This window comes from Desulfothermus sp. (assembly GCF_053993635.1).
The window spans coordinates 1-57227 of record NZ_JBMYBT010000069.1 but is presented as its reverse complement, the minus strand read 5'-3'; the positions used below and the strand labels follow the sequence as shown (position 1 = coordinate 57227).

At 35.5% G+C, this 57227-nt stretch carries 57 protein-coding genes, 1 other RNA gene and 1 riboswitch (1 of these 59 running past the window's edge); of the genes, 36 read left to right on the top strand and 22 right to left on the bottom strand.

Annotated features, from left to right (window positions below; translation table 11 throughout):
- From ACY2V1_RS05670 to ACY2V1_RS05640, 7 genes are all read left to right on the top strand, one after another.
- Positions 1-210 carry the final stretch of an ATP synthase subunit I gene (locus tag ACY2V1_RS05670; RefSeq protein ID WP_461833826.1) on the top strand. It extends 273 nt beyond the left edge of the window, so only the last 210 of its 483 coding nucleotides appear in the window; its start codon lies beyond the left edge, outside the window; it ends in the stop codon at positions 208-210.
- A complete protein-coding gene (gene atpB, locus ACY2V1_RS05665; protein ID WP_461833825.1) occupies positions 176-880 on the top strand; it encodes a F0F1 ATP synthase subunit A in 705 nt (234 codons plus the stop codon). Before ACY2V1_RS05670 ends, atpB begins: the two co-directional genes overlap by 35 nt.
- A gap of 66 nt (positions 881-946) precedes the next feature.
- On the top strand, positions 947-1273 hold the full coding sequence (atpE, locus tag ACY2V1_RS05660; protein ID WP_075068631.1) for an ATP synthase F0 subunit C: 327 nt from the start codon (positions 947-949) through the stop codon (positions 1271-1273).
- A 94-nt stretch (positions 1274-1367) separates the two neighbouring features.
- On the top strand, positions 1368-2012 hold the full coding sequence (locus ACY2V1_RS05655) for a redox-sensing transcriptional repressor Rex (RefSeq protein WP_461833824.1): 645 nt from the start codon (positions 1368-1370) through the stop codon (positions 2010-2012).
- 287 nt (positions 2013-2299) lie between these two features.
- The gene (locus tag ACY2V1_RS05650; RefSeq protein WP_461833823.1) at positions 2300-2851 is read left to right on the top strand and encodes a TVP38/TMEM64 family protein; all 552 of its coding nucleotides are present in this window, start codon (positions 2300-2302) and stop codon (positions 2849-2851) included.
- Between the two features lie 51 nt (positions 2852-2902).
- On the top strand, positions 2903-3643 hold the full coding sequence (locus tag ACY2V1_RS05645) for a SagB/ThcOx family dehydrogenase (protein ID WP_461833822.1): 741 nt from the start codon (positions 2903-2905) through the stop codon (positions 3641-3643).
- Positions 3644-3652: 9 nt separating this feature from the next.
- Positions 3653-4258, top strand: a complete 606-nt coding sequence (locus ACY2V1_RS05640; RefSeq protein ID WP_461833821.1) for a CDP-alcohol phosphatidyltransferase family protein — start codon at positions 3653-3655, stop codon at positions 4256-4258.
- 45 nt (positions 4259-4303) lie between these two features.
- Here the strand turns inward: ACY2V1_RS05640 and thiC are convergent, their stop codons facing one another.
- From thiC to ACY2V1_RS05620, 4 genes are all read right to left on the bottom strand, one after another.
- The gene (thiC, locus tag ACY2V1_RS05635; protein ID WP_461833820.1) at positions 4304-5560 is read right to left on the bottom strand and encodes a phosphomethylpyrimidine synthase ThiC; all 1257 of its coding nucleotides are present in this window, start codon (positions 5558-5560) and stop codon (positions 4304-4306) included.
- Positions 5561-5607: 47 nt separating this feature from the next.
- Entirely contained in the window at positions 5608-6393 is a 786-nt protein-coding gene (gene thiD / locus ACY2V1_RS05630) for a bifunctional hydroxymethylpyrimidine kinase/phosphomethylpyrimidine kinase (RefSeq protein WP_461833819.1), read from the bottom strand.
- Between the two features lie 3 nt (positions 6394-6396).
- A complete protein-coding gene (locus ACY2V1_RS05625; RefSeq protein ID WP_461833818.1) occupies positions 6397-7185 on the bottom strand; it encodes a sulfide-dependent adenosine diphosphate thiazole synthase in 789 nt (262 codons plus the stop codon).
- 111 nt (positions 7186-7296) lie between these two features.
- Positions 7297-7395, bottom strand: a riboswitch (TPP riboswitch).
- Between the two features lie 48 nt (positions 7396-7443).
- Entirely contained in the window at positions 7444-7656 is a 213-nt protein-coding gene (locus tag ACY2V1_RS05620) for an FmdB family zinc ribbon protein (RefSeq protein ID WP_461833817.1), read from the bottom strand.
- 139 nt (positions 7657-7795) lie between these two features.
- On the opposite strand from ACY2V1_RS05620, the gene ACY2V1_RS05615 reads away from it, so the two are divergent.
- The 3 genes from ACY2V1_RS05615 to ACY2V1_RS05605 are packed head-to-tail and all read left to right on the top strand — an operon-like array spanning position 7796 to position 9761.
- Positions 7796-8404 carry an HD domain-containing protein gene (locus ACY2V1_RS05615; protein WP_461833816.1) on the top strand — a complete coding sequence of 203 codons (609 nt, stop codon included), beginning with the start codon at positions 7796-7798 and terminating at the stop codon, positions 8402-8404.
- Positions 8367-9266: a D-alanine--D-alanine ligase family protein gene (locus tag ACY2V1_RS05610; RefSeq protein WP_461833815.1), complete on the top strand. Its 900-nt coding sequence runs from the start codon at positions 8367-8369 to the stop codon at positions 9264-9266. The genes ACY2V1_RS05615 and ACY2V1_RS05610 overlap by 38 nt, the downstream gene beginning before the upstream one ends.
- Before the next feature lie 30 nt (positions 9267-9296).
- A complete protein-coding gene (locus tag ACY2V1_RS05605; RefSeq protein ID WP_461833814.1) occupies positions 9297-9761 on the top strand; it encodes a universal stress protein in 465 nt (154 codons plus the stop codon).
- A gap of 131 nt (positions 9762-9892) precedes the next feature.
- Here the strand turns inward: ACY2V1_RS05605 and ACY2V1_RS05600 are convergent, their stop codons facing one another.
- The 7 genes from ACY2V1_RS05600 to ACY2V1_RS05570 form a co-directional block, all read right to left on the bottom strand.
- On the bottom strand, positions 9893-11947 hold the full coding sequence (locus ACY2V1_RS05600; RefSeq protein ID WP_461833813.1) for a TRAP transporter permease: 2055 nt from the start codon (positions 11945-11947) through the stop codon (positions 9893-9895).
- 135 nt (positions 11948-12082) lie between these two features.
- Positions 12083-13117 (bottom strand): TAXI family TRAP transporter solute-binding subunit, encoded by a 1035-nt coding sequence (locus ACY2V1_RS05595; RefSeq protein ID WP_461833812.1) that lies wholly within the window; start codon positions 13115-13117, stop codon positions 12083-12085.
- 168 nt (positions 13118-13285) lie between these two features.
- Entirely contained in the window at positions 13286-13585 is a 300-nt protein-coding gene (locus ACY2V1_RS05590; protein ID WP_461833811.1) for a hypothetical protein, read from the bottom strand.
- A gap of 30 nt (positions 13586-13615) precedes the next feature.
- On the bottom strand, positions 13616-14788 hold the full coding sequence (locus tag ACY2V1_RS05585; RefSeq protein WP_461833810.1) for a M20 family metallopeptidase: 1173 nt from the start codon (positions 14786-14788) through the stop codon (positions 13616-13618).
- Complete coding sequence (locus tag ACY2V1_RS05580; protein ID WP_461833809.1) at positions 14730-16283, bottom strand: KamA family radical SAM protein; 1554 nt, start codon at positions 16281-16283, stop codon at positions 14730-14732. Before ACY2V1_RS05580 ends, ACY2V1_RS05585 begins: the two co-directional genes overlap by 59 nt.
- A 14-nt stretch (positions 16284-16297) precedes the next feature.
- Entirely contained in the window at positions 16298-17680 is a 1383-nt protein-coding gene (locus ACY2V1_RS05575; RefSeq protein ID WP_461833808.1) for an ATP-grasp domain-containing protein, read from the bottom strand.
- A 3-nt stretch (positions 17681-17683) separates the two neighbouring features.
- Positions 17684-18328: a GntR family transcriptional regulator gene (locus tag ACY2V1_RS05570; RefSeq protein ID WP_461833807.1), complete on the bottom strand. Its 645-nt coding sequence runs from the start codon at positions 18326-18328 to the stop codon at positions 17684-17686.
- Positions 18329-18495: 167 nt separating this feature from the next.
- On the opposite strand from ACY2V1_RS05570, the gene ACY2V1_RS05565 reads away from it, so the two are divergent.
- The 5 genes from ACY2V1_RS05565 (at position 18496) to ACY2V1_RS05545 (ending at position 25745) form a co-directional block, all read left to right on the top strand.
- On the top strand, positions 18496-19506 hold the full coding sequence (locus tag ACY2V1_RS05565) for a lipid A deacylase LpxR family protein (protein WP_461833806.1): 1011 nt from the start codon (positions 18496-18498) through the stop codon (positions 19504-19506).
- 87 nt (positions 19507-19593) lie between these two features.
- Complete coding sequence (locus ACY2V1_RS05560; RefSeq protein WP_461833805.1) at positions 19594-20376, top strand: MotA/TolQ/ExbB proton channel family protein; 783 nt, start codon at positions 19594-19596, stop codon at positions 20374-20376.
- A gap of 59 nt (positions 20377-20435) precedes the next feature.
- Complete coding sequence (locus ACY2V1_RS05555; protein ID WP_461833804.1) at positions 20436-22391, top strand: TonB-dependent receptor plug domain-containing protein; 1956 nt, start codon at positions 20436-20438, stop codon at positions 22389-22391.
- Between the two features lie 4 nt (positions 22392-22395).
- On the top strand, positions 22396-22947 hold the full coding sequence (locus tag ACY2V1_RS05550) for a YfiR family protein (RefSeq protein WP_461833803.1): 552 nt from the start codon (positions 22396-22398) through the stop codon (positions 22945-22947).
- Between the two features lie 8 nt (positions 22948-22955).
- Positions 22956-25745 carry an ATP-binding protein gene (locus ACY2V1_RS05545; RefSeq protein ID WP_461833802.1) on the top strand — a complete coding sequence of 930 codons (2790 nt, stop codon included), beginning with the start codon at positions 22956-22958 and terminating at the stop codon, positions 25743-25745.
- Here ACY2V1_RS05545 and ACY2V1_RS05540 read toward each other — a convergent pair whose 3' ends face one another.
- Both ACY2V1_RS05540 and ACY2V1_RS05535 read right to left on the bottom strand, forming a co-directional pair.
- The gene (locus ACY2V1_RS05540) at positions 25746-26729 is read right to left on the bottom strand and encodes a hypothetical protein (RefSeq protein WP_461833801.1); all 984 of its coding nucleotides are present in this window, start codon (positions 26727-26729) and stop codon (positions 25746-25748) included.
- A gap of 76 nt (positions 26730-26805) precedes the next feature.
- Positions 26806-28674 carry a GNAT family N-acetyltransferase gene (locus ACY2V1_RS05535; protein ID WP_461833800.1) on the bottom strand — a complete coding sequence of 623 codons (1869 nt, stop codon included), beginning with the start codon at positions 28672-28674 and terminating at the stop codon, positions 26806-26808.
- A 137-nt stretch (positions 28675-28811) separates the two neighbouring features.
- Here ACY2V1_RS05535 and ACY2V1_RS05530 point away from each other — a divergent pair, with 137 nt between their 5' ends.
- The 17 genes from ACY2V1_RS05530 to ACY2V1_RS05450 all read left to right on the top strand — a co-directional run bounded on the left by ACY2V1_RS05530 (position 28812) and on the right by ACY2V1_RS05450 (position 43834).
- Positions 28812-29705, top strand: a complete 894-nt coding sequence (locus ACY2V1_RS05530) for a radical SAM protein (protein WP_461833799.1) — start codon at positions 28812-28814, stop codon at positions 29703-29705.
- A 250-nt stretch (positions 29706-29955) separates the two neighbouring features.
- Positions 29956-30372 (top strand): F0F1 ATP synthase subunit B, encoded by a 417-nt coding sequence (locus tag ACY2V1_RS05525; protein WP_461833798.1) that lies wholly within the window; start codon positions 29956-29958, stop codon positions 30370-30372.
- A 41-nt stretch (positions 30373-30413) separates the two neighbouring features.
- Positions 30414-30992 carry a F0F1 ATP synthase subunit B gene (atpF, locus tag ACY2V1_RS05520; protein WP_461833797.1) on the top strand — a complete coding sequence of 193 codons (579 nt, stop codon included), beginning with the start codon at positions 30414-30416 and terminating at the stop codon, positions 30990-30992.
- Positions 30989-31540 carry an ATP synthase F1 subunit delta gene (gene atpH / locus ACY2V1_RS05515; RefSeq protein WP_461833796.1) on the top strand — a complete coding sequence of 184 codons (552 nt, stop codon included), beginning with the start codon at positions 30989-30991 and terminating at the stop codon, positions 31538-31540. The genes atpF and atpH overlap by 4 nt, the downstream gene beginning before the upstream one ends.
- A 5-nt stretch (positions 31541-31545) precedes the next feature.
- Entirely contained in the window at positions 31546-33054 is a 1509-nt protein-coding gene (gene atpA, locus ACY2V1_RS05510; protein ID WP_461833795.1) for a F0F1 ATP synthase subunit alpha, read from the top strand.
- 28 nt (positions 33055-33082) lie between these two features.
- A complete protein-coding gene (locus ACY2V1_RS05505) occupies positions 33083-33964 on the top strand; it encodes a F0F1 ATP synthase subunit gamma (RefSeq protein WP_461833794.1) in 882 nt (293 codons plus the stop codon).
- Between the two features lie 14 nt (positions 33965-33978).
- Complete coding sequence (gene atpD / locus ACY2V1_RS05500; protein ID WP_461833793.1) at positions 33979-35382, top strand: F0F1 ATP synthase subunit beta; 1404 nt, start codon at positions 33979-33981, stop codon at positions 35380-35382.
- Positions 35383-35400: 18 nt separating this feature from the next.
- A complete protein-coding gene (locus ACY2V1_RS05495; RefSeq protein WP_461833792.1) occupies positions 35401-35811 on the top strand; it encodes a F0F1 ATP synthase subunit epsilon in 411 nt (136 codons plus the stop codon).
- Positions 35812-35972: 161 nt separating this feature from the next.
- Positions 35973-37358, top strand: coding sequence for a bifunctional UDP-N-acetylglucosamine diphosphorylase/glucosamine-1-phosphate N-acetyltransferase GlmU (gene glmU, locus ACY2V1_RS05490; RefSeq protein WP_461833791.1), 1386 nt, complete (start codon positions 35973-35975; stop codon positions 37356-37358).
- Between the two features lies 1 nt (position 37359).
- Complete coding sequence (locus ACY2V1_RS05485; RefSeq protein ID WP_461833790.1) at positions 37360-37539, top strand: hypothetical protein; 180 nt, start codon at positions 37360-37362, stop codon at positions 37537-37539.
- A gap of 4 nt (positions 37540-37543) precedes the next feature.
- On the top strand, positions 37544-37804 hold the full coding sequence (locus tag ACY2V1_RS05480; protein WP_461833789.1) for a cell division protein ZapA: 261 nt from the start codon (positions 37544-37546) through the stop codon (positions 37802-37804).
- Between the two features lie 14 nt (positions 37805-37818).
- Positions 37819-38014, top strand: a non-coding RNA gene (gene ssrS / locus ACY2V1_RS05475) — 6S RNA.
- 124 nt (positions 38015-38138) lie between these two features.
- Positions 38139-39695 (top strand): ribonuclease Y, encoded by a 1557-nt coding sequence (gene rny / locus ACY2V1_RS05470; RefSeq protein WP_461833788.1) that lies wholly within the window; start codon positions 38139-38141, stop codon positions 39693-39695.
- Positions 39696-39798: 103 nt separating this feature from the next.
- Positions 39799-40998 carry a tyrosine--tRNA ligase gene (gene tyrS / locus ACY2V1_RS05465; RefSeq protein WP_461833787.1) on the top strand — a complete coding sequence of 400 codons (1200 nt, stop codon included), beginning with the start codon at positions 39799-39801 and terminating at the stop codon, positions 40996-40998.
- Positions 40998-41855, top strand: coding sequence for a UbiA-like polyprenyltransferase (locus ACY2V1_RS05460; RefSeq protein WP_461833786.1), 858 nt, complete (start codon positions 40998-41000; stop codon positions 41853-41855). The genes tyrS and ACY2V1_RS05460 overlap by 1 nt, the downstream gene beginning before the upstream one ends.
- A gap of 100 nt (positions 41856-41955) precedes the next feature.
- Positions 41956-43131: a TraB/GumN family protein gene (locus tag ACY2V1_RS05455; RefSeq protein ID WP_461833785.1), complete on the top strand. Its 1176-nt coding sequence runs from the start codon at positions 41956-41958 to the stop codon at positions 43129-43131.
- Between the two features lie 217 nt (positions 43132-43348).
- Entirely contained in the window at positions 43349-43834 is a 486-nt protein-coding gene (locus ACY2V1_RS05450) for a hypothetical protein (protein ID WP_461833784.1), read from the top strand.
- A 44-nt stretch (positions 43835-43878) separates the two neighbouring features.
- On the opposite strand, the gene ACY2V1_RS05445 is transcribed toward ACY2V1_RS05450, so the two are convergent.
- Together ACY2V1_RS05445 and ACY2V1_RS05440 are read right to left on the bottom strand one after the other, a co-directional pair.
- The gene (locus ACY2V1_RS05445) at positions 43879-44514 is read right to left on the bottom strand and encodes an MBL fold metallo-hydrolase (protein ID WP_461833783.1); all 636 of its coding nucleotides are present in this window, start codon (positions 44512-44514) and stop codon (positions 43879-43881) included.
- Positions 44514-45026 carry a nitroreductase family protein gene (locus ACY2V1_RS05440; RefSeq protein ID WP_461833782.1) on the bottom strand — a complete coding sequence of 171 codons (513 nt, stop codon included), beginning with the start codon at positions 45024-45026 and terminating at the stop codon, positions 44514-44516. Before ACY2V1_RS05440 ends, ACY2V1_RS05445 begins: the two co-directional genes overlap by 1 nt.
- 113 nt (positions 45027-45139) lie before the next feature.
- On the opposite strand from ACY2V1_RS05440, the gene ACY2V1_RS05435 reads away from it, so the two are divergent.
- Together ACY2V1_RS05435 and dnaA are read left to right on the top strand one after the other, a co-directional pair.
- A complete protein-coding gene (locus ACY2V1_RS05435; RefSeq protein ID WP_461833781.1) occupies positions 45140-47314 on the top strand; it encodes a tetratricopeptide repeat protein in 2175 nt (724 codons plus the stop codon).
- A 273-nt stretch (positions 47315-47587) separates the two neighbouring features.
- Positions 47588-48928: a chromosomal replication initiator protein DnaA gene (dnaA, locus tag ACY2V1_RS05430; protein WP_461833780.1), complete on the top strand. Its 1341-nt coding sequence runs from the start codon at positions 47588-47590 to the stop codon at positions 48926-48928.
- Between the two features lie 130 nt (positions 48929-49058).
- On the opposite strand, the gene ACY2V1_RS05425 is transcribed toward dnaA, so the two are convergent.
- The 5 genes from ACY2V1_RS05425 to ACY2V1_RS05405 form a co-directional block, all read right to left on the bottom strand.
- Complete coding sequence (locus tag ACY2V1_RS05425; RefSeq protein WP_461833779.1) at positions 49059-50234, bottom strand: SufB/SufD family protein; 1176 nt, start codon at positions 50232-50234, stop codon at positions 49059-49061.
- Complete coding sequence (locus tag ACY2V1_RS05420; protein ID WP_461833778.1) at positions 50222-50980, bottom strand: ABC transporter ATP-binding protein; 759 nt, start codon at positions 50978-50980, stop codon at positions 50222-50224. The genes ACY2V1_RS05425 and ACY2V1_RS05420 overlap by 13 nt, the downstream gene beginning before the upstream one ends.
- A gap of 81 nt (positions 50981-51061) precedes the next feature.
- Complete coding sequence (gene coaE / locus ACY2V1_RS05415; RefSeq protein WP_461833777.1) at positions 51062-52684, bottom strand: dephospho-CoA kinase; 1623 nt, start codon at positions 52682-52684, stop codon at positions 51062-51064.
- Positions 52685-52691: 7 nt separating this feature from the next.
- The gene (locus ACY2V1_RS05410; RefSeq protein ID WP_461833776.1) at positions 52692-53495 is read right to left on the bottom strand and encodes a pseudouridine synthase; all 804 of its coding nucleotides are present in this window, start codon (positions 53493-53495) and stop codon (positions 52692-52694) included.
- The gene (locus tag ACY2V1_RS05405) at positions 53480-54526 is read right to left on the bottom strand and encodes a tRNA nucleotidyltransferase/poly(A) polymerase-related protein (protein ID WP_461833775.1); all 1047 of its coding nucleotides are present in this window, start codon (positions 54524-54526) and stop codon (positions 53480-53482) included. Before ACY2V1_RS05405 ends, ACY2V1_RS05410 begins: the two co-directional genes overlap by 16 nt.
- A 107-nt stretch (positions 54527-54633) precedes the next feature.
- On the opposite strand from ACY2V1_RS05405, the gene ACY2V1_RS05400 reads away from it, so the two are divergent.
- The gene (locus ACY2V1_RS05400; RefSeq protein ID WP_461833774.1) at positions 54634-55122 is read left to right on the top strand and encodes an NUDIX domain-containing protein; all 489 of its coding nucleotides are present in this window, start codon (positions 54634-54636) and stop codon (positions 55120-55122) included.
- Between the two features lie 189 nt (positions 55123-55311).
- Positions 55312-56295: a 4-hydroxythreonine-4-phosphate dehydrogenase PdxA gene (gene pdxA, locus ACY2V1_RS05395; RefSeq protein WP_461833773.1), complete on the top strand. Its 984-nt coding sequence runs from the start codon at positions 55312-55314 to the stop codon at positions 56293-56295.
- On the opposite strand, the gene ACY2V1_RS05390 is transcribed toward pdxA, so the two are convergent.
- Positions 56289-57089 (bottom strand): tetratricopeptide repeat protein, encoded by an 801-nt coding sequence (locus ACY2V1_RS05390; protein WP_461833772.1) that lies wholly within the window; start codon positions 57087-57089, stop codon positions 56289-56291. The two genes, pdxA and ACY2V1_RS05390, sit on opposite strands and share 7 nt — an antisense overlap.
- Before the next feature lie 27 nt (positions 57090-57116).
- Positions 57117-57227: glutamine amidotransferase-related protein (locus tag ACY2V1_RS05385; protein ID WP_461833842.1), on the bottom strand; the 111-nt coding region annotated here is incomplete at its 5' end.

Here is a 57227-nt window from a genome sequence, read left to right as displayed (position 1 = left end):
TTATTTAGTTTTTATTCTAGATTGATTTTTACTGGCATAGTATTGCTGGTATGTATAGTGTTTTTGAAAATGCCGATATATCCCCTTGTAGTGGGATTATCTACAATACTTATGGGTATAATTTTTTGGATTATAAGATATATTATTACAACTAACCACAAGGAGGCAGATAGTTATGTCAGAAGTAGCTCCTCACGTATTGCTTCTTGAAAAGTTAATGGATGTCTTGGGACTTGTAGATAAGCACGGTCATAGTTTAGTCCCACAGCACATCCTATATACTTGGCTTGTCATGTTAATTTTAATTTGCCTTGCATGGCTTGGAACCAGAAGGTTATCTATGGTTCCAAGGGGGCTTCAGAATTTTTGGGAAATAATAGTAGGGGGGATGGAAGATTTTGTTTATGAAAATATGGGGCCTGTAGGGGCCAGGGTTTTTCCACTTCTAATGACACTTTTTATTTTTATTCTATTTTGCAATTTTATAGGTCTTTTTCCAGGGTGTAATGCGCCTACAGCGAATTTAAATACTAATGCTGCAATGGCACTTACAGTTTTTATTTGGTACAATATTTTGGGAATAAAAGAGCATGGTGCAAAGTATATTAAACATTTTACTGGGCCAATTGCCTGGTTAATCCCTCTAATGTTACCCATAGAGATCTTGAGCCACTTGGCAAGGCCACTTTCTCTCACTGTTCGTCTTTTTGGAAATATATTTGGTGAAGAATTGGTACTTATGCTCTTCTTTATGTTGCTCCCGGTTATAGCAACATTGCCAATATACTTTTTATATGGGCTTGCTGATACAATTCAGGCCTTTATATTCTTTATGTTGTCAATGATTTACTTTAAGATGACCTTTGAAGAGGCACATTAGTCTTAGGGGGAAATGGTCTTTGCGGGCCTTAAACAAATATAATTTTTAGTAAGGAGGAGTTTGGTTATGCGTAAGGTTCTATTTACTCTTTTAAATGTAGTTGCTGTTCTTTGTGCTGCTTCTGCAGCCTTTGCAGCTGAGGGAGCTGTTGCACCTCAGGTAGTATCAATGATAGCCATTGGAACTGCAATTGGTATGGGTCTCGCAGCTCTTGGTTGTGGAATTGGAATGGGTTTTGGTCTAAGAGGCGCATGTGAAGGTACTGCCAGGAATCCTGATGTTAGTGGTAAGATCACAGTGACAATGCTCATTGGTCTTGCAATGATTGAGTCTCTGGCTATTTATACTCTAGTTATTGATTTGATTATACTTTTTGCTAACCCATATCTATAATTTTTTGGATAAAAAAACTTATATGAGGGGGGGATAAAATCCCCCTCTTTTTTGTGATTTCTTGTGAATTTTTTCTCAAATAAACAATATTAAAATGATAAAAAAAGAAAAAATCCCCAAAGTAACCATCCACAGAATGGCTGTTTATCTACAGGTTTTAGAAGATTTAGATAGAGAAGGTGAAGATGTTATTTCTTCTAGTAAATTAGCAGAACTATGCGGTGTAAATCCTTCTCAAATAAGGAAAGATTTGGCTTATTTTGGAGAGTTTGGGGTTAGAGGTGTTGGATATTTTATAAAAGATTTAATTGGCTCAATAAAGCATTTTTTAGGTCTTGACCATGTGTGGAACTGTGCCATAGTAGGAATTGGTAATTTAGGACGTGCAATTTTGAGACACAAGGGACTTCCCTATAAAGGCTTTAGAATTGTGGGTGCCTTTGACTGCGATCCTTTTAAAATTGGAGAAAAAGTTGGTGAATTAGAAATTATTTGTACAAGGCGTCTCAAAGAAAAGGCCAAGGAACTCAAAATTGAGATTGCTATTATAACTACCCCTCCAGAAAGGGCCCAGCGGGCAGCAAATCATATTGTTGAGGCTGGAATTAAGGCCATTGTAAATTTTGCGCCTGCCAGGATTTCAGTGCCAGATGGTGTAATTGTTGATTATGTAGATTTTTCTACTCACCTCATATATCTATCCTTTAATCTTGCAAGAACCAAAGGCAAGAATATTTAATTGACCTTTTTTTTCACCATTGCTAGATTTTTCAATCAAATATACATCTCAAAATCAGGGGAATGTATGAATATGAGGGAGAAAAATGTCTCAAGCCTGAATCCGCGAGTGCTAGATGGTATTTCCCCATTCACGTTTACTTTGAACTTTGAGGATAATATATGAACAAGGGTAAGCGGACTCTGAGCATTTTTGTTTTATTTCTAGTTACGTTTGCCATTTTGTGGCATGTGCCGCCTTTCTCACAGTATACACAACCCCAAAACCTCAGGGCTTTGTTGTTAAAAATGGAAAAGTCGCCTTTTTTATATCCATCACTTATAATGGCATTTATTGTTGCCGGCATGACTATGTTTCCAGTGACTGTATTAACTACTGCAACAGCCCTTTTTGTTGGCATATTAAAGGGCCTTATAATCTCACTTGTCGGTTGTATCTTAAGTGCTGTGGTTACATTTTTTGTTGTGAGAGCTCTGGGTTCTAATGTTAAACAATATTTGTTATCTAAGGAGAAAATCAAAAAATTAAATAAGTTGATTAGCAATGATGGAGTCAGTTCAATAGCCATACTCAGGATGGTACCAATCGGTTATACAGTGATAAGTGTAACTGCTGCTTTATCAGATATAAAATTTTCTAAATATATATTGGGCACTATCATCGGGGTGTTGCCAGATTTAATCCTGTGTATTTTTTTGGCAGGCTCACTTCACAACATTATTGTATCTGGAAAAAATCACTACATTATTTTGATAGTGATTGTTGGTATTTTATTTGTTTTACTGTGGTCCTATCTTCTGAAAAATTTTATAAAGAGATTCAAAAAAATTGAATGGTAATCAAAAATTTAATTTTTCATAGCATTGTGTTGAATAAGATAAGGGGTGATTATGCCTGGCTTAAAGAATAGTCTGGGATGGCAATATATTCAAAAAACGAAATTTAGCAGGCACGATATTTATTCCCTAAAAAGGCCAATGATAGCTCCCTGTGATGTTTTTAAGATATATCAAAACTCAGAAATGGTTAGCCTGCCAGAACCGATTAAGTTAAATGTGGAGTTGTGCTCTCTTATTAATAATAGAAGATCCCAGAGGGAATTCAATAAAAAGGCCATAAATTTAGAGGAACTTTCAACTATTCTCTGGGCTGGATATGGGATCAGAGAAAAAAAGCGTGGGTTCTATTTTCGAAATGTCCCCTCTGCAGGAGCACTTTATCCAATAGAAATTTATCTTATTTCTTTTAATATAGATACAATAGAGAGGGGTATTTACCATTATTTTCCAAGGGATCATGTCTTGGAGTTAATAAAAAGGGGAGATTTTAGTAAAGAACTCACCCAGGCCAGCCTTGGACAGGGCTTTGTATCTAAAGGTGGTGTTACAATTATTATGTCAGCGGTTTTTAGACGTAATATGGCAAAATATTCACACAGGGGACTTAGGTATATTTTGCTCGATGCAGGTCACATTGCACAAAATATGATATTAGTTGGAGAATCAATGTCTATTGGAAGCTGTCCTATAGGAGCATTTTTTGATGATGAGGTAAATCAATTACTTGGTTTAGATGGGGAAGAAGAAAGTGTAGTCTATATGTTGGTTTTTGGGAAAAAGGTTAAAAAATAAGGGGGAATGATGTCTCTTAGAAACAGTTGGCTTGGAAATATCTATTACAATGTTTTACAAAGATCTATTTTAGCCAGGATTGAAAAAAAGGACATAAATCCCAATAAAATAACAATAATAGGGGGGATCATTGCCCTATTTGTACCAATAGGTTTTTATTTTTCAGAATTATTGGGTGGTTTGCTGATTTTAATTTCTGCTGTATGTGATAGTCTGGATGGTCAATTCGCTCGTAAAATGGGTGGAAATGAAAAATTCGGAGCATTTTTAGATTCTACTGTGGATAGGTTGTCTGATTTTTTTTACCTCATGGGGCTTTGGATAGTTGCATTACAAACTCAAGATAAAATGGTCTTGACACTACTGTTGTTCATAGCCCTTTGTTTGACTCTTTTGTTTAGTTATACCAAGGCTAGGATAGAAGGGCTTGGGGGTACATGTAACATAGGTTTTATGGAACGAGCCAAAAGGGTTATATTTATTTTGATATTAAGTGTGTTACTTTTCTTTTTTAACCAAAATACTTTGCTTTTATGCAGTATGATAATATACAACTTGCTCCTGGGCTTTTCTGTGTATCAGAGGATCTTGTGCGCCAAAGAAGTACTCAACTAAATTCATCAGTATGGAAAAATAGGGGGATTTGTCCCCCGATTTTTTTTATTTAAACATCTTAACAGCACAAAATTCACCGCACATTGCGCATTCTTCCTTGGCTGCAAATTTTTCCCGCCTCTTTTTTATTATATCAGGATCAAGGGCATATTTTACTATTTCATCCCAATTTAGATCATTCCTTGCCATGGATATCATTTTGCTTCTATTAGTTGCATCTCTATATCCTAGGGCAATTTCTGCAGAATTAGCAGCTATTAAAGACGCCATAACCCCTTGGTACACATCGTTTTCATTTGGCAAGGTAACATGTTCAGCAGGTGTTACATAACAGAGAAAATCTGCACCAGCATATGCAGCAATTGCTCCCCCAATTGCGCCAGTTATATGATCATAGCCTGCAGCTGCATCAGTTGTTAAAGGTCCAAGTACATACAATGGGGCATTGTGACAGATAGTTTTTATGCTCTTAATTTGAGCTGCAATAAGATGTAGAGGCACGTGTCCAGGTCCTTCAATCATAACCTGAACTCCCATCTCCCATGCCTTTTTTGTTAATTCTCCCAGTACAATAACCTCCTCCATTTGAGCACTATCTCCAGCGTCACATATTGCCCCTGGCCTAAGTCCATCCCCTAGACTGATTACTATATTGTATTTCAAACAGATATCCAATAATTTGTCAAAATTGGTCAAAAGGGGATTTTCTTTTTTATTTACTTCCATCCACTTTGCCAAAATAGAGCCACCTCTTGAAACAATTCCCAAAACCCTGTGCTTTGCCATTTCTGAACCTTTTTTTGTGACTCCACAGTGTAAGGTCATAAAATCTACGCCTTGCTCTGCCTGTTTTTCTATTTCTTCTAGGAGTTCAGTTTCAGAGATTTTACTCACATCCTGGCCCTTTTTTATGTATTTTTGAGCAACACTGTATATAGGAACAGTCCCAACAGGAACAGGGGATTTTTCTATTATTTCTTTGCGAATAGAATCCAAATCCCCTCCTGTGGATAAGTCCATTACTGTGTGGGCACCTGCTTTTAGGGCTGCATCCAATTTTGATAATTCTAAATTTACATCACATAAAAAAGGAGAAGTCCCCAGATTGGCATTTACCTTTATTTTTGATGGCTGGCCAATTAAAAGGGGTTTTATACCTTTGTGGTTTGGGTTGTATAATACAACTATCCTCCCATTTTCTACATGTTCTTTTATAGTATCAATTTCTAGTCCTTCTGTTTTATAAAAATGTTCCCTATATTTATAGATTACATCATTTAAAATATTATTTTTTTCAAGCATGAAATAGGTCCTCCAAGACTAAATTATTTTTATAATGAAAAGTCTTTTTAATGTTTTGTCCAAAAATATGAGCCTTTTCCCAAACACAAACTAGAGTCTAAGACTTTTTCCATAAAGGATTTGGCTTTTTTTACAGAATTTAATATATCATATCCCTTTGCTAAATTTGCAGCTATTGCAGAAGAAAGTATGCATCCAGTACCATGGACATCCTTATTTTTGATTCTTTTTTGAGAAAATTTGTATATAGATTTTCCATCAAATAAAAAGTCTATACTTTCATTTTTGGTATTTAAATGACCACCTTTTATAAGTACATTTTTAGCTCCTAATCTATGTATTCTTTTTGCTGCCCTAAAAATTTGATCTTCATCTGTAATTTTTATATCAGATAGTATAGAGGCTTCAAAAATATTTGGAGTAATTATAGAAACCATAGGAATTAATTTGTTTTTTAAAACATCTAGACCATCATCTTGCAGCAACTTATATCCTGATGAAGATTTTATTACTGGATCTAGTACTATGTTTTTTACATTATATCTTTTTAGAATATCACTGACAGCAACCACTATTTTGGAAGAAAAAAGCATTCCTATTTTTACTGAATCTATAGGAAAATCTTCAAAGATGCATTGCAATTGAGAAGAAACTACATCTTCTGGAACTCCATATACATCTAAAACTTTTTGACTATTTTGGGATGTTATGGCTGTTACAACACAGAGGCCATAAACTCCATTTTCCCAAAAGGTCTTTAAATCAACCTGGACCCCAGCTCCTGAGCTGGGGTCTGATCCAGCAATTGTCAGCGCAATAGGAATTTTAGCCATTATTTATTTTAATCTCTTTATTATCTCTTCTGCTACTTTTACCCCAGAGAGCAACATCCCACCAAAGATTGGTCCCATCCTATATGAGCCAAAGCAGGCATTTGCAGCCATGCCTGCAACAAAGACACCAGGAAACACCTCTTTTGTGTTATCCAAGGTATGCGCTTCTGCAACTTCTGCCCACATGGATTTCTCCCCTTCAATCTTCCCTGTAGGGGTAAAGAGCCTTACATCGTTTTTTCTAATAAGGGTATTTATCACTTCTAGATCGTGTCCTGTAGCTTCTATCAAGTACTTACACTTTATTACAACTGGATCAACGTGGAGTCCTGCTATTTCAATTGGAGAAGAATTTATAACAATACCAGTTACCCTTTTTTCCCCATCAATAACCCTTAAGACCACATCCTCAACAGAAAAGCAGTTGAATATCTTTGCGCCAGAGAGGGTAGCCTTTGCAGCCAATTGGGTTGTTGCTAAAACTGCGTCAGCAGTATAATATCCCTTTTTAAATTCCTTAGTTGGTATGCCTGCTTCATCTAAAATATGTTTTCCCTCTTCCTGCACTACAATGATGTTCCAGGTTACGCCACCTCCCCACATGCCTCCGCCAATGGATAATTTCCTTTCAAATATCGCAACATTAAGTCCTTTTTCTGCCAGTTTCCAGGCAGCTGTAAGTCCAGAAGGTCCAGCCCCAACAATGGCCACATCCAAATCAAGTGAAGATTTGAATTTTTCAAAAAAAGTAGTAGCAATTGCCTCGGTTACAATAGTTTCATCAATAGGCATGTGAATTCTCCTTTTTTGATAGTTAAATAAAGCTAACGAACATTTTGTCCCAACCAAAGTTAAAAAATGGACGCGGTAGGAAATAAGAGGATGCTGGAGACAGGGTGGGTCCCTGGCATCCTTCCGATTCCCTACGCCAGTATTACCTGGATCAGGTTCCATGGGTGTAATCTCAGCCCCTAAATATTAGGGGCACCCCAATCGGAAGCCCAGGATATTTCTTTTTATTTTAAATAATAGTGGCCATCTTTGCAAGACCTAATTTTTTCTTTCCCTATTCATACATTCGGGTACCTTGAAGCCGCCCTTTCCTTTTGGGATTCCCTTTGGCCTAATAGATGCAGCAGATATTTTTTTTTCTACATTGTTAGAGCCACATTTTGGACAAATTGGAGTAATTACTTCTTTAGGTAAAATTACAAGCTCAAAGTCCCTTAAACAATTTAAACATCTATATTCGTAAATGGGCATGGTCGGCCTCCTCTATTATGATGTGATATCAAAACTGTTTGAGACATTATACAGAAGAATTTATTTTTTCAAGTTGATTTTTTTTTAAATTTTTTCTTAAAATAAGTAATTAACAAAATCACTTAGTAGGTAATAAGATATGTATAAAAACTTTGAGAAGATTTTTATTCCTTTCAAGATATTAAGTTACGGCTATATTCCAAGTGAAAAAGAATGTTACAGGCTTTGGGATGAATATGGAATGATGGATCACATAAGGGATCACAGCAGGATGGTGGCTAAAATAGCCCTGAATATTTCTGTAAAATTAAAAGAAAAGGGTTTTTTGGTAGATGAGAACCTTGCATATGTGACAGGCTTACTTCACGATATAGCAAAGACTTATACCATAAAAAACGGGGGCTATCATTCTCAACTTGGAGCTGTGTGGATGTTAGATAGGACCAAAAATTACGCAATATCCCATGGAATTATGCACCATGTATTTTGGCCTGGCCCAATTGATTTAAAAAAATATTGGCTACCTTTGATTATAGTGTATTCTGACAAAAGGGTAAACCACGACATGATTGTTAGTTTAGAAGAAAGGCAAAGTTATATACTTGAAAGGTATGGTAAAACCTATGAAAGGATGCAGCGGATATTGTATTCGTTTAAACAAGCAAGAGAGATAGAGGAAACATTAACTAAAATTATAGGGGGAGATTTAGATGCGTATATTATTAATAGCAGGGGGATGGTCAGCTGAAAGAGAGGTATCCTTAAATGGAGCAAATTTTATACAAAAAGCCCTTCAAGACCTTGGACATGAAGTGATTTTTTTTGATTTGGCAAAGGATCTTGAGAAGTTGCCCAAAATGGCAAAAGAAGTTGACTTTGCTTTTATAAATTTGCATGGATCACCAGGAGAAGATGGCCTGGTTCAGGCCATGTTGGAAAGGTTTGGTTGTCCATATCAGGGCTCAGGTCCTGGACCATCAATGATTGCCTTAAATAAGGTGTGTAGTAAGATAATTTTTGAAGAAAATGAAATAAATACCCCAAAGTGGGAGTTTGTTCCCATTATGCCAGGAGATGATTGGACGCCAAAATTGGATTTTCCTTTGGTAGTAAAGCCAAATACAGGGGGATCTAGTGTTGATATAGAGATGGTTGAAGACATGGATAGCCTAAATAAGACCATGAAAAGGATTTTGGAGCAAAGGGAAGGGGTTTTAATTGAGGAAAGAATAGACGGCACGGAGATTACTTGCGGTGTTTTAGGGGATAGTCCTCTTCCTCCAGTATTGATTGAGCCCGGTTTACAATCTCATTTTTTTGATTATTACAGTAAATATACCAAAGGAGCTGCTAAGGAGATATGCCCTGCACCTATATCTGGGGATTTGACTGAGAGAATTATGGAATTGGCCTTTAAATGTCATAACATATTAGGACTTTCTGGGTACAGTAGAACAGATTTTATTGTGCGAGGTGATGAGATCTATGTACTGGAAGTAAATACCCTGCCTGGTATGACTGAGACCAGTCTGCTTCCCCAAGAAGCTGCTGCTGTAGGTATTGACTTTAAGTCATTGATTAAAAGATTAATTGAATTGGGATTAACCTAGAGAAGAATTTGTATTTAGGAGGTAGTGTAAATGGAGAACACCTTTTACAACCATATTTTGGTCATGACTGATTTTAGTGAAGATTCCCTATATGCAGTAAATATTGCTGGAAGTTTAGCAAAGATGTCTGGATGTAAGCTAACAATCCTCCACGTTGCCCATGATGAGAGCCAATTGTCTCTTTATGGAGGACAGGATTATTTGAAAAAGGTGATAGAACAGATAGATAATGAAATAAATGAACAGTTTGAAGGATTAAAAGAAAGGATTCCAGTTTTAAAAGAAATAGAGGTCAGAAAAGTTATTAGAAGGGGAATCCCCTATGTAGAAGGCCTTTTAGAAATAGAAAAGGGTATATACGATTTGGTGGTCATGGGTTCCCATGGTAGGACCAGCATAAAGAAATTTTTTTATGGAAGTACTGTTGAAAAAGTTGCAAGGCGCTCCCCAGTAAGTGTTCTTATAACGAGAAGACCAAAGAATACACACAAGTAACTGGATTTTTAGTTATACAAAAATTTTAACAATAAAAACGGGGATAAACGCATAAATATTTATGCGTTTATCCCCATACTTTTACCTGCCAATTTTTTAGCTCAAGTTTTTGGAAGATGTTAAAAGTTACGCTAAGCTGCGTATGACATCTCTGTCTTCATCCTTATTTTTTGAAGTAACATTACAAATCCAAATAGGGCTAGGCCTGGAATATACATCATATATTTTAGCTTTGCGGGTAGATGTAAAAGTTGAATTCCTATTGATGGATTAAATAATATAAGAGATGCTGCTAAGAGAAATGGTATTTCATACCATTTATTTTTGGTTAAAAGCCAGCCTTGAAGTACACTGGTAAAGGCAAAGGATGCAAATACTGCCATGATAAATATTAAAATTCCCAAGCTCCAGCTATTTATGTGATGGAGTATAAGGTCTGGATTGAACACAAACATAAAAGGAATTACAGCAGTTCGCATGTCATATAAAAATCCCTGTAAACCAGTTGGAATAGGCTCTGAATCTGCAAGGGCTGCTGCTGCGTAAGATGCAAGACCAACAGGAGGTGTGTCATCTGCTAGGATTCCAAAATAGAAGCAAAAAAGATGGGCTGCCATTAAAGGGATAAAATATCCATATCTACTCCCAACCTCTACTATAACTGGAGCAGTCAAGGAGGCCATAACAATATAGGTGGCAGTTGTTGGGAGTCCCATTCCCAGTAATAGGGATGCAATGGCAGTTATAAGGAGCAAAAGAAAAATATTACCCTGGGCAAGTTGTTCAACAATCTCGGTTATCATGCTTCCTATACCTGTATTTACTAGTCCAACTATGATACCAGCAGATGCGCATGCAAGGGCCACAGAAATCATATTTCTGGATCCACCAACAAACCCATCACCTATTAATTTTAAGCTATTTTTTATTCCAGTAATAAAGATGTTTTGAGAATTATCCATTTTTTTTACTTTAATTGTTTCTTGAACCAGGATAATACCTGCCAATACCAAAATGGATCTAAAGGCAGCCAATTCTGGTGAATGTCTCAGGACCACTAGTTCATATACTAACAGCCCAATAGGAATTAAATAGTGGATTCCATTTTTTAATGTTTCTGAGAAGCTGGGAATTTTTTCAGGGGGAAGTCCTTTCATCCCAAGTTTACTTGCCTCTAAGTGTGTTACAAAAAATAGGGCAAAATATGATACAAAGGCAGGAATTGCTGCTGCCTTTATTACTTCAATATACGGAACATTTACATATTCCGCAATAATGAAGGCTGCAGCACCCATAACAGGTGGCATAAGCTGTCCATCTGTACTTGCCGCCACTTCTGTTGCAGCAGCCTTGGTTGGTGGATATCCCACACTCTTCATCAGAGGAATTGTGAAAGTACCAGTGGTAACAATATTGGCTATACTAGATCCAGAGACAAGTCCAGTTAATGCACTTGATACAATGGCTGCCTTGGCCGGGCCTCCTTTAAATTTTCCAAGAAGTGAGATGGCAAGGTCAATAAAAAATTTGCCTGCGCCAGCCTTTTCCAGCATAGACCCAAGAAGCACAAATAAATAAACAATGGTTGCAGAAACCCCTAGGGGAATTCCATAAATTCCCTCAGTGGATAAGGAGATTTGACTTACATATTTGGATAAGTTGACACCTTTATAGGCAAGTACATCTGGCATGTATGGGCCAAAAAATGCGTACAAAGAAAAAATTATTGCTATAATCGATAGGGCAGGACCTATTGATCTTCGTGTAGCCTCAAGGAGCAAAATAACCGTTAGTAAGCCAATTACAATGTCTCGTGTTAAAGGAGCCCCTGCTCTCATGGCAAGTCCATTGTAGTCTAAAACTATGTACAGAGCTGAAAGTGCACCTGCTATTGCAAATATATAGTCAATTAACGGGATTTTATCTGTTACACTCAAAAATTTTAGCCTTTTTTTAGGCTTTTTAAATAGGGGAATGGTCAGAAAAACCAGAGATATTGCAAAAGCAAGGTGGATGGCCCTAACATAGGTGCTGTTCATAATAAGAAAACTTGCAAGGGAGAGCTGAAAAATGGCCCAACATATTGCTATTGTGTTAAACAAATATTTTTCAAAGGGTCTAAATTGCCTGAGTTCACCAGTCTCTTCTTTTAGGATCTCTTTAGCTTTTTCTACTCTATCAACCATAACATCCTCTTGTTAATTGATAAAGGAGAGATGATAAATAATAGCCTAAATATATATAAAACTTAACACGCAGAAACGTTCAAATTTTTACGTTTCTGCGTGTTGTTAGCCTCTCCCCTTTGATTTGAGTTTTTTCTATTTTAGGTATTTTAAATATTTCTTTTTGTATTTTTCAGGGATTAATTCTGGTTTTAGGTATTTTATTAACCCAGATTCTTTGTAATATTTAAGTGCTCCCCTGTGGATAGGAGCAGTAAGTCCTTGCAACATATTTTCTTTGGTTAAAACAGCATAGGCAGGATGTAGTTTTTTGAATTGATCAAAATTTTCAAATACTTCCTTAGTAATTGCATATACAATTTTAGGACTGATCTTCTTAGATGTTACAAAGGTAGCCTTTACTCCAATGGTGGGTACATCACTTTCATTTACAGCATCGGGATAAAATTTATGTGGGATAATTGATTTTGCATAATATGGATATTTTTTCAGGAGTTTTTCAACAGGCGCTCCAGTAATTGGGACTATCTTTACCTTAATTCTTCCTGCAGTTGCTTCTTTGATGTTGCCGTTTGGATGTCCAACAGTGTAAAAGAAAGCATCAATCCTTTCATCCTGTAGAAGTGATGGAGCCTCAACTGCCTTGGCATATTCAGCCTTGATGTCTTTTTTTTCATCCAGGCCAAAAGCAGCTAACACATCCCTTGAATTTTGCAACTGTCCTGAACCAGGATTTCCTAGATTTACTCTTTTTCCTTTTAGATCTGCAGGGGAATTAATTCCTGCATCAGCCCTTGCAACTAGTGTAATTGATTCTGGATGTATGGAAAATACTGATCTTAAGTTTTTCTGTGGTCCTTTATTTTTCCATTCAGCAAGGCCATACCAGGCCTGATACTGCCTATCAGATTGGGCTATACCAAATTCCAAGTCACCTGATAACACTGCATTGATGTTGTACACAGATCCAGCAGTGGATTCAACAGTGACTTTTAAATGATATTGTTTGGACTTTTTGTTTACTATCCTACTAATAGCGCCACCTGTTGGGTAATATACCCCTGTAACTCCACCAGTACCAATTGTTACAAACTTGGTTCTACTAAACCCCATTGGCGTCCAGATCAAAGTGACGCATAATGCTAAAATAATTGATAAAATTTTCTTCATGAGTCCTCCTCCTACAGATTTTAATTAAATAATTAAACCAATTAACCCCTACCTTAGCTACTAGAACTAGTGGTAACGATAATAAATGCAATATGGGGTAATTGTCAACTATCAATAAAACAGTGTTTATTGATTAAAAAGATTTTATTAAAATTTTTTTGACAGGTATTATAATTTTTTAAGGGACTTTTTGTGTTCGTCTCTGGACAGGAAATAGACCCTTATTTTGTGACTTCGTGGGAATTCCTTTTTTAAAATTTTTTTTAGGGTCTTTGTTATTTGATTCCAGGATACACGATTTTCATCTCTATAAAAACCATCCTCTTTAACTAAAAATTGGTCTTCTGCTATTTTTTCAAACAACACACACCTATTTCTTTTATAGGGAGTCAGTTCCAACTTCTCCCCAATCTGTAATTTCTTTAATCTTGAGATGATGTGTGGAATACAGCTATCTTTGTCCAGCACAATTATTCTTTGTCAAAGTAAAGGAGGATATCAAAGTAAAGAATCAGCTATTTTTAAAATTGACAAACTGGTCAAAAGAATTCTTTCAGGTATTGATGATTTAATCACGAATTCTTCTGTAGAGTGGTCATGCCCACCCTTGGGTCCCATTCCATCGATTACTGGAATTTTGCAATTGGAAATAAAATTGGCGTCAGAGACTCCAGGTCTTATTTGAGATTCCACATTAATTCCAGCATAATTGCCAGCTTCTTCGACCAGTTCATATAAAGGCATATTTAGCTCAGGCTCCATACAAGGTCTTTTAGATGTGACATTAAAATCTGAACTTACCCCTGTGATTTTATTATTTATACATATTTTTTTTATCTCTTCCATTAACTTATTTTCATGATGTTGTTTTGAAAATCTAAAATCTGCTATCAATGTGCATGAGTCAGGAACAGTATTTGGGCCAATCCCTCCCTCAATTTTGCCAGCATTAGCTGAAATTCCATTTTTTTCGTTATTTAAAGCTTCTATTTCTATTATCTTATGGGCCATTTCAAGTATAGCAGATGGTTTGTTGGTAATTTTATAAGCTGCATGGGATGCCTGTCCCTTAGTCCTAATTTTTATGCCTATTTTCCCCTTTCTTCCCACTACAACCTCATCATTTTCTCCAGCTCCCTCAAATACAAAAGCACATTTGGCCTTTTTGGCATATGACTTAATTAGATCCTTTGAATGAATTGAGCCTATTTCTTCATCTGAATTTATTAAAAACACAATAGGAAGTTCTTTGAGTAGATTTAAAGAATCTAAAAACATCAAAGAAAAGAGGGCTACTACGAGCCCTCCTTTCATGTCAAAAACTCCAGGTCCAAAGATTTTTTCACTGTTTTCGCAAAATTTGTTAAATCCAAGATCTTCTGGAAACACAGTGTCAATATGACCCATTAAGAGGATGTAGTTTTCAGTTGAGTTTGATATCACCAAATTTCTATCTATTTTTTTAATTTTTAATGTTTTTGGCACCTTTTTTGTGAATACATCAATACACTTATTTATTCCATCTAGGTTGTAGGAATAGGTATTTATTTCTGTAAGTTCTTTTAAAAAAGAAATTAAGTTTCTTTCATTTTTTGAAAAAAAATGCAAAAAATTACTCTTTATACTTGAAAAAGGAAAATTCCCTGTTTTTGTATTCTTTTTCATCTGCATCTGGATATTTTACCTCCTCTCCACTCCACGGCTTTTTAAGGATTATATTCCCATTATCTCTACCAACAATATTTGATCTATGTAGTGGTACTTTACCTCCAGCAGTTGCAATATATCTTGGTATGGCATCTCCAGAGATATTACCATACATTCCCTCTACAATATCCTGCCCAACTTCTATGGGAACCCTCAAATGGGCAAATTGTGGATTTCTAAAACTGCAATTAAAAATATAATATGGTCTTACATAGGCTTCTTGAATTACTTCACAAAGCTTCCACATTTTTTCTTTTGAATCATTAACTCCTTTTAAAAGAACTGCCTGATTTAAGACAGCCATTACCCTTTTGGAGATATTTTTAAAGGCCTTTTTGGAAACTGGAGTGATCTCTTGGGGAGTGTTTATTTGAGTAACCACTCGAACTGGTTTTTTGTCATTACTCTCTTCAAGTATGTCTAGTAGCTCATTGTCTATCCTCTGGGGGGTGGTCACAGGAATTCTAGTACCAAGCCTCTTCATTTTTACGTGATCAATTTTATCTAACTCCTCCAAAATCCACTTTATCAATTTATTGGGCAAGATAAATGCATCACCGCCAGTTATTAATACGTCTCTTATGTTTTCATTTTTTCTGATATAGTCAATTGCTTCTTCATAGGCCTCTTTTTTATAAATCCTGTCCTTTTTTCCTATGTGGGCTATTCTGAGGCAGTGCGTGCAATACATGGCGCACATATTGGTTGATTTAATGGTAAGTACCCTGGGATAAAATTGATCAATTAACCTTGCAGGGGAATGATCTGCTGCCACGGGGGGAATCTCAATGCCCACATTATCAACCATCTCTCCAGTGGGGACACACTGGATAAGCACTGGATCATCTAATTTGTTTGGCATGATAAGGGAAGCATAATAAGGGGTGAGCCTCATCCTATATTTTTTTGTTACCCTTAAGATGTCAGAAAAGGCCTTTTCAGGCAGCTTTAAAACCCTGGACAAGGTCTCCACATCTTGAATCGCATTTTTGATTTGTCCTTGATATGTATTAAATTCTTCTTCAGAGATATTTAATGCCTTTTTTATACGCTCCTTGTTTTCCAATATCTGATCCCATAGTTCAATACCACTTGGGGCAACTCTGTCTTTGTTTTCCATGTAAAATTTAATTCTTTCATTTGCCTCATCTACTATTTTTAGTGCCCGTAGAACCCTCCCACCTACAGTTACATGGTGCTCATCTATTTGTTCATGTTTTTTTGCAAGTGCATTTAAATCGTCTTTTGACAGGCCAAAGGACAAAGGTGATATATTGTCTTTTTGTGCAAAGCTTAGAAGTTTTTTAAATAATTCCACAATGGGAGATAAGAGTTCTTTTGATACAGCTGTGTTATATAAATCCTTTATCTCCTCAACAACAGTTCTGGGTAACTCTTTTTTTTCTCCCTTAAATAAGATATCAAAAAGCTCTTTTGTATATGAATCATGATATTCCATAGCATGGCCTCCTATCATAAAAATATTGTGTTCTCAATTAATTTTTTCCCAAATTTGATCCCATCTAACATATCATTTCTATTATTTGCTACAGAGACTACTCTTGCAAGAAAGGTCCCTGTAGTAATAATAAAGTCATTTCCTATATGTTCTAGGACCATGAAGTCTTTTTTTAGTTTACCTTTCGCAACCTTTTTGAACACCTCCCTTTCGTTTCTAAATTGAGGAATATATCCTTCAGTTATTGTGTTAGAGGGCACCTTAAAGTTGTATGTTCCCCAAAAAATTTTGTCACATTTTTCTGGTTCAACTGTGTTTTCTGGAAATTTACTGAAAAGAACACTATAGAGCTCTAATTCTGGAAGATTTGGGTATCCTTCTCCAATACAGTTTTCCAGGGTACAACAAAATTCAATAGTTGTTCCCTGTTTTCTAGCATTTATTTCCACGAAGTATATATTGAAGTCGTCATCTACTATGAAGTCGCATCCAAATATACCCCTATAACCTTGGGATCCTAAGAATTTTCCAATTTCTCTCGTGTATTCTCTCAATTTGGTTATAACTTCATTTGGAAGTTGAGAAGGGTATATAGAACCTGTAAATTTATTGCCATCAACAATTTGTTGATCTGCAACCCCAGCAATATACACATCTTTTTCATTGGCTACTACACCCAGTACAGTAGGATCATATGAATGGGGTATGTATCTTGAGATAAGATAGGTGGTATCAACTCCTTTAAAAAACTTCTCAACCTCTCTATGATTATAGGCAATAATGCTATTGGACCCCCCTGCACTGTATTCATTGGAGACAAAAATGCCTTCATCCCATTCTTTTCTAAGTATTTTTACCTGCTCTATTAATTCATTAAATCCATTACAAATTCTAAAATCTGCAATGGGAATTAGCCCTTTTAAAGAATTATATTGGAATGGCTTATTGTTAAACTTTTGTACAAGATAAGGATCAGGACCTATAAGTTTGACTTTTGGATATTCTAAAATTTTTAGATAAGGAGAACTCTCATACATATAAACATAAATTTCATCTTGATTGGCTAAGATTCTTTCAATTAACTTTTGTACAAATTTAGTATAAGATACTGCAGTATAAAATTCCATTGCTGTAATCCTGCAGCTTATCCTTTTTTTGTTATTAGATCTACATGAATATTTTTCAGCAACAGGATTTATTACTATAACGTTATCATAGTCATATTGTTCAAATACATCTGGTACTATTGCTACGAAATCTATATCTTTATCTGGCAAAATTTTTTTTAAAGCGTCCTTGAAAAATAGATTGACTCCATACGTCTTTAACTCGCCCACATATAAAAAGTAATATTTATTGGGATCATATTCAAAATTTGAAAAAATAACCTTATCCATACCTTACCCTGCCTTTATGAGGTTAGATATTTTTCCCCCTGTTTCAAAATAATGTTCCCTTATAATATGTTCTAGCTGTATCTTGTCCCTTTTTTTTAATATATGCAAGATATTATTATGCCTTGTTTTTATTTGCTCTGGAGAATAAATTCTTGGCCAATAATTAAAGAACAGGATATGACATATAAGTCCAAGTCTTTTTGTCTCATAAAGTAACAATTTGTTACTGCATCCATCAATTAACAGATTGTGAAATTGATTTCCCCATTCAATTAATTTTTTGTGATCTTTTTTTAACGCAGCCTTGTACATTTTTGTCACAATATTGGACAATTTTCTGATTTTTTTTAAGTTGTGTTCCAGGGCGTCTACTACTGCATAACCTTCTAAAAGGCCACGGGTAATATAAATATCAAGGGCTTCTTTTGGACTTGTGTTCTTTAGAAAAGTCCCTTTGTATGGTTTATATTCTAAGATTTTTTCAGCAATAAGTTCTCTTAGGGCCTCTCTAACAGGTGCCCTGCTAATTTTTAGTGTTTCTGCTACTTCTTTTTCTTTGACTTGAGCCCCAGGGGATATTTTCTGGGCGAGTATAAGGTCAATTATATAATTTTTTACTTTGTCTTTGTAAGTATGACGAGAAAACATAATAATTAAAGCTAGTTGTTAATTTTTAAAAAGTGTCGACAATTTTTAATGGATTCCTTTATAGGTGTCAAGGGAATTTTTTTATTGCTAATACACTATGTTATTTGTTAATTATAATATTAGTAAAGATTTTAATAATAATAAAATAATGAAAAAGGGAGAGGTAAATGAGACTCAAAAGTGTGTTATTGTGTGTTATCTGTTTGTTATTATTTGCTTTAAAAGCTTATTGTATAACAAATAGGACTTTGGGCTTTGAGTTTTTAAATGATGCCTTTTTTAAAGAGGATAATAAAATTTCTAGTAGTTGGGCTATGTTGTTTCATTCTAACATAGCCAGATCCTGGGAGGAGTTTGGCAAATGGGGTTCTAAATTGGAAAATATAGATGAGTATTTGGGGGGGGCAAAGGATTTATACCATAGAATCACTTTTAGTGTGGGACAACTTATCCAAACACCCGATGATTTAGATAGATCTGATCTAATAGAAGATGACGTCCCTTATGCAGGTCTTTTGGTGGGAAGTATTAATTTTTATTCCTATAATTCTCAAAAATTTAATGGGCTGCAATTGGTGGTTGGTGTAGTTGGGCCCCTGTCTCTAGGGGAGCAGACTCAAAAATTTGTGCATAGAAAAGATCCCAAAGGATGGACGCATCAACTTCATACAGAACCTATTTTAAATTTAAATTTCATGGTCAAGAGAAAATTATTTAAATATGGATGTAATCATAGGGTATCAATGGATTTAGATGTAGGATCTCATGCTGGTGTTGGTAACCTTTTTACTGAGGCAAGTTTAGTGACAGATTTTAGGTTTGGATATAATCTACCTGGTGGCTTTACATACAATCCATATCCTGTTGGTTTTAATTTAAACTATAACGCCGAAGTTCCAAGAAATAAGGATAAGTGGTCATTTTACATCACTTTAGGAATTAGTACCACTGGTTTTGCGAGAAATCTACTTTTTGATGGTAACACAATAAGGGATAGCCATAGTGTTGATAAAAAGGATTTTGTTGCCCAATTTTTTGGAGGGATTCATCTTGTGAAGGGAAGGTTTGCCCTTAGATTTTATGCCCTGGTGACCACAGATGATGTGGATGTGGGCAGTACTTACAAAGGAGCTGATAATGAGAGATTCGGTACGATTTTGTTGGAATGGACTTTTTAACAATTATATGGAATTTTGATAAGTTAGCTTATAAAATGGATAACTGTTAACTTATTCATTTTTAGTTAATAATTGGGATATGCAGTTATGTTTTTTTCTAAAAAGAACAAAGATGTCCTGGAAAGACAAGATAGCTCTTTTGGGGGAAAGGATTTAGATATTGTTGAGATACCCCTGGAGGCGGTAGCTGCATATTGGCTATCTTTACAAAAGGTTAGTGGAAAAAATTGGAAAAAAATAGTTTCAAATGAGGCCAGTTATACCTCAGAACCCTTTATAAAATACATTTTAGAACTTATTTTATCCTCGTTTAATGACGATTTAATTAGAAGGTATGCAAAATTTAAGATGAATACTTATTTAAAGGAGTTTCAGAGAAAATTTGTCATAATGAGTATTGGCCTTCTAGGCATATCAGTAAAAGAGAATCCTCAGCAGGTTATAATTAGAATAATGTCAAAATTTCCACTTCCCCCAACATCTGATGTAAAGCTCTTTAAAGAGGCACAAGCACTGGTAGCCAGTGTAGAGGAGGGGAGAAAGCCGTTTGTTGAGATTTACCATGGACTTCACCCGGAAATATTAATAAAAAATTTGTTATTTTATTCAATGCTCAGCAGGAGAAAAGGAGTGGACTTTTCTGTGGAATATTCCAAAGATGTGCGGTCTCTTTTTTTTAAAGAAGGGCTTAATTTGATACTTGATGGTTTTGACTCTGAATTTATAAAATATCGATTGAATCTTCAACAAAGAGAAATTTTATATGAAACAGAACAAAAGATGAACATGTCCATAGAAATGGCTATTTGCCTCAGGAATAATGTCCCTTATGAGGATATGTTTAAGGTGGCCAATAGTTTTTTGATTTAATAGATTTGTTGTTTTTTTTTGAAGGAGAGTCAATTGTCAGTTTTAAAAGGGGTCCTTCCATGAAGAACTCGTTGATATTTTTACTGTTATTATTTTTTATTGGTCCAGAAATTCTCTTGGCAAATGGAGTTGATTTAACAGGTCTGTCTATTGAAGAATTAATGAATTTGGAAATAACCACGGTATTAAAAGAGGAGAAAAAGGTTAAAGATGTACCTGCATCCATCTATGTGATAACCAAGGAAGACATAAAGAGATCTGGTGCTACTTCTGTACCAGAGCTGCTCAGGATGGTGCCAGGAGTTGATGTGGCTCAGATAAATTCCCATCTCTGGGCAATAACTATTAGAGGATTTAATGACGAATACTCCAATAAACTTCTGGTATTGATAGACGGAAGATCTGTCTATTACCCTTTATTTTCAGGGGTCTGTTGGGATAAACAGGACCTAATCTTGGAAGATGTGGAGAGAATAGAGATTGTCCGTGGCCCTGGTGCCAGTATATGGGGGGCAAATGCTGTTAATGGAGTTATAAATATTGTTACAAAAAATAGCCAAGATACTCAAGGACTGTATGGATCAGTGCTTGTTGGAAATTACTATAAAGAGATTTCCTCTCTTAGGTATGGTGGAAAATTAAAAGAAAATTTTACTTATAGGGTGTATTTAAAGTCCAGAGAAATTGGACACACGTACCAAAAGGATGGTGGGCACAGTCCTGACGACTGGCGGGATTTTAGAGGAGGATTCAGAATAGATTTTGTTCCTGCAATTACAGATTCAATCATGATTTCAGGCGATATATTTGATAAGCATACTGGCCATCTAATTTCTTATGAAAACCTAGCATATCCCTATTATCACTCTTTTGAAGACGACTCCAGAGAAAGCGGCTTTAATATAAATACTAGATATGAACATGCAATGGGAAAGGATAAAGTCATATATAGCAGTTATATCGATAGAACAACTTATGATGATCCAATATCCAACTGGGAGGTGTTAACCGTTGATGGCGAACTTCGGTACGAACATGAACTTGAGAGACACGATATTTTGATGGGAATAGGGGGAAGATTTATACGTACAGAATTTAATGGTCCTTTTAACTTTGATTTTAATCCCAGTTCAAAAAATAGTTATATTGGGTCACTCTTTTTTCAGGACAATATTTCACTTATTGAAGATAAGTTGTTTTTCTTGATGGGGGGAAAGCTTGAGAAGCATAAATTGGTGTCTGCAAAGTTTTTACCAACGCTAAGACTACTTTATAAAATAAATAAAAGTAATACATTATGGGCGGCTGTATCAAGGTCTATTAGGACCCCCTCCATGGGAGAAAGATATATAGTTATTCGAAACATTATGAGCAGACAGGGATTTCCAGTGGTTTTGACATTGTTAGGCAATGAGCATGTGGGATTAGAAAAGATTACTTCCTATGAGATGGGTTACAGGACTACTATAAATAAAAATTTGTCATTTGATGTTAGTGTTTTTGCAAACACTTACAGAGATATTCCTGATATTTCTCTTCCAAATCCACCCTATTCGTTAGTGGGGGCTGTGGGAAATTATTTAGATGGAGAGAGTTATGGAACTGAAATGGAAGTGAAGTCTAGGGTTGATGAAAAACTCACCATTCTTCTTGGGTATTCATATAAAAAGATTTTTTTGCATAGTAATACTCCAAATAAACTCATGATAGGCGAAAGGCTAGAGCATGAAACTCCCGAAAGCACTATTACATTAAGCAGCTATTTAGACATAACAAAAAATTTATCCATGAATATGTTTTTTAGATATGTAAGTGGACTAAAATCAATAAATATAGACCCATATTTTTCTATGAATATGGCCCTAAATTGGAAAGTGAATCAAAGTTTACGATTAAAATGTGCAGTTGAAAACCTGTTTGATCCAAAACATCCAGAATTTATTCCACACTTCTTAGATCTCTATAGAACAGAAATACCTAGAAAATATTATATAAAAATGGAATATAATTTTTAATTTTATGAAAAACTTTGTTAAAATCACAATTAGTGTTTTCTGTATCTGGACATTTCTTGTAGATACATGTGGTTTTTCGTGGGAGATACATAATGTTTCAGAATATGATGTAAAGGCTGCATTTGTGTATAATTTTTTGAAATTTATAAAATTGAAAAATGGAAAAGAGCAAAAAGATTATATTAATTTGTGTGTATGTTGCCCTGAATATGTCCAGGATTCCTTTCAAAAGTTAGATGGTAAAAAAATAGGATCTAAAATAATAAAAGTCGAATTCATTAAAAAAAATATTAAAAATAAAGTTTATAGTTGTGATGTTTTGTTTTTGCATCGAAATTTTGTAAAAAGTAACAAAAAATTAGATTTTATAAGAAATAAAAATATAAATTTATTGACTATAAGTGATTCAAAAGATTTTGTCCAATATGGCGGGATAATAGAGTTGTTTACACAAAATAATAAAATTAGATTTAAAATTAATTTAATTTCCGCTAAAAAGGCAAAAATAAAGATAAATGCAAGGTTATTACAACTAGCAAGAGAAGTGATAAGATAGGATTAGTTATGGAGATTAAAGCCATTAATTTCAAAAATTTGTCTATAAAAGACAAAATTGTTAGGCTAATATTTTTGATTACAGGTATTTGCGTAATATTAAGTAGTGTGATTTTAACAATCTATGTAAGTGTTTCTACAATTTATACAAAAAAAGAAAATTTAAAATTGTTGACAACAGTTGTTGGAAATAATTGTGTTGGAGCGATTTTATTTAATGACAAAGAGTATGCCAATGAGTTGTTAAAAGGTTTTTTATCTATTGATGATTTAAGATTTGTTGCAATTTTAGATAAAGATTTTAGGTTGTTTACATATTATATAAATAAAAAAAGATTAGCTAAAAAGTATCAAAGCAATAAAAAATTGTTCAAATCCATTGAAAGCATTGTAAAAAAGACATCATTTATTAAGGATATTTTTAATAATCAATTGAATGTGTATCATTCAATTGTGTTTCAGCAGGAATTAATTGGATATATAGTTGTTTCTACATCAATTAATTCCATTTATAAAGAATTATTTGTGATTTGGGCAGTATTCTTAGTTGTTTCAGTTTTAAGTATAATATTGGGATATTTTTTGGCCAATAGATTACACGGAGTTATTTCAGATCCAATAAATAAGTTATATGATAAGATGCATTATATATCAAAAAGTAAGGATTATAGCTTAAGGGTACAAAAGACTCAGGAAGATGAAATAGGTGCTCTTATTGATATGTTTAATGAAATGATCAGTCAGATTCAAAAAAGGGATATGGAATTAGAAGAACATAGGGGACGGCTAGAAGAAATGGTGGAAGCAAGAACTAAAGAGTTGCTGAATATTAATAAAACCTTAAATGAGACAGTGAAAGAGCTTAAAAAGGCCAAGACAAAAGCAGAAGAGGCGGCAAAGGCAAAGACAATTTTCCTTGCAAATATGAGCCATGAGATACGGACTCCTTTAAATGGTATTATAGGAATGGTAGAATTGTTAAAACACACTAAGTTAGATAGTCGTCAATTGCATTATTTAAATACCATAGAAAAGTCAGGTAATACACTACTTGCCTTGATAAACGATATTTTAGATTATTCAAAGATAGATGCAAATAAAATGGATTTTCATCCAGATGTTTTTGATCTGTGGTCATGTACAGAAGATGTCATTAAGACGTTTTTGCCCCAGAGTCTAGAAAAAGGACTTGATATAGATCTTAATATCTCAGAGGAAGTCCCTAGGTATGTTATAGGAGATGAGGCCAGAGTAAAACAAATTCTCATAAATCTTGTTGGAAATGCAATAAAATTTACCAACCAGGGAAGAGTATTGGTGGAGCTAAAGATAAAGTCCAAAGAAAAAGATATTAATTTAATAGAGATTGTGGTTGAAGATACAGGAATTGGGATACCTGATAATAAACAAGATACTATTTTTGAACCATTTAAACAGATAGATGAAGGTTGGTCTAGAAAATTCCAGGGGTCTGGATTGGGACTGGCCATTACAAAAAATTTAGTAGATTTAATGGGAGGGGATATCTCTTTAAAGAGCACTGTTGGAAAAGGAACTGTTTTTAAGGTAACCTTGCCTTTCAAAAGATCAAATAGAATAGATGAATATAAGGATAAATACAAATATACCGGTTTCTGTTTTTATTTGCTGGCTCCCGTTGAGACAGATTTAAAAGCATTTAAGAGAATACTAGGATATTTAGGCATAGAATATGAGATTATCCTAGAAGAGGATATCTATACAATAGACAATAGCAAAGGGGTATTGGTTTTAGATATAGATATTGCAAAGATGTATACAGATGAATTATCCTTTTTAGAAAATTCCCATTCAATATTAGGGATAGTATTGATTTCCAGTTTTGGACAAAATGTAGATGAGAAACTGCAACAATTTAAGTTTATGTTAAATAGACCAATTTTATTTCAGGACTCGATTAAGCTAATAAAAACCCTCACGTCAAAGGATAAAAAGGGTGAGCAAGATGAATATGCTAAAAAAATAGATTTATCTGATAAGCGGATTTTAGTAGTAGAGGACAATGAAGTAAATTTGGAATATCTAGTTGATTTACTTAAGATGTTCAATGTTAGGGTAATCACCGCAAATAATGGTAAGGATGCCATAGAAATTTTGAAAGAACAAAAAGTGGATCTGGTTTTTATGGATTGTCAAATGCCAGAAATGGATGGATTTAAAGCAACAAAGATAATAAGAAAATTTGAAAAGCAGGGTAAACTTCCCTCTAGATATACACCCATAGTGGCGTTAACTGCTTATGCTTTAAAAGGAGATAGGGAAAAGTGTATTTTAGCTGGTATGGATGATTATGTAAGCAAACCCTTTAATGCTCTAGACATACAGAAAATAATGTTTAAATTCCTTCGTGGAAAAAGCCTTGAATTAAAAGATCTATCTGGAACTTATCAAGATACAGAGGATTTTCATTCAATATTAAATGATCCACCCCTGGAGGAATTAAGAAAAGTAGGTGGAGAGAAGGTGGTAAAAAAAATAGTAGGTATGTTTATTAGTAAAGTACCTCAGTTGATTAGTGATCTTCAAACTGCATACCAAGATGGTGATATACAAAAATTTAACAATCTGGTTCATTCTCTAAAGTCATCTTCAGCCACTGTAGGCGCATACAGGGTTTCCCATCTAGCCTCTGAACTTCAAGATTTAACCAGGAATAAGACAAGAAACATTCAGGATTTGCGAGAAAAATTTGAAAAATTGATAGAGGAATTAAATATGGCTAAAGATGCCCTGCAAAGATATTTGAATAGTTTGGTTTAATTATTTGGAATCATAATTTTTTCCTCCACTGTTTGGAATATTTTTGATTTTATCGTTATGTATGGGCGAGAGATATATTTTTTCTTGTGTTATTAGTCCAATGGCAAACAGAAATTTTTTCTCATTATCTTTTGACCATATATTGAAGAAATTAAATATGGAAGTTATATCTTGTTGTTGAATTTTTTCTTTGAGGTTGTCTTGTTCACTATCAGTTGCATGTTTTAGTTTATTTTGTCCCAAGAGGTCATTATTTTGAATTGTTTTTGAATTTTCATTTACTGCTATAGTCTCTAATGGATTTATTTCTTGAAATTTTCTCCCTGGAATTTGCGATTTTCCTAATGCATCATGTTCTAATTGTTGATTGCTGCTAGGCATTATATCTATTTCAAAATGAAAATTATATTTAAATATTGTATTTTCTCTACTGATTAGATTTACAATATTCTTTCCTGGTTTAGTTTTAGATTTCATTGCAAAATTGGTATTTTGAATAAATTCTTGAGATAAATCTAATTCAATATTGACATCTAATTCCTTACCTTCATCAGTTTTTACAGTCAATTCTAGATCCATTTTTACCTTATCAATATCCTTATAAAGTTTGTTATATTTAGTATTTAATTGGTTTTTATGTGGAGAAAATTTATCTGTATAAGTTAAATTTTCCTTTAATGATGTATAACCTTTATGCAAAAAATAAAATTTGTCTATGTCAACAATCTCAACATCTTTACCAGTAAAATCTTCAATTAATGATTCTATTATCTTTAACTTATCAGAAGATAAATTTTTTAAATCTTTTTGTGACATGTTTGATTTTGATACAGATACTGGGTCTTGATTCTTGGATAAAACTAACTCACTGTTTTTTTGAGGATTTTTTTGACTGGGGATGTCAGTTTGTGTTGGTTGCAGGGGATTATACGTTAGTTTGCTATAATTATTTGAAAAATATAAGGTTGATGTGTTTATTTTCATGATTTATCCCTCCTTTTTTAACTCTTTTTTTAACTATATCGGTCTAGGAGGGATAAAATTTAGGGGAAAAAAATTTTTAATCTTCAGGAAAATCCATATAAATCTCCACTTCTCCCCCATATCCACGTTTTAATCTAGCATTTGGATATCTTTTTTTAAACACATGGATCATTTTTGTATTGTCGATAAGGACAGTTGCAATAAATCCTTTGTATCCGTTTTCTTTGGCAATTTTTTCAAGAATCTTTAATAGAAAGGAGCCAATACCCATATTTTGAAGATCATCTTTTACTACAAAGGCTACTTCTGCATAGTCGTTGCTGATGTCAGAGCTGGCATATGAACCAATTGCAACTATTTCTTTTTTTCTTCCCACTTGCAGCAGTCCCACCATAGTCATATTTTTTCGATAGTCTACCCTTGCCCATTCATTTTGTAACATCTGTCTTGAAAAGACCTTTTTTTTCTGGAAAAACCTGTAATATACAGTGGTTTCTTTTAGAGAATAAAAAAAGTTTCTCGAAGCAAATTCATCTGATGGAAGGAGTGGCCTAAATTCAATGTTTCTTCCGTTGGGAAGTGTATAGTTGTATTTGTACTTTTCAATGAATATAAGGTCCTCCTTTTTGGGAGGAAGTTGGTCAGGAAAGATATAGTGTTTTTTCTTGGCTTCATTAATCAACTCTTCCCTAAATTTTGGATGGGCAATCTGAGCAAGTTCCATTACCCTCTGATATATAGATTTTCCATAAAGTTCAGCTATCCCATACTCAGTTACAACAATATCTACGTCTGCCCTGGTTGTTGCAACACCAGCACCTTCACTTAAGTGTGGCACAATTCTGGAGACTTTTCCACCCTGGGCCGTTGAAGGAAGAGCTATTATTGAAAATCCATTTTTTGACATTTTAGAGCCCCTGATAAAATCAACTTGGTCACCAATTCCACTATAAAACAAATATCCCTTTGAATCTGTACAGATTTGACCAGTTAGATCTACTTCCAGTGCTGAACTAAGAGAAATAAAGTGGTCATTTTTTGCTATTATATTGGGATCATTTACAAAATCAGACGATTTAAAATAAAACATAGGGTTGTTGTTTACAAAATTATATAATTTTTCTGATCCCATGCATAGAGACGCCACAGCCCTGTCTGGAAGGTATGACTTTTTTCTGTTGGTTATAACCTTGTTTTCAAACAGAGGGAGAAAGCCGTCAGTTATGACCTGGGTATGTATTCCCAGATCCTTTTTATTCATAAGATAAGGCAAAATAGCATCAGGTAAGTGGCCAAATCCTACCTGAAGGGTTGCGCCATCATCTATTAGCTGATTTACATAGAATGCTATTCTCTCAATTATCTCTTTGTTCTTTTTCCTAGGGATAGCTTCTACCAGAGGCTCTTCATAGAAGACAAAATAATCTATGTCGTCTATATGTATTAAACTATCTCCCCATGTCCTTGGCATATTTGGGTTTATTTGGGCAATAACTAAATCTGCATTCTTCAAACCAGAATAAGTTATATCAACAGATATCCCTAAACTGCAAAAGCCAAATTGATCAGGGGGAGACACCTGAACTAAAGCCACATCCAGTCCTATGGACTTGGAATCAAACAAATTTGGGATTTCAGATAAGTAGGCAGGGATATAATCTATTTTTCCTTCAAAGGCAGCTTGGCGCATATCTAAACTAATAAAAAATAGTTTTAGGGAAAACCGTCTTAAAAAATTTTCATTATTTACATACCTTGCAAAGGTAGAGGAAAGCATCTGGTAAACAATGATATCCTGCAGGCTTTCTTCTTCCACCATCCTTCTTATAAGGTGCTGGGGTTCACCGCAACCTGTCCCAACAAATACGCGACTTCCATTTTTTATTTTTTTTATTGCTTCTTCAGCACTTACCAATTTTTTTGAACAAATTTCAGGAAGCTCCATAATTTTTATTTCTCCAGGTTATTGATTTTTGTTTTGAGTACATGTACCAAAAAATCTAACGAGCTAATGATATAGGAATATATCATTCATTATAATAGGTCAAGAAAGTGAAATTTAGGGGCTAAAGGAGAATGTTTATGGAGATAGATGTAAGTGAAGGCATGCATTATGAAGGATTTTGTATAAGACCACCCAGTGAGGCCTTTAGTATATTGCTCCAGGTAACCGTGGGTTGTTCCCACAATAAATGTACTTTTTGCGGTACATATAAACAAAAAAGATTCAGGATAAAGGAATGGGATATTGTATATAGCGATATTTTATTTGCTTCCAAGTATATGAAAAATCAAAACAGGCTCTTTTTAATGGATGGAGATGCACTTATAATCCCACAAAGAAAACTGGTGCCTTTGATTGATACCATAAATAAACACCTTCCCTGGCTTGAGAGGATAGGAACATACGCAAATGCTAAGAGTCTAAGAAAAAAGAGCCTCGATGATTTAATTGAACTTAAGCAAAAGAAATTGGGAATACTCTATTTAGGTGTGGAAAGTGGAGATGACGAAGTTTTGCGTGAAATAAATAAGGGAGCAACAGCTTCTGAATATGTGGAATTGGCTAAGAAGGTAAAACAGGCAGGAATAAAACTCTCTGTAACCGTTCTCCTGGGAGTGGCAGGTAGGATGAGGTCTCTTGAACATGCAAGGGCTACAGGAGAGTTACTTACAAAGATGGATCCTGATTATGTTGGTGCCCTTACCCTTATGCTAATTCCAGGAACACCACTATATGAAAAATATGAAAACGGAGAATTTGAACTCCCAGATAAATATGGCATGTTGTTGGAATTAAGGGAGATGATAAGGTTTACTGACCTGTCCAATGGCCTTTTTACATCAAATCATGCTTCAAATTATTTGCCACTTAAGATTAAATACCCAGAGGGTAAGGAGAGTGCATTGAAACTGATAGACAAGGCTATACGTGGCGAAATTGGTTTAAAACCTGAATGGATGCGCGCACTTTAGTTAGATTGAACACTTGTTGGTGAAATTGGGACGGTTGGTAATTGAGACGGATTTAAGCAAAATAAGCAATATGTTTCACAATTCAGTCCATTACTTAGTTGTGATTAAGAGAACAAAGTAATTGTTTTTAAGCGTTGTTTAAAAAAAAAGCTTTGACAGAAGGTTTGAAATAAGATAAACAGTCTCAAATTTGTAACAATTTTCACAAAGTCAACTTAACACATAAAAAACACGGTTGGAGGGCAAATCTATGATAGAGTTAAACATCACCTTTTTTATTCAACTGGTAAATTTTTTGATTTTGTTGGCTGTTTTGAATCTCATCTTGTATCGTCCAATTAGGGGGATAATAAAACAGAGGCAAGAGAGGCTCTCTGGATATCTCTCTGACATTGAACAATTTAATGAACAGGCAGAGGAGAAATTAAAGAACTATGAGCAGCAGCTAAATCAAGCACGGGTAGAAGCCTCTAAGTTGAAAAATGATTTTAAGGTAGAAGGGACAAAAGAAGAACAGATAGTCTTATCTAAGGCTAAGGAAGAGGCTCAGGCAAAGTTACAGAAGGCTAGAGAAGATTTGGAAAAGCAAGTAGGTTCTGTTAAAAAGGAGCTTTTGTCCAAGGTGGACGAGTATGCAAATATGGTGGCAGAAAGGGTCATGGCTTAATACCTTTGAATAATAAAAAAAGAGGCTTAAGGAGGTTTGTTTTGAAAAAAGTAATAAAAAGGACAGCATTGGTTTTAGCGGTCCTTCTATTTGCGGGTGTGGTTTGGGCCTCGGGGCATGGAACAGAAGAGGCCTCGTCAGCTGCTGCCTGGAAGGATTTTTTTTGGCGTTGTGTAAACTTTGCTCTTTTCCTCGCTATTATTTATAAACTGGCAGGCAGCAAAATAAAGGATTTTTTTGGTGGAAGGACCAAGGATATTGAAAGTAAGTTTCAAACACTGGAAAAAAGGCGTAGGGACGCTGAGCAGAATCTCAAACAAGTTGAGGCTCGTATTGCAAATCTGGAGCAGGAGAGACAAGAAATTTTGGCTGAGGCAAAACGTCAGGGAGAAGCAATAAAAAATGCTATAATTGAGAAGGCATACAAGGATGCAGAAGAGATTAAAAAACAGGCAGAGATTAAGGTCCAGCAAGAATTTGAACAAGCCATAGAAATGATCAGGGCTGAAATGGCAGACAAGATTATTGAGTCTGCTGAGAAGATAATTTTAAGTAGGCTAGGGGTCAAAGAACAGGAACAATTAATTGATAAATATCTAACAAAGGTGGTGCTCAATTGAAACAGGAAATTATAGCAAAAAGGTACTCCAGGGCATTGTTTGCAATTGGCCAGGAGGATGGGCCAGAGGCTTTGAAACAATATGGGAATGAGCTCGGGGCCTTTTGCCATCTTGTAGAGGATGAGCCTATTTTGCTAAGGATTTTTAAAAATCCTGTTATTAGAGTTGAGGATAAAAAAGACCTTATTGAAAAGATCCTTGACAAAATAGGCGCCTCAAAGGTTGTGAAAAATTTCTTAATGCTCCTGGCTGAAAAAAAACGTCTTTCGTATATCCTGGATATCAGAAATTATTATCAAAAATTGCTTGATCAATTTGAAGGGATTGTACGTGGCCATCTTGTGACTGCAATTGATTTAAATGACGAGAAGAAAGAGAATATTAGAAAGAGTTTGGAAGAGAAGATGGCCAAGAAATTTGTACTGGATTTTCAGGTTAATAAGGATATTTTAGGTGGTGTGGTATTAAAGGTTGGGGACAAGGTGTATGATGCCAGTTTAAGGGCCCAATTAAATATATTGAAAGAAAAAATAAAAAGGGGTGAGTAGTGGCCATGCAAATTAGATCAGAAGAAATTACCAAAATTATTCAAGATCAGATAAAAAGTTATGAGGAAAAGATGGAAATGGCAGAGACCGGAGTGGTCCTGTCAGTGGGTGACGGAATTGCTAGGGTATATGGACTTGAAAATTGTATGTCCATGGAGCTTTTAGAATTCCCTGGTGAGATATACGGCGTTGCCCTAAACTTGGAAGAAGATAATGTGGGTGTGGCTCTTTTAGGTGAAGATACTCACATCAAGGAAGGAGACACTGTAAAGAGGACAGGGCGGGTTTTTTCAGTTCCTGTTGGCGATGCAGTAGTTGGAAGAGTTATTGATCCTGTTGGTAATCCATTGGATGGACTTGGACCTGTTTCAATGAAGGAGACCAGGTTAGTTGAGATAAAGGCTCCTGGTATTATTGTGAGGAAGCCAGTTCATGAGCCAATGTATACTGGACTGAAGGCAATTGATGCCATGACACCAATTGGGAGAGGACAGCGTGAGCTCATCATTGGTGACAGGCAGGTAGGTAAAACTGCCATTTGTATTGACGCCATCCTGGCGCAAAAGGATAGTGATGTATATTGTTTTTACGTAGCAATTGGTCAGAAAAAATCAACAGTAGCCTTGGTGGCTGAGACACTTAGAAAATATGGTGCAATGGAATACACTACAATAATTTCTGCAACTGCATCTGACCCAGCAGCCCTGCAGTATATCGCACCTTACAGTGGATGTACAATGGCTGAATATTTTAGGGATAGTGGTAAACACGCACTAATTATTTATGATGACTTGTCAAAGCAGGCAGTTGCATACAGACAGATGTCTCTGCTTCTAAGACGTCCTCCAGGCCGTGAGGCATTTCCTGGTGATATTTTTTATTTACATTCTAGATTACTTGAGCGTGCTGCAAAATTAGATGATAATCATGGAGGTGGGTCTCTTACTGCACTTCCAATAATCGAGACACAGGCTGGAGACGTTTCAGCATATATTCCAACAAACGTTATTTCAATCACCGACGGTCAGGTATACCTTGAACCAGACTTATTTAATGCTGGTTTTAGGCCTGCAATTAACGTTGGTCTATCAGTATCAAGGGTTGGTGGATCTGCCCAGGTTAAGGCAATGAAAAAAGTTGCTGGAACACTTCGTCTTGACCTTGCCCAGTATAGAGAGCTTGCAGCATTTGCACAATTCGGGTCTGACTTGGATAAAGCCACAATGCAGAGGTTGGAGCGTGGTAAGAGGATGATGGAGCTTCTAAAGCAACCTCAATATCAACCTTTGCCAGTTCAAGAGCAGGTAGTTGTATTGTATGCAGGTACCCGCGGATATTTAGACGATGTGCCTGTGGAGGCAATATCCAAATTTGAGAAAGAATTTCTTGAATTTATGAGAAATTCAAAGGGCGATATATTGAATGCCATTAAGGAATCAAATGATTTAGACGAGGCAACTGAGGAAAAGTTGAAAGCTGCATTGGAGGAGTTCAAAAAGACTTTTCAGGCCTAACATAACTTAAGGACAAAGGGGAAAATCCATGCCTTCATTGAAGGATGTTAAAAAGAAAATAGAATCAGTTCAGAAGACCCAGCAGATTACTAGGGCCATGAACATGGTGGCATCAGCAAAGCTGAGACGCGCCCAGGAAAGGATTGAGAAGTTCAGGCCCTATGCTGATAAATATTATGAAATGTTAAAGGACTTATCTAAAGGAGTGGATGTGAGTGTACATCCACTTTTAGAACCTAGGGAGGAGATAAAGGCTACAGGTATAGTCTTAATCACCTCTGAGAGAGGGCTTTGTGGTGCCTTTAATACAAATTTGATAACTAAAACTGAAAAATTGATAAAGGAAAAATCAGCTGAAGGAAAGGCCATTAAAATTCTTGCTGTTGGTAGAAAGGCTGCCCATGCTGCGAAAAAAGTAGATAGTGCTGAAATATTAAATTCTTATGTAGGAGTGATGGACAATTTTGATTTTACTTTGGCCAATAAAATTGGACTTGAGATCATTAAGGCATATGAAGACCATGTGGTTGATGAGGTTTATCTCATCTATGGCCAATTTGTAAGTATATTAAGACAAGAGCCTGTGGCTATGCAAATATTGCCTGTGACTCAGCCAGAGGCAGAAGAAGAGGAAAGCCAGGGATCAAATGCCCTATATATGTATGAACCATCTGTTGAAGGTTTGCTTGCAGAGCTTTTGCCAAGGTTTATAAAGGTGCAGGTGTACAGAGGCCTTTTGGATACCTCAGCAAGTGAGCATGCAGCAAGAATGACGGCAATGGATACTGCATCTAAGAACTGTGATGATATGATCCATAAGCTGACTCTGGCTTATAATAAGGCAAGGCAAGCAGCCATCACCGCCGAACTCTTAGATATTGTTGGCGGTGCAGAGGCACTAAAAGGATAAATAAGGGGGAAGTAATGAGTGAGAATATAGGAAAAATAGTTCAAGTTTTAGGAGCTGTTGTAGACGTAGAGTTTGAAGAGGGCAAATTGCCCAATATTTTAAATGCTATTAAGGTATTAGATCCAAGTAGACCTGAAGAAGAGTCATTAATATTGGAAGTTGCCCAACAGCTCGGAGACAATGTAGTTAGATGTGTTGCCATGGACACAACAGATGGTTTGGTCCGTGGCATGAAGTGTCAGGATTTAGGACAGCCCATTGCCACACCAGTTGGTAAGCCTGCGTTGGGCAGGATTTTAAATGTTGTTGGTCGTCCTGTGGACGAAATGGGACCAGTTGAAGCTGAAGAACATTGGCCAATTCACAGGCCAGCACCTTCTTTTACAGAACAGTCCACAAAGGTTGAGCTCTTAGAAACAGGAATTAAGGTTGTTGATCTTATGATTCCATTTCCAAAAGGCGGTAAAATGGGACTGTTCGGCGGTGCAGGTGTTGGAAAGACTGTTATCTTAATGGAGATGATCAACAATATTGCAAAACAGCATGGTGGTAAGTCAGTTTTCGCAGGTGTTGGAGAGAGGACAAGGGAAGGAAATGACTTGTACCTTGAGATGAAAGAGGCGGGCGTACTCGCAAATGCAGCTCTGGTATATGGTCAGATGAATGAACCTCCAGGAGCCAGGGCAAGGGTAGCACTTACAGCCCTTACTGTTGCCGAGTATTTCAGGGATGTAGATGGTGAAGACGTGCTTTTATTCATTGACAACATATTTAGATTTACTCAGGCAAACATGGAAGTGTCAGCACTCCTTGGTCGTATGCCTTCTGCAGTTGGTTATCAGCCAACCTTGGCAACAGACCTTGGTGAGCTAGAAGAAAGGATTACTTCTACAAATAAGGGATCAATTACTTCTGTTCAGGCGATTTACGTGCCTGCAGACGACTTAACTGACCCAGCACCAGCTACAACATTTTCACACTTAGACGGGACATTGGTTCTTTCAAGACAAATAGCTGAGCTTGGTATTTACCCAGCAGTTGATCCTTTAGACTCTACTTCAAGGATTCTGGATCCAAATATTTTAGGTGAAGAGCACTACAGGACAGCTCGTGATGTTCAGCAAATATTACAGAGGTATAAAGATTTACAGGACATTATTGCAATTTTGGGTATGGAAGAGCTCTCAGACGAAGACAAATTAGTTGTTTCCAGGGCAAGAAAAATTCAAAGGTTCTTGTCTCAGCCATTCCACGTTGCTGAGCAATTCACTGGTAGGCCAGGTGTATATGTAAAGACAGAGGACACTATTAGGGGATTTAGAGAGATCATAGACGGTAAACACGACGATCTACCTGAAAACGCATTCTATATGGTGGGAACAATAGAGGACGCAGTAGAGAAGGCAAAATCAATGTAAAAAAAGTGGGTATAAGCCATGGCAAGTACAATAAAATTAGAAATAGTCACCCCAGATAGGGTGGTTTTAAGTGAAGAAGTAGAATATGTCGGTGTTCCAGGAGTAATGGGACAATTTGGTGTGCTTAAAAACCACATACCGTATTTATCTGCCCTCTCTATTGGTTCTTTGTATTATAAAAAAGGTGCAGATACAAAATACGTATTTGTGTCTGGTGGGTTTGCTGAGGTAGACGGTGAATCAATCACTATTTTGGCAGAATCTGCAGAAAGGGCAGAAGAGATAGATGTTGAGAGGGCAAAAAAGGCCAAGGAAAGGGCAGAGAGAAGGCTTAAGGAACAAAGTGAAGAAATAGATTATGCAAGGGCCAGGGCAGCCCTTATGAGGGCAATTGAACGGATCAAAACAAAAGAAAGGGTGGGTATGTAAAGTAGTAATCTATAATCAAAGTTTTTATATGTAAGGGATCTCTAATTAAAAGGGATCCCTTTTTTGTTTTTTGGCAACAATGAAGGGCTAATTTGGGCTTGCCTAATTTTTTGTATGGGTCTATAGTATTTATTCTACATTTTAAGTGGGGTTTTATTAATATGAGAGCCTTAAAAAAGAAAATCTGCGCCCTAGTGCTTTCAGCAGGAAAGGGCACCAGAATGAAGTCAGAGCTACCAAAGGTATTACATAGACTTTTAGACGAGCCAATGTTGTGGTATGTAGACCAATCTTTAAAGGGATATTTTGATCCACCGGACATTTTCTACGTTTTGGGATATAAGTTCCACATGATAGAACAAGCCCTGGATTTTGTGAGAGAAAATAAAATTTATCAAAAAGAGCAGCTTGGCACAGGCCATGCCCTTCAGTGTGCGTATGACCAACTATTAAAAAAGGGTTACGATTGGGTATTGGTTGTCAATGGTGATGTGCCTCTTTTGGATATGGATAAAATATGGCCTATGATAGATAGAGCTCTTCAGCAGAATATACACCTTTCCTTTTTGACCATAAATCTTGACGATCCAACTGGATATGGTAGGGTCATAAGGAATGAAATGGGTCAGGTTGTTGGCATTATAGAGCAAAAGGATATTCAAAATTCAGAGATTGAAAAAATCAACGAGGTCAATTGTGGTATATATTTTATTAACTTAAAAGAGTTAAAAGACTATTTATTTAAATTAGATTGTAATAACAAACAGAGAGAATACTATTTAACTGATCTTATAGAGCTTTTTGTTAGGGATAAAAAAGAGGTATATGCATATAATTTGGGTAAACAAATAGAGTTTTTAGGTGTAAATTCATGTAGCGAGCTTGCTTTGTGCGATGAGATTTTACAAAAGAAAATAGTTGGTGATTTATTGAATAGGGGAGTTTTGATTTATAGACCAGAGCTTGTTAGGATAGGACCTAGAGTTCAGGTGGATTCAGGGGTTCAGATAACTGGACCAACAGAGATCTATGGCAAGTCATCTATTTTAAAGGGCACAAAAATAGATTCCCATGTCTGGATTAAAGACAGTATAATAGATGAAGATTGTAAAATTTTAAGTTTTTCACATATTGATGGAGCTCATATAGGTGAAGGGTGCACCATTGGGCCATTTGCAAGGCTGAGGCCAGGTACAGAACTGGTTTCTGATATTAAGGTGGGGAATTTTGTTGAAATTAAAAAGTCGATTTTACAAAAAGGGGTGAAGGCCTCCCATTTGACTTATCTTGGAGACAGTTTTATAGGTGAGGGAACAAATATAGGCGCAGGGACTATTACCTGTAATTATGATGGGAAAAATAAACATCAAACATATATTGGTAAAGATGTATTTGTTGGAAGCAACACATCTTTGGTGGCTCCTCTAAAAATAGGGGATCGTGCCCTTATAGGTGCTGGTTCTACTATAACAAAGGATGTGCCCGAGGGTTGTCTTGCCGTTGCCAGGCAGAGGCAAAAAAATATAACCAGGAAGATTAAAAAATAAAATGGAACTTCTTGATTTACTGGAAAAAAAGATAGATTACCTCTTAAATAGGGTAAAGGAATTGGAGCTGGAAAATAAAAGATTAAACGAAGAGCTTGCAAAAGAGAAGGAAATAAGGGAGCAGGTATCAAAAAAAATAGATAATTTATTGCAAAAGATGGAAGATATAGATATAACATAAATTAATGCCAACTTATCGATTATCAATTTTGGGACAAGAGGTCTCATTTAGGGCAAATGTGGATGAGGCCCGTATCCTGGAAGCAAAAAAGGTAATTTTAGATAGATTTAATAAATTAAATACCTTTGGATCCAGGCTCAGTAATGAAAAATTATTAATTTTAGTAGCGCTGGGTCTGGCTGATGATTTTTTACAGACAAAACAGAAGTTGCAAAAGACCGAAATGAAATTAAAGCAACTTCTGGAAAAGATAGAAAATAAATAATGTTTTGTCTTCTAATTTCCCTGGGGGATAGCGTGATTGGAGGTACCATTTTTGAGCCAACAGCAAAATAAAGGGAGCCGCTTCTTGTAGCCTGTTGTGCATGCCCAACTCCTTTTTTAGGAGCATTGGGAAGCCTGATGGCTACTAGTGGCGCCCACCTGGCTATGCCAGGTTCAAAATGGCCTACAACACGTATCCCTCGGGGATATTCTGGATGATTCCTTCCATTTGCTTCCCTAATATTGGCCTTGTCTTCAATTTGCCCAACCATATTTTTCAAAATTTTTAATCAGACCTAATCTATTTGGTCTGAAAAATATAAAGGAGATATGTTATGGATTATGCTTTTTTGATTGGTGTGATTGCTTTTTTAGTGGGTTTAGGTGTTGGTTTTGTCATAAAGAAATACAATGTGGAAAAAGAGCTTGAAGAGGCCAGAAAAGAGGCTGAAAAAATCATTAGGGATGCAGAAAAAGAAGCTAAGGCCAAACAGAAGGAATATTTGATTCAAGCTAAGGATGAAATTTTTCAACAAAAAAGAGAGCTAGAAAAAGAGGCCAAGGAAAAGGAAAATAATCTTAAAAAGCAAGAAATTAGATTACATGAAAAGGAAGAGCGATTAGAAGCCAAGCAGGAAAAATTGGCCAGAAAAGAGGCCGAGCTGGTGGAGATGGAAAAAAATCTATCTAAATTAGAGCACGAAGTGTTAAAACGGAAGGATGAGGTTGATGTTCTGATACAAGAACAATATAGGAAATTAGAAGAGATATCAGGCCTCACAAAAGAGGAGGCAAAGGAAAGACTCCTTCAAGAAATAGAATCCAGCACAAAACATGAAGCAGCCAGAATGATAAGGCAAATAGAGGCTGAAGCAAAAGAAATTGCGGATAGGAAAGCACAGGAAATATTAGCAACTGCTATACAAAAATATGCTGGTGAATATGTCATTGACAATACAGTAACTGTTGTGGAACTCCCAAATGAAGAGATGAAAGGGAGGATAATAGGCAGAGAAGGCAGAAATATTAGGGCCTTTGAAGCTGCCACAGGGGTTGATTTAATTATAGATGATACACCAGAGACTGTTGTTCTCTCTGCCTTTAATCCACTTAGGCGGGAAAAGGCAAAGATTGTACTTGAGCGGCTAATTACTGATGGTCGTATCCATCCTGCAAGGATAGAAGATGTTGTGCAAAAAGTGGACAGGGAAATGGAGGTAAGACTAAGGGAGATAGGTGAACAGGCAACATTTGATGTGGGCGTTCATGGGATACATCCAGAGCTCATTCGTCTTTTAGGGCACCTCTATTATAGGACCAGTTTTACCCAGAATGTGTTAAGTCACTCACTGGAAGTTGCCTTCTTGTGTGGGATCATGGCCGCTGAGCTAAAATTAGATGTTAAAATGGCAAAAAGGGCGGGGCTCTTGCATGATATAGGTAAGGCCGTTGACCATGAAATAGAAGGACCTCACGCCCTCATAGGAGCAGAATTAGCCAAAAAATATGGAGAATCAGATGAAGTTGTCCATGCAATAGCTGCTCATCATGAAGATATACAACCAGAAACAGTACTTGCTGTTTTGGTGCAGGCAGCAGATAGCCTATCAGGTGCAAGGCCTGGGGCAAGAAAAGAACTCCTGGAACATTATGTAAAAAGATTGGAAGAGCTGGAAAATGTGGCCCTTTCTTTTGAAGGAGTTACAAAGGCATATGCAATACAGGCTGGAAGGGAACTCAGAGTTATGGTGGATTGCGAAACAGTTGACGAAAACGAGACCTATTTGCTTTGCAAAGAGATTGCAAAGAAGATAGAAGAACAACTCACATATCCTGGACAGATTAAAGTGACCTGTATCAGGGAAAAGCGGGCTGTGGAATATGCCAGATAAAAATATTAGGCTATGCGTATTCTCATATATGTTACATTTATAATATCAAGAAATTAACTTTGAGGGTATCAAAGGGCAATATTAGGTTAATAAGGAGTTTTCTATGGAAACAGACGTAAAAATGGCAATTGATCTCATTAAACGGGGTGCAGTGGAAATTATAGAAGAAGAGGAACTTATAAAAAAGTTACAAAAAAAAGTGCCTTTGAGGGTCAAGGCAGGATTTGATCCAACTGCGCCAGATCTCCATTTAGGACATACAGTACTTATTCAAAAATTGAAGCATTTTCAGGAACTTGGACATAAGGTTTTGTTTTTAATTGGTGATTTTACTGGGATGATAGGTGATCCCACAGGTAAATCAGAGACCAGAAAACCCTTAACAAGAGAGGAAGTCTTAAAAAACGCAGAGACCTATAAAAAGCAGATATTTAAGATCCTAGATGAGGAAAAGACAGAGATTATGTTTAATTCCCAGTGGATGGATAAATTTACTGCTTCGGATTTTATAAAATTATGTTCAAGATACACTGTTGCTAGGATGCTTGAAAGGGATGATTTTTCAAAGAGGTTTAAAGAAAATAGACCTATTGCAATTCATGAATTTATATATCCATTGGTACAGGGATATGATTCTGTTGCCATGAAGGCAGATGTGGAACTTGGGGGAACAGACCAAAAGTTTAATCTGCTTGTTGGAAGGACCCTGCAAAAACAAGAAGGGATGGAACCACAGGTTGTAATTACCATGCCCCTTTTAGAGGGATTAGATGGTGTTAATAAAATGAGTAAGTCCCTTGGAAATTACGTTGCAATAGAGGATCCTCCTTTTGATATGTTTGGTAAAATCATGTCCATATCTGATGAACTCATGTTTAGATATTATGAACTTTTATCAGACAAAGATACTGCCGACATTGAAAAGATGAAAAGAGATATAGAATCAGGCAACCTACATCCCAAAAAGGCAAAAGAAGACCTTGCCTTTGAGATAACTGCTAGATTTCATGGAATATCAATGGCAAAAAAGGCCCAGGAAGAGTTTAATAGGGTGTTTTCAAAACACAATATACCCTCAGATATACCAGAAGAAATTGTAGAAAATCCTGATGTTACATTAACTGATGTATTGGTTGATAAAGGCTTATGTAAATCAAAGAGTGAGGTAAGAAGATTAATAAAACAAAATGCAATATCCATTGACGGCAAAAAGATCCATGATCCTTATATGAAATTTGATATTGGGGAATTTGTTGTAAAGGTTGGCAAAAGGAGATTCTTAAAAGTTATCAGGAGAGGCTAATGGGAAATAAATTTAAATTATTTTTACACATGATAAAGATTGAACACTCCCTTTTTGCCTTGCCTTTTGCTTATATTGGTTGTTTTTTGGCAAATTCAAATTGGCCAGGTCTAAGGGTTTTTTTATTGATTTCCATTGCAATGGTGGGCATGAGGTCCTTTGCAATGGCAATGAACAGGATAATAGATTTAAAATTTGATAAAATAAATCCAAGAACCCAGGACAGACCTCTAGTTACAGGTGAGATTACCCTAAAAGAATCATGGTTATTTTCCATTATTTTTGCCTTAATTTTTGTAGTGGCATGTTATGGGCTAAATAAACTTTGTTTTTATCTATCTTTTATTGCACTTGTGTGGGGGGGCTTGTACAGTTTTTCAAAGAGGTTTACCTCCCTTTGTCATTTTTGGCTGGGATCTGTTTTGGCAATGGCGCCTATTGGTGGTTGGCTTGGAGTTGACCCACACGTACGTCCAGTTCCAGTGACATTTGCATTTGGTGTCCTATTTTGGGTAGCAGGTTTTGATATTTTATATAGCATACAGGATGTGGATTTTGACAGAGAACAAGGGCTTTTTTCTCTGCCTTCAAAATTGGGTGTAAAATCCGCCCTGTGGATATCTTGTTTTTCCCACATTATTTCTATAATCTTCTTTTTTCTTGGTGGATGGGTGGCTGGTCTTGGGATGTTCTATTTTATTGGTTGGTTAATTGTTAGTTGTATTCTTATTTTTGAACATTTAATTGTTAATGAAAATAGCCTGGATAAAATAAGTGTGGCCTTTTTTCAAATGAATGCATATGTGTCTTGCATACTCTTATTGGCTGTTCTTATAGATATTTTCTGGGTATATTAGTGTATTGGTGTATTGGTATAGTGGTGTAGTGGTGTGGGGTGTAGGGGGTATTGGTTCACTCCTCTTCCTGTTCATTGTTCACTAAATTTAGGATAATGATATGGATATATTAGAAAGATTAAAGGGAAAACTCGTTAGAGTAGAGTATGGGGAAAAGGAAATATATATCCTTGGTACTGCCCATGTATCAAAGGACAGTGTTAGGGAAGTAAGAGAGGCAATAAATGAAATAAGGCCTGATACAGTGTGTGTGGAGCTTTGTGAAGCCAGATATGAGTCCATGTTCAATGAAGATAAATGGAAAAACATGGACATCGTAAAAGTGGTTAAGCAAAACAAGGCCTTTTACCTCTTGATGCAGCTTATACTCTCATCTTTTTATAAAAAAATAGGGGATAAATTAGGAGTTAGGCCAGGGGCTGATATGATAGAAGCTGTTTATGCCGCTCGGGAGATTGGCGCTGAAATAGTTTTGGCAGACAGGGATGTAAATATCACTCTAAAAAGGGTGTGGGGATATCTTGGATTCTTTAAAAAAATAAAGCTAATTGGCCTTATGGTTTCGTCTGTTTTTTCAACAGAAGAAATAACAGAGCAAGATATTGAAAAATTGAGACAAAAGGATCAACTGGAAATTGCCTTAGAGGAAGTAGCTTCCTCACTCCCAGAAGTAAAACAAAGACTATTAGATGAGCGAGATATATACCTTGCTGAAAAGATAAAGTCAGCCCCGGGAAAAAAGATATTGGCAGTTGTTGGTTATGGACATGTAAATGGAATTGTGTCCAATATCCCAAAAGAAAATGATCTGACACCATTAGAAACCGTGCCCAAGAAAGGAAAAATTGCTCAATTTTTAAAGTGGCTAATCCCTATTTTGATTATTGGGCTGCTAACCTATGGATTTATAAAGGGCGGCAAAGACCTATCCATTGAATCCATTTCATTATGGATAGGGATCAATGGAACCCTTTCTGCTTTAGGTGTTGCCCTGGCCCTGGCACATCCTATAACTATTGTCTCAGCTTTTTTGGCTGCTCCCATAACCAGTCTCAATCCTATGGTAGCAGCAGGTTGGGTAGCTGGTCTTGTACAGGCATGGGTTCGAAAACCCAAAGTACAAGACATTGAAGAACTCCCTCATGCTATTTTGTCTGTAAAGGGCTTTTGGACAAATCCAGTGACTAAAATACTTTTAGTTGTTGCATTTGCAAATATTGGTAGCTCTATTGGAACTTTTTTAGCTGGGAGTATGATAGCAAGTAGATTGTTTTAGAAAGCCTATAGAATGGTGTAGTGGTGTATTGGTGTATTGGTATATTAGTATATTGATGTAGTGGTATATTGGTGTAGTGGTGTAGTGGTGAAAAATTACTAATCATCCTTCCCTCTTTCTGTTCACTAAATATTGTTCACTCTAGGTCGAATGCTGAGTTGACAAAAAAACATAAAACTTTATGATATATATAAGTGTTTGTTAGCAGGAGGTAAGGATGAAAAAAGTATTAAACTATCTTTTACTGTTTTATTTTTTAATTACAGTTCCCTGTTTTGCTGAGAAGACAGGTTTTACTCAGGAAGACAGGGAAAGACTAGTGCGGTTAGAGGCTACCCTTAATGTCTTTATGCAGCAAGTAGATAAGCGATTTGAGCAAGTGGATAAGAGATTTACTGAGCTACGGGAAGATATGAATAAGAGATTTGAGCAAGTAGATAAGAGATTTGAGCAAGTAGATAAGAGATTTGAGCAGATGATGAATTTTTTATGGATGTTAGTGGGTATATTTACCACACTTACTGGAGTAGTAATAGGATTTGCATATTGGGACAGAAGAACTATTGTTCGCAAGGCCAGAGATGAGGCAATAGAGGCAATAGAGAAGGAAGGGAGTTTGAGGGATCTTATCAGGGCACTAAGGAATCTTGCTTCAGAAGAGAAAAAAGTTGCTGTAGTGTTAAGGAATTTTGGGTTGTTGTGATTCCCCTCTTTCTGTTCACTATTATTAAGAGCAATTCACTACCATTAGAACATAACTCCCTGCTGAAAAAAAGGATTGAAAAGCTTTTCTTCGTGTACAGTGGTTGCAGGACCATGACCTGAATAAATTACTGTATCTCCAGGAAGGACAAATACCTTTTTCCTAACTGAATCTAAAAGCTCTTCCAAACTTCCACCTGGAAAGTCTGTCCTGCCGATGGACCTTTGAAATATCAAATCCCCAGAAAACAGGGCCTTTGATTCTGGAAAGTAAAAAGATAAACTACCAGGGGTATGCCCAGGGGTTGAATAGACATAAGCTGTTTCCCCTAGCCAATATACTTCTCCCTCTTCTAAATTTTTATAGGTAAATGGTGGAACTTTTGGGAAACCAAACATCCCTCCACCTCCACCAACCTGGGCCTTTAAAAGGAAATCATCCTTATTTGAAGCAAGAATATCCACTGAAGTGGCGTCCTGTAGGTCTTTATTTCCCAATATGTGGTCAAAATGAAAATGGGTGTTTAAAATAAATTTTAAAACCAAATTGTTTTTCTTTAAAAAATTCAAAACAACAGAAGGATCACCACCTGGGTCTATAACTATTGCCTCAACTGAATTATGCACAACATAACAATTTGTTTGAAGCGGCCCTAAAGGAAAACAAGATACTTTTAACATTATATCTCCTCCAACAATAATTCTTTTAAAGGTTTTCTCGATGACTTACCCTCCTGAGCTGGATATCCAAGGGCTATTACAGCCATCAGACCATATTTTTGTTTATCCAATTTTAAAATCTCTAACACCTTTTCTTCATTGTTTAAAATTTCCCCAAGCCATACAGCCCCAAGGCCCATGGCATGGGCAGCAAGCAACATATTTTGAATACAAGCCCCTATGGCCTGGTGATCTTTTGTTTCATTATACATAACTTGCTTATCAATCAACACCACTACTAATTTATTTGCACGAAGAATTATCTTGCCATATTTTGTACAGGTAGCCAACGACTCCTTTCTAACATCATCCTTTGATATAACCAAGAACCTCCATGGTTGATTGTTCATGCCACTTGGCGCCCATCTGCCTGCTTCTAAAATGGTCTTTATGTTGTCTAGAGGTATATCTTTTTCCTCAAATTTCCTGATACTTCTTCGTTCCCTGATAACTTTCATTATAATATCTATCATTTAAGCCTCCCTCTTGTTTAAATATAAAGACCAAATTATCTCTAGACAAGGTTTGAAAAAGATATTATTTTGCTCAAAAAAATACAAGTCCAAAATATTCTCTGGTACTAACGGTGATACACGAGATTGATATTTCATTTCAGGACATACTAAATAACAAGAAATTCATAGCAGATCAAATAAGTAAATTTATTAAAATCAAAAACCTCTCCATTTATCTTTTAAATAAACCTTCTCCTAGTGAGATCAAAAATAAAATCCAAGTAGATTTATCAAATGAAACAAAACAGATACTAATAAAACTATCTCTCAGTAATGCTTCTGAATTAATAGTAATTGCCATAGACTTATCTGATTTTGATTTTATAAAAATCCCTAAAGAACATTTTATTAACTTTTTTGAATTAATTTTAGAATATATTGCCCTTAAAAAAAGGTCAATGTTTGAAAGAGATCTTCCATGCCTGCATTTTAAAGCTTTTCTAAACAAATTAAGTTTAAAAATAGAGCATGTAATTTCCCATTTAACTATTGATTCTAAGGAACTTATTGTCTCAGATATAGATTTTCCCCACGGAAGTTTTTATGTTGTTGGGTTAAAACTTTTAAATAGTGAAAAATTACTGAGTGAAATGGGTTTTAAAAACTGGAATTCTAAACTGAGAGATATAATTAAAATTATAAAAGATTCTCTTAACAATGAAGAGATTTATTTTGATATACATAGCCATATTCTTTTTGCTATTATCAATAATTCTATAGATGGAATTCATAACATGCATTCAACATTGGTTAATATATGCAACAGTATAAATAGCCCTGAAAAATTTTTCGATTTTAAACCAGTTACTTTATTTTTGAAATATCCTAACAACATTCCTGGATATTTATTTAAAATGCATTCTGTTGATCTTGCCTATGAAATTTTAGATATTTTAAAAAAAGGTGTTAAAATTTTACAAAGTAGTAAAAATCCAGACCATCCAGTATCCATTAACTATATTCTCAATAATTGTGCTATTGTCAATAAAATAATCAATATGGACACTGTTAATATAAATATTGGCGAAGATTTTGGCATTAAGTGTGGTCAATATTTTCAGGTTTTTGATTGTGAAACAAACCAATTAAAGGCTGAATTAATTATATCAAATAGCTCAAGAAATCATTCAGTAGGTGATATAATAATCAGACACAATCCATTTAAATCCATAAAGATCGGAGATACGTTAAAATCAATTCAGGACTATCCAAAAGAAAAAACTTACAGACCTATTTACAAAAATTTTATAATCAGCTTTTATAATAAATCTGAGAAATTTAGTAGATTTTCCATATTACATATTATTGGTCCTAAAAATATTTTTGAACGTATTTCAAATATATTAAAAAAAGAGAAAATCGATATATATACAGAATATATTGGAGCAAAAAAATACATATTTTTAGCAAACGATTTTAGAATCACTAAAGAAGATCTTATATTTCAAGAATTAAAACGCATAGCATATTCCCATAAAGATGTAAAAATAGGAATAACAAACTATCCCTTACTAGACCTAAACAGATTAGAAGCAATTAGATCTTCAATAGACTCCTTGGAACACGCATTACTTATCCCTCATCCCAAAATCGCCATTTTTGACTCAATAACATTCAATCTAAGAGCGGATAAATTATTCATAAAAGGGGATATTTACTTGGCCACTCAAGAATATAAAAGGTCTTTGATGATGGATCCCCAAAACCATACAGCTTTAAATTCCCTTGGGGTATGTTATGCAAAAATAGGCGATTTTGTAAATGCACTAAAAATGTTCAAACAGGCGTTAGGCGTAAAAAATTTAGCGACCTATTTCTATAACCTAGGGTCTGTATATATGAAACTAGGTGATCTAAACAGGGCAGAAAAATCCTTTTTAAAATGCATTGAAATCGACGAAAAACACGTTTTCGCCATAATTAGACTTGCTCAGATTTGCGAACTTAAAGACCAGCTTGAACTGGCACAAAAGTGGCTTAACAAAATTGACCCAAATGGATATCCCTATCTCTACACTCTCCTTGCTAATTTATATCTAAAAAGGGGCCAACAAGAAATGGCAAAAAAATATCTGGAGTCTGCCATTAGACTAAACCCAAACGATGCTTCAGCAATTTTTTTATTGGGAAAACTATATATAGAAAAGCTAAATGACAAAAATACCGGCCTCTCACTAATCAAAAGAAGCATTTATCTAAAACCAGAAAAGATCTCCTACAAAAATTACCTGAAATCCTTTTTATAAAAAATAAAGAAAAATTTAAAAATTATTAATTTATTAAAAAACAAAATGTGGAAAACTTTTTGAACAATTGTGGAAATTTTTGTAGATAACCATATTCATCCTCAATATTCCTGGATATATGGACTCAAACAAATTTCCATAAAGAATGGCTTAAAAGAGAAAATGGTCATTATATCAATAGATTACAATAATGCAGAATTATCGAGCCATCACTTCTCAAAAATCAGTTAATATGGATTTGATAACTTAAAAAAAATTTGTATAGTCATCTCCATGAATGGTTACTGGCAGAAAATCAAAGATAATCTGGAAAAATCCATAAAAAGTGGCTTGTTTCACCTCTGGATAAGACCCCTAGAGGGAGAGCTGCAGGACAACACTCTGCATCTATATAGTCCAAATGATTTCATAACTAGCTGGGTTAAAGATAGGCTACTTAAGAAGATAAAGGAAGTAGCGGAGGAAACCCTTGGGCAAAAAATAGATGTATGTGTTACCACCAGGTCAAATGGAAATTCACAAGCTGTTGTGAAGAAAACTAATCTAAAAATTTCTACACAACTCCTTCCAGTAAGAAAGGAAATTAATAATATAACTCCAACTCCAGCATGGAGATATTCTTTTAATGATTTTGTGGTTGGTCCGCAAAATCAACTTGCGTATGCGGCCTGTAAGAGTATATGTTACGGACAAAAACTTGATTTTGGCACCTTATTTTTGACATCCTCCCCTGGCCTTGGAAAGACTCATTTAATACACGCTGTTGGGAATTTTATCACACAAAACAAACGAGGAGATCTTAATATTGTATATGTATCTTCAGAAGAATTTGCAAACCAGCTTGTATGGGCACTTAGGAGCAGAGAAATAAACGAGTTTAAAAAGTACTACAGGGAAAAAGTTGATATCCTCCTTTTAGAGGACATCCATTTTTTTCAGGGCAAGGGCAAGATGCAGGAGGAGCTTCTCTATCTCATAAAATCCATGGAAGAAAACGGAAAACTTGTTATTTTTTCTTCATCCTTTCTACCAAAGGAACTAAAAGATATTGACTCTCAGCTCACCTCATATTTTTGTTCTGGCCTTATTGCTCCAATCCATAAACCAGATTTTGATCTAAGACTAAAGATCATCAAAAAAAAGGCTACTATTTACCAAATAAACATACCTGATCACGTATCCAAGTTTGTTGCATCAAAAATAAAAACAGACGTGCGGCAACTTGAAAGCTGCATTAAAAACATGGCACTAAAGGCAAAGCTCCTCAATATGACTATTAATATGGACATTGCCAGGGAAATAATTCAAAACCACGCAGACATAGTAGAAACACCTTCAATTGATCAAATAATCAAAACAGTATGCTCGGTATTTGAACTTTCTCCAGAGAACCTAAAATCCCGTTCAAGAAAAAGAAATATTGTAGTTGCAAGAAATACAGCATTCTATCTTGCCAGAAAATATACAGATTTAACTCTAAAAGAAATCGGCAGATTGTTTAATCGTAGACATTCAACAGTAATAAAGGGCATCACCAATATAGAAAAGGAGATGTACAAGGATACTCCCGTAGGAAGACAACTGCATCGTATAATAGAGAGATTTGAAAATTAATAATCATTAAACTGGACTTTGTTAGGCAAAAAGCGATCAAAATGGGAAAAGTGTGTGTGATCAGTGTCAATTACACACACTGATCACTCACACTGATCACCGGGAAATAAGTTTTACTTGCCACATCCAACTAAAACATATCTTCTCCAGCCTCTTCTATTGTTTTATCAATAGTCTGTTTTAACTCTGGGGGAAGGCCTAAAATATCTACATTTAAAAATCCTCTAACAATAGTAGACGTTGCCTCGTCTTCATCAAGCCCCCTGGCCATGAGGTATTCAATCTCTTCTTGGGCCACTTTTCCAACTGCTGCTTCATGGGACAGCTCAACACCAGATACTGTGCCCTCTAACTCAGGAATTGCATGGATTATTCCATCTTTTAAGATTAATCCCTTACATTCTAAATGTCCTTTTGCTGGGACAGCGTTTCCCTGGATATATCCAGGGGCCACAATGGTTCCTCCAGTGGTAATAGTCCTGGATATAACTTCAGCCTTTGTATTAGGCGCATTTAAGACCATCTTTGTACCTGCATTTATATATGAGCCAGGAGGTGCAACAATGATGGAGCTAGAAGTAGCTATAGCTCCTTTTCCATTTAAATAAATAGTGGGATAGAGTTGAACACTTTTTACAGGTTTAAGTAAAATGTAATTATTAACTAAAACACCACCCTCTTCAATAGTATACACAGACCTTGGCCTTACATGCACATTTGATCCCCAGTTGTGGATCATTGTAAATGTCAGTTTTCCACCTTTTTTTACAAAAATTTCTGAAATCCCCAAATGAAGAGCTGCCTTAACATCATGGGCCACTGAACAACCAGTAATTATGTGAAGCTCAGAATCCTCTTCTACGATAATTAAATTATGTACATTTTGCCCTACGTTTTCTCTTTTGATAAATAGACAGGACTGAACAGGATTTTGAATTTTGGCTCCTTTTTCTGTTTTTATAAAATATCCCCCATGGAGCTTTTTGTATACTGACTCTGTATATTCGTCTTTACTTGGATCAACTAGTTTCCAGTAGTAATCCTTCAGTCCATTGTATTTTTTTAAGGCATCTTTTATATCTAAAACTTCAACACCCTTCTCACAACTCTTACAAAGGGCCTTTTTATGATCCACATGCAAAAAACTAGCGCTCCTTTGTCTTTCCTCCACGTCAATGCCAGCCATAAGCAAATTTTCTCTATCTTTCTCATCTATTTGTCTTAAGTCATCAATTTCTACACCCTCTTCCCCATCAAAGACAAATTCTTCTAGATTTAGATCTTCTTTTCCTTTTACATCAGGCATTTCACACACTCCTTGTATCCATATTTTCTTATCTGTTCCAAGATATCCCTTGGCCTTGCTTCACAGCACAACACCCCATTATACATAACCATTCCACGATCAGCGTTTATATATTCCAATATATATCCAGTATGTGTTATTATAAGACCAGATATTTCTTTTCCTTCCTTTAATTTTTTCATAGAAATACCAGGTTTAGGAGTCAATTTTTGCCCAAGGAGTTCTTTAACTATATCACCTATTAAGGCCATGTTCTCTAAATCCACTCCAGACTCAGGCTCGTCAAATAACAACAATTTAGGCTCCTGGGCCATTAATTGGAGTAGTTCAGAGCGCTTGATCTCTCCCCCTGAAAAACCAAGGTTTATATCCCTGTCTAAAAAATCCTCCATCTTTACTTTCTTTGCAAGGGCCTCAATATCTATGTCTTTATCCCGTGCGCACAACTTTACAAGGTCCTTTGTCCTTAATCCATTAATTGTGGGGGGACGCTGAAAGGACATGCCTATCCCAAGCCTTGCCCTTTCATAGGTAGGCATGTAGGTTATATCATGCCCCCTAAAGATTATCTTGCCCTTTGTGACCTTGTAATTGGAAAAACCCATAATAGTCATAAGCAAAGTTGTCTTTCCTGAGCCATTAGGCCCAAATAGAATAAATGTCTCGTTTTTGTTAATTGAGAGGTTAACCCCTTTTAAAACCTCGTTCCCTCCTACCTCTACGTGTAGGTCTTGTATTTGTAACATACAATCCTCCAAATATTTCTTATGCTAATCCCTTCTTGAATTTTCAGGAAGGTAATGTCTTACTTATAAATTGTCAAAATTTTATATAGGGAGGAGCTGATTTTTGTCTAAAATATTAGACTCTTCAAACTCAGAAATGATTTTCATAAGGCTTTTTAGCCTGATTTTCCTGAGTATTTTGTGCAAAGTAGCAACCTTCGCCTTTGTATCTTCTATAAGATAAGAATTGTCTATAATTATGTCACAATGTTTTAATTTCTCCTTTTGGGGAAGTTGCCACTTATCCACTTCTAGCACCTGCATCTTGCTCCATCCCCTGATGTTTTCAAGTCTTTTTATGCGAATGTTATCTGAACAAAATACTCCAACAATTATATCAAATATAGACCTATTAGGTGCTTTGTCCCATCCAGCCTCAGCTAAAAGGGGAACTTCTAATATAACCATATTCTTTGTTTTATTTTTTGAGATAAACTTCATCATATCCTCAAACACCAGGGGATGGATTATATGTTCTACTTCCTGTTTAAAATTTTTGTCCTGACTCATTTTCATAAACAGCTTTTTTTTATTTACAACACCCCTTTCTTCATCCACAAACTCAAGCCCAAAACTCCTTTTAATCATTTCATAGCCAGAATTTCCTCTTTTATACAAAGACTCAACAGCCCTATCAGCACTCCAATAAGGCACATTGTCCTTTGCCAGAAGTTTAGCCACCATAGATTTTCCACAACCAACTCCACCTGTAACCCCTACAACCATTGGCCTTTTCTTGGATAAATACAAAAGTAGTCTGAAAAAATCCTTTGGCACCTTTGATATAAACTTAAGTTCCTTTTTAGAAATAGGATGTTTAAAAATAATCTTCCATGCATGGAGCATTTGTCTCTTTGCCAAGGCGCTTATTATCTTATTTTTAACTAATTTTCCCTTTGAATACAATTGATCCCCTAATACTGGATGGCCAATATGGGAGAAATGCACCCTTATCTGGTGTGTCCTGCCTGTTAATATCTCGGCCTCTATCAAACTCAAATTATAATCCTTGAACTCATAAATAACCTTGTATCTTGTAATAGACTCTCGTCCCTCATTTTTATACACCCTCATCTTTGTCTTGGACCTATGATCCCTGTCCATAAAAAATTTCAACTCACCTTGTTTTTTCTCCAGTATCCCTATAACAATTGCAAGGTAGTTTTTTTTCACTTCTCTTTTTGAAAATAGGTTCTTTAGGATATCCTGAACTTTTTTTTGTAGGGCAACCACCATAAGTCCTGTTGTGTCCTTATCCAACCTGTGAACAATCCCAGGCCTCTCACCACCTAAATTTCTTATTTGGGGGAATCTATTTAAAAGATAATTCACAAGTGTTATATCTTTACAAGAAGGCGCTGGATGAGTAACCAACCCTTTTGGTTTGTCTATAACAGCCAGGTACTTATCTTCATAAACAACCTTTAAATTTCCCTCCACTGGTTTGATATCATTGGATTCACATATAAATACCTCTATTAAATCTTTGTCTGAGACCTTTATAGAAGGCTTTATTAATTTACTATTATTTAAAAAGACCTGTCCTCTTTCTATTAATCCTTTTATACCTTCTCTAGAATAACCAAAATTACTTAATTTTTCATGTAAAAATTTATCGATTCTAATAGAGCCTTTTGTATCTGGTCTATATAAATATCTTTTCATAAAATCTCTATTCAAGGTTAAAATTCCTTTTTATTTTAATCTCAAAATCCATACCTTTAACCATAAAATTGTGTAAATACATTCTAGGTAGAAAAAATTTATCTCTTCCATATAAAGGATCTCCAACAATTGGATGTCCTATATAAGATAAGTGCGCTCTTATCTGATGTCTCTTACCCTTTTTAATTATTGCTTCAACAAGGGTTTTATTCTCTTCTTTAAAAAATTTTTTAGGAATAATAATTGTATGTCTGTTAATGTCTTTATCTTGTTCATCAAATACTAAAACCTTTTTTCTTTTACATTGATTGATTTTATTTTTTACTATAACTTCCTCTTTTATTTCTCCATGAACAATGGCTATATATTTTTTATCTATGGCACCTATATTTTGCATGGAAAGGTAGAGGTCTTTAGATTTTTCTGAAAAACCAAAGAGTAAAATACCACTGGTCAAAAAGTCCAGCCTATTTAGCAAGAAAATCTTTTTATTATAAAATTTTTCTAATATATCTTCCATATTTGGGCTATTTTTACCCTTAGCTGAATGTACAAAGGGGGGTTTAACTGTCCCATAAATTAAGTTATTTCCTTTAATAACAATGGGTTTTATATCAAAACACACATCTTGTTCTAGGATTTCAATGAGATCCCCCCTTTGGACTATCTTCTTTCTCTTTTTACAAATAATGCCATTAACTAATATTCTTTTTTCATTAATAGTTTGTTTTATCCACCTAAGCCCTTTTGTTGTATTCTCCCTCAAAAAAGCATCCAGATAAGTTTCTTTATCTGCTATGAATTTGACCATTTTTCAATCTCTTTGATCTGCATATTCCTCAAAATTTCTCCAGACTCAGGACCAAGTCCTTTGTATTCATCTGGTAGTTTAATTTGTTTTATCTTCATTAGCAGAAAATTTACCTTATCCATATAATTATTTTTTGTTATTTTTTCCATAACATAAAAAAAAGACTCCTCCAATCCTTCTCTATCCAGTGAATATAATAAATCCCTTTTAATATCTGGCCCTGCTGAGAAAAATTCCATTGCATTTAAATAATTTTTTATAAAACTCACACCACCTGATATAATCTTTTTTGGAAGGCCTATTTTATTGCTCATGTTTTTAAATGCTTGTGTTGCATTGTTTATGTTATCATAGTTTTTGACAAAACCATAAGCAAGACACATCCATGCACATATCTCATTTGCGTTACATGTGTCCATAACAGCCATCCACTCTTTATTTTCTTTTAAACCCTGAAGCTCAGAAAACCAGTAACCAGTTGCACCTGTTTTCATTAGCAGGGAGAAGAAATTTGATGGTTTTTTAGCACGGATGGCTTTAAGTACTTCCTGGGCAACCCTTTCTTTTGCTATTTTTTTCATAAGGCTTTCATCTCTACCCACTTTTTTGAGTATTTCATAAGAATATTTTTCAATGGAAAAATCAGGTAATTGGGCATAAAATCTTGCAAGTCTAAGTACCCGTAATGGATCCTGTTTAAAATTTTCTAAAGAAATGGCCCTTAAAATTTTGTTTTCCAGATCGTCTAAGGCAAAAGGGTGATAATAGAGTTTCTTGTTTTCATCTTCTGCAATGGCGTTGATGGTTAAATCCCTGGACATCAAATCATCCATAATATTATCATATTCAGATATAGTATACTCGTTTCTGCCAACCAGATACACTGAGACCTTTTTCCCTACTTTTTTTGCCCTGGGAAATCTTTTAAAAAATTCTTCTTCACTACACCCAAACACCACAAAGTCTCGATCTTTACATTTTTTCCCAAGGAGTTTATCCCTAACGCAACCACCCACTAGATAGATCTTCATATTTAATATGTCCTTAAAGAGAATTTATTTTTATTGAAAAACAACAAAACAAAATATAACATAGGCAAGGATTTAAAAGATTAATCTATACTGTTGGAGATGTAAATATGAAGGATATCATAAAATGTCCTATATGTGGTGGAAATATAGAAATTTACAAAAATCCCCTCCCAACTGTGGATGTGATAATATACACAGAAAATAAGGAAGTACTTTTAATTAAGCGGAAAAATCCTCCTTTTGGTTATGCCCTACCTGGCGGATTTGTAGATGTTGGAGAGACTCTTGAAGAGGCTGCAATAAGAGAAATAAAAGAAGAAACAGGCCTTGATATAGAGATAGAAGCTGTTTTTGGGGTATATTCATCTCCAGATAGGGATCCAAGAAATCACACCATAACCACTGTATTTATTGCCAAGCTCCCAAAGGGACAAAGCCCCATAGCTGGAGATGACGCAAAAGATTTGGGCTTTTTTTCTTTAGATAATCTACCTGAGATGGCATTTGACCACGAAATAATCTTAAAGGATTTTTTTGCTCGTTTTAACATCCTTAAAAAAAATACAGTGTCCAAGGGAAGGAGTATTTTTTTATAATTTAAAGGAGGATTGGTGTATTGGTGTATTAGTGTATTGGTTATTGGTGTATTGGTTATTGGTGTATTGGTTATTGGTATATTGGAGGATTAGTGTATTGGTTATTGGTGTATTGGTGAAAAACCACTAACCACTATACCACTAACTACTATACCACTAACCACTATACCACGGAGCTAGGATATTTTCATGATAATAATCACAATGGGAGATCCAAATGGCATAGGCCCTGAGCTAATATGCAGGGTATTTTCTAATCCTCTTTCCTTTAAAGACAATTTTCTCATAATAGGGCCTCAAATCTGTCTTGAGTACTACTCTAACCTTTTTTCTATAAAAAGATTTTGGAATACTATAAAAAATATAGATGAAGCTAAAAAAAACAAAATCAGTCTATATTCCAATGGATTGGATGATTTCCCATTCACCCCAGGAGTTCCATCTAAGGAAAGTGGTTATATAAGTGGAAGGATACTGGAAGTTGCTACTCATATCTTAAAAGAAAAAAAATCTTCTGCAGTTGTAACCTGTCCAATAAATAAAAAGTCTTTAATGGATGCTGGTTTTGATTTCCCTGGCCATACAGAATTTTTTGCAAATAGATTTGGACTATCTAAAGATGATGTGTGTATGCATCTTGCTGGACCTAAACTTAGGGTATCACTTGTAACTACCCATCCTCCATTAAAAGATGTTCCTTTCTTGATTAATAAAGAGAAAATATTAAGGTGTATTCTGCTAACAGAGGATATGTTGATAAAATTGGGAGAGAATAAAAAGCCAATTGGGGTATGTGGCCTAAATCCCCATGCAGGTGAAGGGGGTAAAATTGGCTCTGAAGAAATAGAAATAATTGAGCCAGCAATAGAAGCTGCAAGAAAAAAGGGGATAGCAGTAAAAGGGCCATATCCTGCAGACACCTTATTTTACAGGGCATATGCAGGAGAATTTTCAGCTGTATTGGCCATGTACCATGACCAGGGATTAGGGCCGTTAAAACTTATTCACTTCAGCGAATCTGTAAATATCACTTTGGGTTTGCCAATTGTAAGGACTTCTGTAGATCATGGAACCGCATATGATCTCGTAGGAAAGAAAAAAGCCAAAACAACCAGTCTAATTATGGCAATTAATCTGGCTATACAATTAAAAAAGTCTGATTATGCTTATTGAGCAAGTTTTTTCTGGGCGTATTTTAACATTTTTTCAGCTTCCACAAATTTAGGATTTATCTCAAGGGCCTTTTTGGCAATCTTTGCAGCATCTTCCCATTTTTTTTCATCAATATACACTCGTCCTAAATTAAAGAGGAGATATTCATCATCTGGAGATTTAGACACGGCTTCTAAAAACACCTTTGTTGCAAGATCCAGATTCCCAGCTCGTCTTAATGTGATCCCCATTTTATTTAAGAGATAAATTGCATCAGGGTCATTTTTATAGGCATCTTTTAGGTATTTGAGTGCCTGTTCAACCAAGCCCTCATCCATGTATATGTCACTTATGGCGAGTTTTAGGTCTGTATCTTCCTTAAAGGTCTTAATTAGACGTTTAAATACCTTTTCAGCTTCCATATATTCTTTTTCTTTTAGGTGTTTTCTTCCCTTTTCAAGCTCCCTTGACTTTAGTTTTTCCAACTCTTCTAACTGTTTTTTAGCCTCTTCTATTGAGCTGGCCTGAAGTTCTTTAATGGCCTCCTTTAAGTTTTCCCAGAGTTCTTTTTCCTTTCCCTCTGTGTATTCAATGGGGATTGGGTATTGCTGAACAAATTCTTTATTAATCTTTAATAAATAAACAGCATCTTGAAGTTTTTTTTGAAAATCCTGTTTTTCGTGCTTTAAAAGAGGGGTCTTTAGAAAAATGGTGAGGGCGTCCTGGATACTCATAAGAGCCACCAAAAACTTCTTCTTTTTTAACAACGTAGAAACTGAACTCAGCTTTGATCTTGCCTTTGCTATTTCCGACATGAATGCCCCCTTAAAAAACTTAAAGAATCAACATACTCTTCTTACCATTTCAGCAAAATCTTTAAAAAAATAACGGGAATCATGTGGCCCTGGTGCAGCCTCTGGATGGTATTGAACTGCCATTATTGGCAATTTCCT

What these genes read in the sequence shown, in the direction of transcription:
- ACY2V1_RS05495 (WP_461833792.1), top strand. Translation starts at nt 35,401, where the DNA reads ATGGCAAGTACAATAAAATTAGAAATAGTCACCCCAGATAGGGTGGTT.
- ACY2V1_RS05410 (WP_461833776.1), bottom strand. Translation starts at nt 53,495, where the DNA reads ATGGTCAAATTCATAGCAGATAAAGAAACTTATCTGGATGCTTTTTTG.
- ACY2V1_RS05565 (WP_461833806.1), top strand. Translation starts at nt 18,496, where the DNA reads ATGAGACTCAAAAGTGTGTTATTGTGTGTTATCTGTTTGTTATTATTT.
- ACY2V1_RS05400 (WP_461833774.1), top strand. Translation starts at nt 54,634, where the DNA reads ATGAAGGATATCATAAAATGTCCTATATGTGGTGGAAATATAGAAATT.
- glmU (WP_461833791.1), top strand. Translation starts at nt 35,973, where the DNA reads ATGAGAGCCTTAAAAAAGAAAATCTGCGCCCTAGTGCTTTCAGCAGGA.
- atpD (WP_461833793.1), top strand. Translation starts at nt 33,979, where the DNA reads ATGAGTGAGAATATAGGAAAAATAGTTCAAGTTTTAGGAGCTGTTGTA.
- ACY2V1_RS05390 (WP_461833772.1), bottom strand. Translation starts at nt 57,089, where the DNA reads ATGTCGGAAATAGCAAAGGCAAGATCAAAGCTGAGTTCAGTTTCTACG.
- ACY2V1_RS05540 (WP_461833801.1), bottom strand. Translation starts at nt 26,729, where the DNA reads ATGAAAATAAACACATCAACCTTATATTTTTCAAATAATTATAGCAAA.
- ACY2V1_RS05555 (WP_461833804.1), top strand. Translation starts at nt 20,436, where the DNA reads ATGAAGAACTCGTTGATATTTTTACTGTTATTATTTTTTATTGGTCCA.
- ACY2V1_RS05420 (WP_461833778.1), bottom strand. Translation starts at nt 50,980, where the DNA reads ATGTTACAAATACAAGACCTACACGTAGAGGTAGGAGGGAACGAGGTT.
- ACY2V1_RS05535 (WP_461833800.1), bottom strand. Translation starts at nt 28,674, where the DNA reads ATGGAGCTTCCTGAAATTTGTTCAAAAAAATTGGTAAGTGCTGAAGAA.
- ACY2V1_RS05425 (WP_461833779.1), bottom strand. Translation starts at nt 50,234, where the DNA reads ATGCCTGATGTAAAAGGAAAAGAAGATCTAAATCTAGAAGAATTTGTC.
- ACY2V1_RS05605 (WP_461833814.1), top strand. Translation starts at nt 9,297, where the DNA reads ATGGAGAACACCTTTTACAACCATATTTTGGTCATGACTGATTTTAGT.
- ACY2V1_RS05445 (WP_461833783.1), bottom strand. Translation starts at nt 44,514, where the DNA reads ATGTTAAAAGTATCTTGTTTTCCTTTAGGGCCGCTTCAAACAAATTGT.
- ACY2V1_RS05580 (WP_461833809.1), bottom strand. Translation starts at nt 16,283, where the DNA reads ATGGAATATCATGATTCATATACAAAAGAGCTTTTTGATATCTTATTT.
- ACY2V1_RS05460 (WP_461833786.1), top strand. Translation starts at nt 40,998, where the DNA reads ATGGGAAATAAATTTAAATTATTTTTACACATGATAAAGATTGAACAC.
- atpA (WP_461833795.1), top strand. Translation starts at nt 31,546, where the DNA reads ATGCAAATTAGATCAGAAGAAATTACCAAAATTATTCAAGATCAGATA.
- dnaA (WP_461833780.1), top strand. Translation starts at nt 47,588, where the DNA reads ATGAATGGTTACTGGCAGAAAATCAAAGATAATCTGGAAAAATCCATA.
- ACY2V1_RS05570 (WP_461833807.1), bottom strand. Translation starts at nt 18,328, where the DNA reads ATGTTTTCTCGTCATACTTACAAAGACAAAGTAAAAAATTATATAATT.
- ACY2V1_RS05620 (WP_461833817.1), bottom strand. Translation starts at nt 7,656, where the DNA reads ATGCCCATTTACGAATATAGATGTTTAAATTGTTTAAGGGACTTTGAG.
- ACY2V1_RS05440 (WP_461833782.1), bottom strand. Translation starts at nt 45,026, where the DNA reads ATGATAGATATTATAATGAAAGTTATCAGGGAACGAAGAAGTATCAGG.
- ACY2V1_RS05450 (WP_461833784.1), top strand. Translation starts at nt 43,349, where the DNA reads ATGAAAAAAGTATTAAACTATCTTTTACTGTTTTATTTTTTAATTACA.
- thiD (WP_461833819.1), bottom strand. Translation starts at nt 6,393, where the DNA reads ATGGCTAAAATTCCTATTGCGCTGACAATTGCTGGATCAGACCCCAGC.
- ACY2V1_RS05525 (WP_461833798.1), top strand. Translation starts at nt 29,956, where the DNA reads ATGATAGAGTTAAACATCACCTTTTTTATTCAACTGGTAAATTTTTTG.
- ACY2V1_RS05405 (WP_461833775.1), bottom strand. Translation starts at nt 54,526, where the DNA reads ATGAAGATCTATCTAGTGGGTGGTTGCGTTAGGGATAAACTCCTTGGG.
- ACY2V1_RS05595 (WP_461833812.1), bottom strand. Translation starts at nt 13,117, where the DNA reads ATGAAGAAAATTTTATCAATTATTTTAGCATTATGCGTCACTTTGATC.
- ACY2V1_RS05505 (WP_461833794.1), top strand. Translation starts at nt 33,083, where the DNA reads ATGCCTTCATTGAAGGATGTTAAAAAGAAAATAGAATCAGTTCAGAAG.
- ACY2V1_RS05480 (WP_461833789.1), top strand. Translation starts at nt 37,544, where the DNA reads ATGCCAACTTATCGATTATCAATTTTGGGACAAGAGGTCTCATTTAGG.
- rny (WP_461833788.1), top strand. Translation starts at nt 38,139, where the DNA reads ATGGATTATGCTTTTTTGATTGGTGTGATTGCTTTTTTAGTGGGTTTA.
- ACY2V1_RS05640 (WP_461833821.1), top strand. Translation starts at nt 3,653, where the DNA reads ATGTCTCTTAGAAACAGTTGGCTTGGAAATATCTATTACAATGTTTTA.
- ACY2V1_RS05615 (WP_461833816.1), top strand. Translation starts at nt 7,796, where the DNA reads ATGTATAAAAACTTTGAGAAGATTTTTATTCCTTTCAAGATATTAAGT.
- pdxA (WP_461833773.1), top strand. Translation starts at nt 55,312, where the DNA reads ATGATAATAATCACAATGGGAGATCCAAATGGCATAGGCCCTGAGCTA.
- ACY2V1_RS05530 (WP_461833799.1), top strand. Translation starts at nt 28,812, where the DNA reads ATGGAGATAGATGTAAGTGAAGGCATGCATTATGAAGGATTTTGTATA.
- coaE (WP_461833777.1), bottom strand. Translation starts at nt 52,684, where the DNA reads ATGAAAAGATATTTATATAGACCAGATACAAAAGGCTCTATTAGAATC.
- ACY2V1_RS05485 (WP_461833790.1), top strand. Translation starts at nt 37,360, where the DNA reads ATGGAACTTCTTGATTTACTGGAAAAAAAGATAGATTACCTCTTAAAT.
- ACY2V1_RS05600 (WP_461833813.1), bottom strand. Translation starts at nt 11,947, where the DNA reads ATGGTTGATAGAGTAGAAAAAGCTAAAGAGATCCTAAAAGAAGAGACT.
- ACY2V1_RS05645 (WP_461833822.1), top strand. Translation starts at nt 2,903, where the DNA reads ATGCCTGGCTTAAAGAATAGTCTGGGATGGCAATATATTCAAAAAACG.
- atpB (WP_461833825.1), top strand. Translation starts at nt 176, where the DNA reads ATGTCAGAAGTAGCTCCTCACGTATTGCTTCTTGAAAAGTTAATGGAT.
- ACY2V1_RS05575 (WP_461833808.1), bottom strand. Translation starts at nt 17,680, where the DNA reads ATGGATAAGGTTATTTTTTCAAATTTTGAATATGATCCCAATAAATAT.
- atpE (WP_075068631.1), top strand. Translation starts at nt 947, where the DNA reads ATGCGTAAGGTTCTATTTACTCTTTTAAATGTAGTTGCTGTTCTTTGT.
- ACY2V1_RS05585 (WP_461833810.1), bottom strand. Translation starts at nt 14,788, where the DNA reads ATGCAGATGAAAAAGAATACAAAAACAGGGAATTTTCCTTTTTCAAGT.
- ACY2V1_RS05455 (WP_461833785.1), top strand. Translation starts at nt 41,956, where the DNA reads ATGGATATATTAGAAAGATTAAAGGGAAAACTCGTTAGAGTAGAGTAT.
- ACY2V1_RS05650 (WP_461833823.1), top strand. Translation starts at nt 2,300, where the DNA reads ATGGAAAAGTCGCCTTTTTTATATCCATCACTTATAATGGCATTTATT.
- ACY2V1_RS05610 (WP_461833815.1), top strand. Translation starts at nt 8,367, where the DNA reads ATGCGTATATTATTAATAGCAGGGGGATGGTCAGCTGAAAGAGAGGTA.
- ACY2V1_RS05560 (WP_461833805.1), top strand. Translation starts at nt 19,594, where the DNA reads ATGTTTTTTTCTAAAAAGAACAAAGATGTCCTGGAAAGACAAGATAGC.
- ACY2V1_RS05545 (WP_461833802.1), top strand. Translation starts at nt 22,956, where the DNA reads ATGGAGATTAAAGCCATTAATTTCAAAAATTTGTCTATAAAAGACAAA.
- ACY2V1_RS05655 (WP_461833824.1), top strand. Translation starts at nt 1,368, where the DNA reads ATGATAAAAAAAGAAAAAATCCCCAAAGTAACCATCCACAGAATGGCT.
- ACY2V1_RS05625 (WP_461833818.1), bottom strand. Translation starts at nt 7,185, where the DNA reads ATGCCTATTGATGAAACTATTGTAACCGAGGCAATTGCTACTACTTTT.
- tyrS (WP_461833787.1), top strand. Translation starts at nt 39,799, where the DNA reads ATGGAAACAGACGTAAAAATGGCAATTGATCTCATTAAACGGGGTGCA.
- ACY2V1_RS05550 (WP_461833803.1), top strand. Translation starts at nt 22,396, where the DNA reads ATGAAAAACTTTGTTAAAATCACAATTAGTGTTTTCTGTATCTGGACA.
- thiC (WP_461833820.1), bottom strand. Translation starts at nt 5,560, where the DNA reads ATGCTTGAAAAAAATAATATTTTAAATGATGTAATCTATAAATATAGG.